The sequence below is a fragment of the Bacillus norwichensis genome, from assembly GCF_014836955.1.
Lineage (GTDB): Bacteria > Bacillota > Bacilli > Bacillales > Bacillaceae_C > Siminovitchia > Siminovitchia norwichensis.
The window spans coordinates 1-51,588 of record NZ_JACSPV010000030.1 but is presented as its reverse complement, the minus strand read 5'-3'; the positions used below and the strand labels follow the sequence as shown (position 1 = coordinate 51,588).

Genomic DNA, 51,588 nt, shown 5'->3' with positions numbered 1-51,588 from the left:
CAAGCAACATAATTGATAGGCTCAAGATTCAGTCTAGCCAACGATTAGTACTTATTTTGTTGGTGCGAAAGTTGAGTCTTTAATAATAAAAAAATCGCCGCCCGTGGACGGCATCCATTATTCCTCTTTCAACTCCGATATTTCAGCATAGGATCTCTCTTCAAATTTGTTCGGTCCCCGCAAATGAACTGTCGCCGTTTTCCCGTCTTCATTAAGTTGATCAATCCACACAGAGACACCATTGTACTTCACTTCAATATCCGCCGATGAAGATAAAATTTGCTTAGCCCGATTTAGTTCCACTTTTTCATCACTCCCTGCCGTTTTTCTTTTATCATGTAACAGGAAGCGAAAATTATTCTTTAAATAAGAGTAGTTCTTTGGCAATTAATTTATAAGATTGAATCCTGTCATAAATGGAGAAGTATTCGTATGAATCATGATCTCTCCCGCTCTGTACTCCTTCTGTAAATTCATGATTCTTTCCTTCACCTCTTTTGGATTTCCAATGATCATTCTCTTTTCCATCTTTGCAACTAATTCTTGTTCTTGTATGGATAAAGGATACTTTAATGCTTCTTCAATAGAAGGAATACCTTTCTTTCCTTCACCCTTGTCTTTTTGGATCCACCAAATGATTGAAGAACGCGCGATATTCCAAGCTCCCTCCGTTGTTTCTGCACAAATTACAGAAACAGTTATGAGCACTTCTGGGCTGAGCCTTATTTTGCCCGGCTTAAAAGACTCGATATACTTTTGGATAATTGCTTTACCGTCTTTCTCGCTCATAAAATGGCCAAAATTATACCCAGTCCCTTTTTCCGCTGCAAGAAATGCGCTCTTTTCACTTGTACCAAAAATCCAAGGAATCGGAGCCATTGAGGGGACTGGAGATGCTGAAAGCGTGGTATATTCACTCCCAGTAGTAAAATCATCGTTCAAAAATGTTAAGAGTTCATCAACTAACTCTGGAAGCTTCCAAACATTTTGTAGAAAATGGCTGGATAATGCCTCGGTCGCTTCGGCGGACCCGCCAGGTGCACGCCCAATCCCTACATCTATGCGATCAGGAAAGAGTGTAGCTAACATATTACATACTTCCGCCACTTTAAATGGTTTGTAATGGGGCAGCAAAACAGCACCGAATCCAATCTTGATTGTATTCGTTTGACTGCCAATCAAACCAAGCATGACTTCAGGAGCTGAACAAGCAACTCCGGGTAGATCATGGTGTTCTGCAATCCAATATCGGGTATATCCAAGCCGTTCAGCTTCCTTGGCGATTTTCACTGAATCCATTAGGGCTTCCCTTGCCGTTTTATTGGATGCTATGGGTGATTGATCAATAACGCTTAATTTCATTGAATTTGCGCAGCTCCATTCTTTGCAACTTTCCATTTATTGTGTGCCTTAATCTGGCATTTAAAATCAGTTGCCTAGCCAGATCTGATATATTAAACAGAATAATCCAATAAATGAAAATTGGAAAAGACTAACTGATTTTATCATTTTGATACCTTCAAGGCCGTCTAGATAATAGCTTCTCGATCTTTACTATTTTTTTCAGTTTTCCAGTCGTATCCTCACCTGCGGCTCTTGCCTCAAAGCAGAAAAAAGCCGCTGCATGTTTTGCAGCGGCTCCCTCCATTAAAAAGCTTGTTCTACACTCTTAACCATTTCTTTCATGGATTTCAGTCCTCCACCGGAAAGATACCAGTAGTCTGCATCCAAGTAAATGATTTTTCCGTCTTTATATGCGTTTGTCTTTTTCACTAAATCATTTTCGATTGCTTTTTTGGCAGGCTCCGCATTTTCTTCTATTGCTGCATTCCGGTCAATTACGAAAAGGATGTCCGGATTTTTCTCTAAAATATACTCAAACGAAATACCCTGCCCGTGAGTGGAGACTTCAATATTCTCATCAACTTGTTTAAAGCCGGCAACATCGTGAATCAAGCCAAATCTTGACTTCGACCCATAAGCACTCACTTTTCCCTCGTTTGCCAAAACTATTAAGGCTTTTTTATCTAGGGATTCTGCTTTTTCTTTTACAGCAGAAACCTGATTTTCAATATCTTCAAGCTCGGATTTGACTTGGTCTTCTTTACCAAAAATTTCTCCGATAGTATTCATATTATCCTCAAAGGATTCCATGTATTTAGCGTCATCGACTCCCATATATACTGTAGGAGCAATTTCAGCAAATTGATCATATAACTCGGCCTGACGTCCAGAAATGAAGATAACATCCGGCTTCAATTCATGAACAGCTTCAAAGTCTGGTTCCTTCAAGCTTCCTACATTTGTATATTCTTCTCCAGCATATTTTTCAAGGTAGGCTGGAATGGCAGTTTGCGGTACACCCTTTACTTCAACCCCTAATTCATCCAGGGTATCAAGTACACCGAAATCAAAGACAACGACATTCTTCGGGTTTTCTTTAATTTTCGCTTCGCCATATTCATGTTTGATCGTAATTTCTTCCGTTTGTTTTTCCGTACCATTCGAGTCCTTTTCACCGGATTGGCTTTCTTCTTTCGTTCCACAGGCTGTAAATATAAGCGCAGCAATGAAAAGCACTAAAACTAATGTCCACTTCTTCACTTCACAAGAATCTCCTTCGTCTACGAATTAAAATACACACATATTCTGCAATTGTTTAAGTTTTTAATTGGAATGTCCATATCGTATATTTCTTTCAGTGCCGCAGACTGAATAACCTCTTCAGTCGGACCATCTTTCACTACTCTACCGTTTTTCATCGCTACAACCCTGTCAGAATAAACGGAGGCAAAGTTGATGTCATGTAGGACAATCACGACGGTTTTCCCCAGTTCATCTACAAGCCTTCGCAAAATTTTCATAATTTGGACAGAGTGTTTCATGTCCAAGTTATTAAGTGGCTCATCCAGCAGGATATAATCTGTATCCTGGGCAATAACCATTGCAATGAAAGCTCTCTGACGCTGACCGCCTGACAATTCATCCAGATAGGAATCTTGGATATCTATTAATTCCATATATTCAAGAGCCTGTTCGACCATAAGTTTATCATCTTTTGTCAACCGGCCTTTTGAATATGGATATCTCCCGAACGACACCAGCTCCCTGATTGTCAGTTTTACATTCACATAGTTAGATTGCTTTAAAATAGAAACCCTTTTCGAAAGTTCGTTGGATTTCATTTTATTCATATTTGTCTCATCAAGCAGGACTTCCCCTGTATCTGCATCCAATAGTCTGCTGACCATGGATAGAAGGGTCGATTTACCTGCACCATTCGGACCTATAAATGACGTAATTTGACCACTGTGAATTTTAACTGATACGTCTTCAACCACTTTTTTCTTGCCGTAAAATTTAGACAATCCCAAGACTTCAATCATGATGATCGACTCTCCTTAAGCAATAGGTAAAGAAAATAAACGCCGCCAACGAAGTTAATAATAACGCTTAACGTCGTGGAAAAAGTGAACACCCGTTCCACAGCCCACTGTCCTCCGACAAGGGCGATAACACTTAAAAGGATTGCTCCGGTAATGAGAATACTGTGTTTGTATGTCTTGAAAAACTGATAAGCCAGATTGGCGACGATTAGTCCGAAAAAAGTGATCGGGCCAACGAGCGCCGTTGAAACTGAAATAAGGACGGCAGTCAGTATAAGCATCTTTCGTGCTGTTTTATCATAGGGAATCCCAAGATTTATAGCAGCATCACGTCCAAGCGACATTACATCCAGGCTGCTGACAGATCGCCACCCAATCGCAAAGACGCCTAGGATGAACAGAAGTGACAGCCATACAAGATCACTGTTGACATTGTTAAAGCTCGCAAACATGCGGTCTTGTACAATTAAAAATTCATTCGGATCGATCAATACTTGTAAAAAGGTGCTGATGCTTTGAAAAAAAGTACCGACAATTATTCCGATTAAAAGAAGGAAGTATATCGACTGCTGCCCTTTTTTAAATAAAAACCGATACAGGAGTAGCGCAAAGATAATCATCGCCGCGACTGATAGTAGAAAATTCACCTGTTTATTTACAACTGTTATGTGTTCAGAGCCTAAAAAGAAAATAAAAAATGTTTGAATGAGCAAATAGAGAGAATCCAGCCCCATTATACTTGGTGTCAATATCCGATTATGTGTAATTGTTTGAAAAATAACCGTTGCATATGCAATAGCTCCACCTGTTATAATCATCGCAAGCACTTTAATTACCCGCCGGGGCAATGCATAATCGAAGCTTCCATTCAAATCATGAAACAAATAGAGCAGGCAAAGACCCAAAGCAATTAGGAAGAGAATGCCCATCTTTACTGAATTACGCATAGGCCTTCCTCCTAAACAGCAAATATAAGAAAATGGCGCTTCCAATAATTCCCACCATTAAGCTGATAGAAATCTCGTATGGATAAATAAGGACACGCCCCAATATATCACATATGAGCAGGAATATGGCTCCAAGCAAAGCCGTATGCGGTAGTGTTTTCTGGAGATGGTCACCTTTAAAAATCGATACGATATTCGGAATGATCAAGCCGAGAAATGGAATCATGCCCACCGTTAAAACAACTGTCGTTGTAATTAAGGCAACTAGAATCAATCCAATATTAACAATCCGTTTATAGGATAACCCCAGATTTTTTGCAAAGTCCTCTCCCATGCCAGCAACAGTAAACCGATTGGCATAGAAATAGCCGAGTAACAGGACAGGGATACTTATATACAATAGCTCGTATCGCCCTTTCATAATCATGGAAAAGTCCCCTTGCAACCAGGCTGACATATTTTGAATGACATTTGCCCGATATGCAAAAAACGTCGTTACCGATGATAATATATTCCCGAACATAAGACCGACCAACGGAATAAAAATCGCATCCTTAAATTTGATGCGGTCAAGGATTTGCATAAATAAAAGCGACCCTGCAAGCGCAAAGGCAAAGGATACGGCCATTTTTTCCAGCATCGTCGCATTAGCAAACAGCAGCATCGAAACAAGAATTCCTAATCTGGTAGCATCCAGTGTGCCGGCTGTAGTAGGCGAAACAAATTTGTTGCGGCTCAATTGCTGCATGATTAGTCCCGCAATGCTCATGCCTGCTCCTGCCAATACGATCGCCAACAACCTTGGCAGACGGCTGATTAGAAATACCTGTGTTTCCTCAGATTGAAAGTCCAATAAATCAATAGGAGTGATGTTGCTAACCCCTATAAATAAAGATAAAATACATAAAACCAATAATATTGGTATCAAAAGTTTAAGTTTCACGGATCCCCCACCAAACATCCTTATGTAATATAGGCGGCGAATGAAAATCATTATCACTAAGGCTCAAATTAATTATAGCACCTGTTTGAAAAGAGTCAATCAAATGATCGAGAGTTTCCCCAAGCAATCTGTTGAAAAGGTAAGAAAAGAACAAGACTCGCAATCTTAGTCAAGAAATCCCTTTTAGCTACCAAAATGATTTTAATCATATCATGAAGGGCTTCTCTCATTGTAAGCTTTAGATGGTTCTGCGACAGAATTACATTATATTGATTGTGTGATAAAGGCACATTCAGCTTTAGGGTGCTTCTGTACGCTTGATCCATTTGACGACGTCCTGTTGTCAGAAAAGACACGACGGTTTCCTAATGATTTATTTTTATTAGTACTTCCCGTACATTTAATTTGCCTTATTTTTAACAAATAACAAGCATTGAACTTCGTGAGGGGTACTTACAGGACAGCAGGAATTTTCAAAAAACTCACAAGGAACAGCATCTGTTGGTTGGGTCTTTTCTTGTGGGGTTTTCCAAAAAGATAATGCCCGGCAACGCTAAAAAAGGACGAAGCTTTTAGAGCTTTCGTCCTTCTTCAATGGGCCGATCCTGTTATTCATGGCTTCAATCGGTTATATTATCACAACTATCGAGAGGATTAGCTTTGGGGAATGTAGCAAGATCGTTCACCTTCTCTAGGGATTGGATATATTCATCATGCTGTCGTCCCCATCCGCACATTGCGTCTAACACCGAAACGATGCTTTGGCCATGACCAGACAGTCGATACTCAACCCGTGGAGGAACCTCAGGATAAAGGATGCGGTCAATCAACCGAGCTTCTTCCAGTTCCCGAAGCTGCTTGGCCAAGGTGCCCCGGGATACATCCGGAATCAGACGCATGAGCTCTCCGAAACGCCGGGTACCGTCGATCAACAAAATGAACAAAATAAGCGTTTTCCATTTACCACCGATTATTTCTAGGGTAGTGAGCACCCCTTGAAGACGCGGCTCCTTCAAATCCCTGATCATGTTATCACCTCGCTACTATCATACTCTGCCAAGATTATTTTTCCAAGAATGTGGTGGTAAAGCCATCTCAGCAACAAAAGTACGAAATTTCGTACTTAGTCCGATTAAAGTGACGTCTTTGCAGCGGCTTTTTTTGGGCTAATAATAGAAGAATAGCGAAGGAAAACAATCTATTCGCAAGAAAGGTGGTAAAAGAAGATATGTCTATATATTCTCTGAAAAATCAGCGCGTCGTCATCGTCGGCGGCAGTTCGGGCATTGGGCTAGCAACGGCCCGGCAGGCCGTTGAGTTAGGGGCTTCGGTTGTTTTGGCTGGACGTTCTCGCGAGAAGTTGGAACGTGCCATGCGTGAAATCGGACCGGCTCATACTGATATCTTTCCATTAAACAACCGGGATGAAGAGCAGCTGCAAGTTTTTTTTGAACAGGTTGGGAGCTTTGAACATTTGTTCACGCCAGGCGCTTCGTATGTCAGAGGACCAATCACATCCAGCCCTGAAGTAGCGCATAGCTGCTTTGACGCCAAATTCTGGCCACAGTATAACTCCGTGAAATACGCAGTGCCGTTTATCAAGCCAACCGGTTCCATCGTGTTAATGTCAGGAGCGTTTGGCCAGCGACCTCCGGCGGACGGTGCCTCCTATGCTGCATGTAACGGAGCAATCGAGAGTCTTGGCAAAGCCCTAGCAGTTGAGCTTAGCCCAATTCGGGTCAATGCGATCTCTCCGGGAACGATTCGGACATCATTTAACTGGGAAGGGGTCGAGCAGGAAGTGCGGGAGCAATCCTACGAGGAATATGCTCGGGTTAATCTGGCCGGCAGAGTGGGTACATCCGATGAGGCAGCCCATTCCGTCATCTATTTGATGACAAACACGTATACGACGGGCAGCATACTGTTCCCTGATGGTGGGTATATATTACGCTGAAAATAGGTTTTTATTAGAAGAGCTATACCTTTAACCAATAAAATACAAGCGTTAGTTATTTCGGATGTGTTTCGAAGTTTTATTTTTTGGTGAGGATTTAAAAGTGTAAAAACCTTTGCTCCGAAGGCCTTTCAGAGCAGCCTTCAACAAGAGCCAACCATATGGCTAAAAGAGACAGCAGGCTGCTCCTCGATTTATCTTCCACTTTTACTCGTGCTTTTACACCTTCACGTATAGATGTGGAAGACTTTTTCAGAAGGAAGTTAAATTTTCATTCAATAACCGGAGTCGGTAAGCATTCATGGCTGTCTCACCTAAATGATCCAGCAAGTTATAGTTTGCATATGCACCAACAATGGCGCCAAATCCAGGTATCAGTTGGAGCATTTTCACTAAATCAATATAATCTCTATATTCTTGTTGAAATTCGCGCCAATCCATATCTGCCAGCTGACCCTTCTCCTCTTCCCAATTCGCTATAATATTGAATGTTCTCTTACGGGTATCATCACTGGAAAAAGCAAGCAAGAATACATGAAGAATAAACAGCCTCTCAGAGTAATCCTCTGTATCAAAACCATAAATAGCTGCAACCTCAAATAAAAATTTCATCTCAATGGATAAGAGCAATGGGAAATCCGCTAACCCAAGCAATATTCCGCCCGCCCCAGTCCCAGCACCTTCGATGACCGCGGTTTTCCGATAACCATCCAGCTTTCTTTTAACAAGTTCATCCCGTTCAAATAACCTCATGTCTGAAGCCTGATTCTTCCGAGTAAGGAAGTCAGAACCAACAAGCGTTGCTTTCACCATGTTTTTAATACTTTCTGTCATGATTTCATGGAATTTTTCCGGAATGAACCCATTTACCTTCGTTTGCGCCTTTTTTGAAATCCTGTTCATAAGGCTTGAACGTTTGTTTATTTTTCTACTCCATTTTCGAATTTCTTCTATTATATTTTTCTCATATTCGGTCATATCTGACTCATCCTTATATATGATTTATCATGTATACGAATAGTCCCCTAAATAGTTTCACACATTCACTCGCAAGTTGAAAAAAATCTAAATCTAAAACTCTATAAAAATCAGTAACCGCATGGAATCAACGTTTTTACGTTTAATTTCATGCGGTTTAATTTTGTACTAATACTCAAGTGAGGAACTTAGTCCAGTACCTTATTTCAAAAGTCTTAAGCTATTTAAAATAACAAGAATTGTACTACCTTCGTGTCCAATAACCCCTAGAGGCAAATCAATCACCTGGGAGAAATTTGATAAAATCAGCAAAGCAATAATCCCTATTGAAAAGAAAATGTTTTGCTTGATGATTCTATTCATTCTTCTCGATAAACGTATCGCTTCCGGTATGCGCAGTAAATCATTTTTCATTAAGATCATATCTGCTGTTTCAAGTGCGACATCCGTACCGTCTCCAACAGAAATACCAACATTTGACGTGGCTAATGCTGGGGCGTCGTTGATTCCATCACCCACCATCGCAACCGATCCGTATTTTTTCTGCAATTCCTTCAGCTGAGCAACCTTGTTCTCCGGCAAACAGTCTGCTATAAAATCCTGAACATGGCTTTCTAAAGCAATAACCTGCGCTGTTTTTTCATTATCACCCGTAACCATAACCGTGAAAAGCCCTTGTTTTTTCAACTCATCGACAGCCTTCATAGATTCTTGCCTTACCATATCTTTTAATGCAATAACTGCTACTAATTCATCGTCTTTTTGGACATAAACAGTAGTTTTGCCTTCATTGGCTAGAGCTTTCGCACTGTTGACTAAAACCTGATCTGTCTCCCCTGTTTTTATAAAGTCTTCTTTTCCGATTTTCCAGCTTTCATTGTTTATTACTGCCTTTACTCCCCTGCCAACAACATCTTCTACTGATTCCAAATTAATGAATTGGTCGGTTAATTTATTTTGTGCGTACTTAACAATCGCATTTGCAAGAGGATGGTTGGAATGTTTTTCTATAGATGCTACAGTCAGCAGCACCTGATCACTGTTTTCACCTTCACGTGTAATCACATTGGCAACCTCAGGTTTTCCTTTAGTCAGAGTACCCGTTTTATCAAAGGCAATCGCCTTAATATCACTCAATTGCTCCAAGTGTACTCCACCTTTGTATAGAACGCCTTTCCTAGCCCCATTTGAAATTGCAGATAGAGTCGCCGGCATAATGGACGCCACGAGAGCACAGGGAGACGCTACGACCAGCAAAATCATAGCTCTGTAAAACGTTTCGTTCCAGCTCCAGCCAAAAGCAAAGTGTGGTACAAATAACATGAGGAAAACAACAATCAAGACAACCTTGACATATTTACCTTCAAAGCGCTCGATAAAAAGCTGTGAAGGCGATTTTTCACTTTGAGCTGACTGCACGAGTTGGATAATTTTTTGAAATAAAGTGTCTTCATTATGTTTGGTAACTTCAACTGTAATAGAACCATTAATGTTCAGCGTTCCTGCGTAGACTTCATCCTCACCCCCCTTAGAAACGGGCAAAGACTCCCCTGTAATAGCAGCTTCATCTAAACTAGTGTTGCCTCGGGTGATTTGACCGTCTGAAGGAACTCTTTCACCTGGCTTGATCAGAATCAAGTCCCCAACATTCAGCTCTGAAACATGAACTCGTTTTGTTTCACCATTCACCCACAGCCAGGCTTCTTCCGGCTGAATCTCCATTAAAGAAGAGATTTCTCGATGACTTTTATTCATCGTGTATGTCTCCAAGGCTCCGCTCAATGCAAATATAAAGATCAAGATGGCCCCCTCAGTCCAATAACCAATAACAGCTGAGCCAATTGCTGCAAGAATCATCAATAATTCTACATTCAACTTTTTATCTTTAATTGTTTCTTCCAAACCTTCTTTGGCTTTAGAGAAACCTCCGATTCCAAACGCAAGCAGATAGAAAACTACGGATGCGATGTCCATTCCGTTTTTTTCAAGAATCCATCCAAATAAGATAAAAAAACCACTGACAATTGCTGCGATCAGTTCACCATTCGCTTTCACTTTTTCGATAAAATCTATTTTTTGAAAATCATGTTGACTTTCGATTGTTTGAATTTCAAGATTCATACTTCTGCACCTCCTAAAATTGGTAGCTTACAACACCCACTTTATAATAATTATTATATAGATATCATATTAAAAAAGTTCTTCTAAGTCAACACTTAAATGAGAATATTTTATTCTAATTGAGAATGATTATTGGTATTACGCCCAATTAAATTGGAATTATGATATTATTCTCTATTTGTTAATGATAATTATTATCAAATGTTGTATCTCGTGTTTTTAATCATCTCGTTAAATATTCTCAGACAAAAAACAATCAGGGTCTTTTCGTGTCCTTTCTATTTAAATAAGTTATAATCATTTTAAATAAGTGAAAAGGAGCTGAATGAATGCCGAATTACAAAAAAAGTGAAGGAAACACCGCTTTTTTTAAAAAACATGGCGAATTGATTGCTGCTGTAATTAGCGGCATCCTCATAGCAGCCGGATTTTTAATACCATCCTTATCCACGTTCTTTTTTATACCGGCTTTTTTGATCGGGGGATTTTATAAAGCCAAAGAAGGATTGACGGAGCTAGTTCAAAACAAAAAACTGAGTGTGGAAATTTTAATGATTATGGCAGCTGTCGGATCTGTCATCATCGGCTTTTGGGCTGAAGGTGCTATTTTGATCTTTATATTTGCATTGAGCGGAGCCTTGGAGACATATGCCATGAACAAAAGCCAAAAAGAATTATCTTCACTTGTGAAATTACAGCCAGATATGGCCGTATTAGTGACCGATGACGGAGAGAAGATTGTACCCGTAGCAGATTTGAAGATTGGCGATATAATATCCGTGCGACCCGGGGAGAGGATACCTGTTGATGGAATGATTGAAGAAGGGCATTCATCTGTTGATGAAGCGGCCATTTCAGGTGAGTCGGTTCCAATAGGAAAACGACAAGGAGATAAGGTTTTTGCGGGAACTGTAAATATAAATGGAGTTCTGACTGTTACAGTTTTAAAGGAACAAAAAGATACGCTCTTCCAAAGGATCATCGAACTAGTTGAAGCGGCAAAAAATGAAAAGTCCCCCACTCAGCAGTTCATTGAAAGGTTTGAAGGGACCTACGTGAGAATTGTTTTAATTGTTTTTGTCCTAATGCTATTTCTTCCCCATTACATATTTGGCTGGGATTGGAGAGAGACACTATACCGTGCCTTGGTCCTACTCGTTGTAGCTTCCCCTTGTGCGTTAGTCGCTTCCATTATGCCTGCCACCTTGTCTGCCATTGCCTCATCGGCAAAAAAAGGCATATTGGTTAAAGGCGGGAACCACCTGGAGATGTTAGCAGGATTAAAAGCGATTGCTTTTGACAAGACGGGTACGCTTACCAAAGGGAAACATGAAGTCGCTGATGTCATCGTCAGGGAAGATATGGATGAGGCACACTTCTTACAAGCAGCAGCCTCCATCGAACGGCTGTCAACCCATCCGCTTGCATCTGCGATTGTCCGTTACTCTGAAGATAAAAATATCACACTACTTCCCGTGGATAATCTTGATGATTTCCCTGGACAAGGCGTAGCGGCTTTTGTTAACGGAAAAGAATGGAAACTTGGGAAAGCTTCATTCGTTTCAGGAAATCCTGATCCTTTTTTTTCTAAAAAAGCTGCTCAGTTTGAAAAAGAAGGTAAATCCATTATTTTTGCAGGTTACGATAATCAATTGGCTGGCATCATCACTTTCAAAGATGTTATCAGAGATGAAGCGAAAGAAACTGTAAAAAAAATAAAGGAGCTTGGCCTTCATACCATCATGATTACCGGGGATGGTGCAGGTGCTGCGAGTGCCATTGCCAAAGAGGCTGAGTTGGATTTCTTCCTGGCAAATACACTACCTGAAGAAAAGCTGGTTGAAATCAAGAAATTAAGAGATGCTTATGGTCCTGTCGCAATGACGGGAGATGGCATCAATGATGCTCCAGCTCTTGCCACTGCTGATATCGGTATTGCAATGGGCGGTGGAACAGACATTGCGCTTGAAACGGCAGATGTTGTGTTAATGAAAAATGATTTAAAACGAATCCCTGAAGCAATTGCGCGCTCCCAAAAGATGAACCGGATCATTAAGCAGAACATCACCCTTTCGATTGCTGTGATCTTAGTTTTGGTTGCTTCAAATTTTCTTCAGATTGTCAATCTGCCTCTAGGTGTGATTGGACACGAAGGAAGTACATTAATCGTTATTTTGAATGGACTGCGTATGTTGAAAGACTAAAAGCCTGTGCTCAATCGCAAAAGCGGTATGGGAACAGGTAGGTTTTTTATCAAAGATGAGCTGCACCTCACTAGTTGGAGGTACAGCTCATAAAACTGACAATTTCGATTGGAGCTCAAATATTTAAAAGCAACCTAGCTACAGAGAAATAAATAATTAACCCTGTTCCATCAACTAATGTTGCGATAAATGGCCCGGATACGACAGCTGGATCAACTTTTAGTTTGTGTAAAATCAAAGGCATGGCAGCTGCGACAAATGAAGCCCATATTACGATACAAATTGCTGTAATTGCCACAACGGATCCTATATCAAAACCAACTCCCAGAATATTTGCCCGGATAAAGGCCACCACTCCCATCACTGCTCCAAGCAGCAGACCCGTCGATACCTCTTTGCGCATTACTTTAAACATATCCTTAAACTCCACTTCTCCCATAGCCATTGCGCGAACCAAAGTAGTTACAGTTTGCGTACCAGAGTTTCCCCCAGTCCCTATTAACAATGGAATAAAGAAAGCTAAAGCAATGACTTGGTCAAGAGTATCCTCATAATGCCTTAAAACATTGCCCGTGTATGCTTCTGCAACAAACAGAATTAACAGCCACATGATGCGCTTTCGAAATAAGTCCCAAATGGAGTTTTTAAAATATGACTCCTCTAGAGGCTGACTTCCTCCTAATTTCTGAATGTCCTCCGTTGCTTCTTCATGTATGACGTCAATCAAATCATCAACCGTAATAATGCCAATCATTCTTTGGCTGCTGTTAACTACAGGGATAGCAACAAAATCATACTTTGCCAACGTATCGGCCACTTCTTCCTGATGTTCATCAACCAACGCAGTAATCACATCTGCTTTTGCAATATCTTCTAACTTTTGATTAGGCTTTGCCAAGATTATTTCTTTAAGTGACACAACACCTGTCAGTTTTCCATGCGTATCAATGACATAAATATAAGAAACGATTTCTGCTTCCTGTCCGACTTTTCTAATATGATTTAATGTATATTCAATTGTCCAATGTTTTCGCGCCCCAATATAATCAACGGTTGCCAGGCTACCAGCAGTATTATTTTCATAGGTCATTAAGGTTTTAATTTTTTTCCGGTACTCTTTCGGCAAAAATTCCATTAATCTCCTAGCTTGATGTGGATGAATGGCTAATAATAAGTCCACCGCCCTATCACTCGACATGTCGTTAAGCAACTTGATCGCAAGATTTTCCCCTATATGATCCAATATTCGATACTGTAATTCCGGCTCCAGATACTCTATTATCTCTGCTGCCACAGGTCGAGGAACTTTTGTAAAAAATAAAATTTGTTCTACGTCTGCCAGACCAGTTACCATTTTGGCCAAATCATACGGCTGGTATTTATCTATAAATTCATCCATATTGATTTTATTGTTTTCTGTAATGATGTCACTTAATGTTTTAATCACTGTAATACCTCCTTATTCATCAACTATCGATTTCGAAGGTAGCACCTTTTTGAAAATAGTGTGGAAATGGTGTCATAAAAATATTAGAACCAATTCTCCACCGTCACGCGATATGGATTTCGTGCGAACTCTTCAGTTTCATATGGTGGACCTCCTGATTAAGTCCACTTTCACTTCGATGAAGGAAAGTGAACTCTCTCCTTTGCTTTATTCTTATCTTTCTCCTCGACGATTCCGATTCAGAAGAACTGTCCATTCCCATCACCTCCATAAGACACAAAAAACACCCTCAACGAAAGAGGGTGTTTTAAACACACGCAAATAGTCCATGCCTGAATAAGCCTCTATTCGTTGAGCTTTAGCACTATATGGCATAGGATGAATATTTCATCCAGCTACATTAAAAACCACCTTATGTCGATGGTTTCTGTTGACCCATTGGTGTCTTTCGACGTTTCTGGGCAGCAGCGTGTCTCCATATAGGAGCCTCACCTAACGAGGTTTGTTTAATTGTTTTTTAACACAAATTCCATATTAGCATGAAAAAATATATTGTCAACACTTGTAAATTAATTGACATTATAGCAACATTTCCGCATAGACTCACTTGTGAAATGCTGATTACTCAGCTGCAACTTTATCATTATTGGAACTTGTTAAAAATTCTTTTAACGCTTGTTTATTTTTATCAAAATCAATACTAAGAACAGCACCGACATCTGCCTGCTCATTCACATAGGAATCCTGGACTGGTATTCTTATTGTCTCCATTTGTTTGGACTTTCCTGCAATTAAGCCTTTGCCAATCGATAGAATGGTATTATTATCAACATTTGTATCAATATATGGATCTGCAAGCCCTAGCATCTTAGGTAAATTTACTAAACTATGAATGCTGACTGCTTCGTCTTTCAATTTGGACATCACTTCCTGCTGGCGGTCCACTCGCCCAAAATCACTCAATCGATCATGGCGAAAACGGACGTAGCCCAAGAGCTCGTCTCCATGCAAAATATGTGTACCCGGTTCTAAGGTCATTCCAATCCCATATGACATTTCATATGGAATATCAACTTCTATACCGTTTGGAACAAGAACATCCACGATTTTCGAGAATCCATCAAAACCAACAACCGCATAATAATGGATATCAATATCAAAATTATGCTTAATTGTTTGCCTCAATAATTCCGGCCCGCCAAAAGCGAATGCCGCATTTATTTTTTGCATTCCGTGGTCGGGAATATCTACATAGGTATCTCGCATGATCGAAGCAAGCTTGATATCATGACTATTCTGATCATAATGGGCGATCATAAGAGTGTCGGAATTTCCACGATCCTCTCCCCTTGAGTCACTGCCGACGATAAGAATATTGATTTCTCCATATTGCGGTTCCGGTCCATTAAAAGGATCAAAGGTTGTACCATCATCCTTATAAGGGCCATCCTTCGCTTCAGATATTCCTTTATAATATTGCCATATACTATATACTCCTACCGCTAAAACTAGTACGAAGACCATTATAAAGATATTTCTTATCCACTTGAGCTTAGATGTTTTTCTCTTTCTGGCTCTCATAGAAAAAGCCACCCCTTCTTTCCAGGTTTATTAAGTTATTTTGCAAGGGAGTTCAATGTGATTTGCACCGCAATGGCATCATCAATATAGCCAATAGGAAATATATAATCCGGGATTGCATCCACAGGGATAATAAAGTATAAAAGGACACTTCCAATGATGGCTAACTCATAAGCCGTTCCTTTTCTTTGCAGAAACCTCTTATATAAATCCTTTAGATGATTAATAAAAGGACCTATGCTCCCCACTTTTTGAAGTTTGTTTTCAAAGTCATTAAGAATGGTTTCTTTTCCTTCCTCAGTCTGTGAATAATGACTATAATCCGTTAATTTCTGGTCAACTTCGTCAATGCTGAAATCTTTATCATATAAATTAGAGGATTCAAGATAATTTTGGATCACTTCAACAGATGTATGGATATCCGAGGGGCTGTTTTCCTGCTTATTTTCAATCTGGTAACCCGCGGCCTCGAACAATTCCGACAAAGGTACTTGAAGGCATGCTGAAAATTTTTTTAAATGCTGGGGGTTAGCTTCCCGCTTCCCGTTGATAATCCGGGAAATTGTAGCTGTATCAATCTGTGTCATTTCACTAAATTTCCTCATGGATAAAGAACGTTCATCTAATAACCGCCTTAACAACGAACCAAGTATATTATGTTTCTCTTCTTTAGACATATTTGATATTCCTTTCTAACTATTTATCAAAATAGCATTATGAAAAACTAAAAAGGCGCTATTACAATTTACGATAAACCAACGTTGATTTTTTGTCAACAAAAATCAACGTTGGTCATTTTCATTAGTATCTTTTTACGAAAATTCAAAGATATAATTAGATTCTCAATAGATTTGTAGAAATTTCTTGCTCCTATCGTTGGCATATTTGGCCCAAAATATATCGAGCTCCTCCCTATACATTTCCTCTGAAAACCTGTGGCATCTGTCCGAGGCTTTAACTTTATTCACTCAGGGTTTTAACCTCTCCTGAATGAAGTTAAAAGAATGCAGTAACAGCAATCACTAAGATAATTGCCCCGCTTATGACCGTTCCAAATTGTCCGACTGTAAATGAACCAATCCGAACGTTTGCCAGCCTCGCTCCTAATTTTACTCCGGCCCAAACGCTGATAAAGCTTCCTATCGCTGCGGTTATAGAAATGGCTAAAGGTGAAAGACCGAGTAAACCTGCACCGAGCCCGTTGGTAAGCGCATTTGCAGATAAAGCAACGCCTAAGATAACCGATTCTCCCCAGCTGATTTCTCCGGACTGATCTGTGTCAGCCGACTCTGGGTTCTTTAGTAATCCTTTTAACGATTTTGATTGTTCTTTATGCTTCTCCATTCCTTTTGAAGGAACTCTTTTTCTAGGAGCAGCCAATAAAATAATTCTAATTCCGATAACGAACAGCAAGAATGAGCCCAAAATAATAGGGAGCATTCCAGGAAGGATATTTGAAAGCCACAGTCCGAAAGAAATTCCTGCCATACTAAAAAGAAAGCATATGACAGCAATCATAAAATTTGGTCCCATTCGAATGTTTATTTTTCGAATACCATAAGAAATCCCTACACCTAAATTATCAATACTTGACGATACAGCAAAAGCTGTAATAATTAGCCACATTGTCCATGTTGTCATTTAAGCAACAACCCCTTTTGTTTTCGGTTATTTTATTACTAAAATACAATACATGTGCTTTTCCAATATTGAAATAATGTCAACGATAAAAAGAAGTGCATTTTCATCATGCACTTCTTTCGAGGTTATTCTGCCATTGGCTTTAATATTTCATACACATACGGATTCTCAGGCTGCTCCACCTTTTCTACATGGCTTATTTGCAAATATGGAAGTTCGCTGTCTTGGAAATGAGTTGTTGATAAAGTGCCTGTAACTTTCACCCATTCATCCTCTTTTACATTTTGGGCGTTCTCCATCGTCGAAAAAATGCCGTACACTACAGCGTCAGCAACGCAACACGAAATTCCAAACCTTGCTATGACTAATTGATTCTCTTTAAACTCAGGTTCTTTATATACAAACCCCGTGACTTCCACTTCCTTACCTACAAACAAATGCTGCTGATCATAAAAAATATCCAAGATTGCAACATATCGATCGTCATCTACAAATATTTTTTCACTGTTTAGAAGCTCCGACTTCAATTTTTCCTCATCATCTGTTGTCATGATTTGTCCATAAGTAAAATCATCTTTTTCCTCTCCCTCAATTGTACTGTTGAACTCTTCTTCTATTTTCTTATCAAGATTTTTCATGTAAGCATCTGGATCCTCCAAATACTGTTCTGCAAGTGAGGTATCAGGACGGTCATAATCAGACTTTCGTGGCTCCGAATATTCCCCGGAACCATACTTAACTCCTCTTTTGGCAACAACGGAACTGTCCAAAACATTATTCGGAAACAACATTCCAGAAATAACTGGTAAAATAAATAATGCATATATAAAAATTGACTGAAAAAATGATCCGTTTTGATTGTGGTCAAAACCACAATTGCAATATAGATCTTCGATGTTATCCGAACCGCTTCTCCAAACTTGCATAACTCCCAATATGAATAAAACAGCTATTGAGAAATATGAAAATGGAACCATTTTAGGCGCAATGAAATGCCGGATATCTCCTGTCATGATCAGTTTAAAAATCAAGAGGAAAAAACCGATTAAAATGATTCCCCTCAGCATGGCATGGAAACTATAATCATGTGCTCTATTCATACGTGCACCTCACAAAAACAAGTATTGATAGCCTAATATAATCACATAAACTGTTACTGTCACAATGACAATAAAAATAATGACAAATTTAGATCGAAAAAAAGCAAACAGCATAAACGTATTTTTTAAATCAAGTATAGGACCATATACTAAAAAGGCCAGTAGCGACCCTGCAGAAAATGTATGTGCAAACGAAGATGCAACAAAAGCATCCGCTTCTGAACAAAGAGATAATATGTAGGCAAAGCCCATCATAATTAATGGAGACGTTGATTCACTGCCACCTAAACTGATTAATACATTTCTATCAAACATTGATTGAAACAAGCTGGCAATAACCGCACCAATAATTAAATATTTTCCCATATCAAAAAGCTCATCGCTTGCATGGTAAAAGGTTGACTTCAGTTTGTTTGAGTTTTTCGTTGTCACCTCCGGCTGATAAATCAGTTCAGTAGTATTCCACTTTAATTGATCACTATTCCGAAAAATGACGTACGTCATGCCGCCAATAATGATTGCTAGCAGGAATGATAAGCCCATCCTGGCATAAGCAATACTTGGAGTTGTCTGAAATGCATAATAAGTAGATGCAAACACAATTGGGTTTAATATGGGGGCTCCGACAATAAATATTACTCCTAGATGCAAAGGCATTCCTTTTTTGATTAACCTTCTCACAACTGGAATGATCGCACATTCACAAACAGGAAAAATCGCACTTACGATTGCTGCTGGAACAATGGCTACAATCGGATTTTTTGGGATAAACCGTTGCACAGTCTCTTCCGCTACATAGGTTTGAATCAATGCCGATACAAAAACACCTAGTAATACGAATGGCAAAGCTTCCAATATGATACTTAAAAAAATGGTATTTACATTTAACAATCCCATGGGAATGAAATCTTGAACTTGCGTGTAATCTGCAAACAAAAACAAATAAAGTAATATCCCCATTAGCAGTAGGCTGATCCCTTGCTTCAACCAAATCATTCCATGACTCATATTTGTTACTCCATTCTAATTAGATTCATACCAAAAATACTAGTGACAGAATTGTTTCCATTCATTGTTAATTTGTTCAACATCTATACCAACTCCAATAAGAATGATCACCGGTTTTCGATCAGTTAAGTCAGGTACTGGAACAAGTACAGTTTTCCCCGAGGCATACTGAAAACTGTAAAGTCGATCAGATCCTTTTACGTTAACAAAGCCTTTTCCCCGCAACACATTGGAAGGCAGCTGTCTAAGCCACTTTGCAAATAATTTTTGTTTAATTGGAGGCAGTTCTTCAAGCTTGATGGCCTGAACAGTGGAATGATGATGGTGCTCGGCTTCCGAATTTTCTTTCCCAATCAAGTAGGATTGAATTCGTTTTTCAAACAGTTGATCCATAGGCACTTCCCCATATCGACTTTCCACTAACTCTTTTTTATCTCCGGTAATCTTCCTAATCTTTTGTTTTACTTTCTGAATATGTCCATCAGGTATTAGATCCGTCTTGTTTAATATCAAAAGACTTCCGCATACCATTTGTTCTCTTAAAAGATTTCGGACTTCAGCTGAACTCGAAAAAACACTTTGATAATCTAAATAATTGTTGGCATCTAAAACAGTAATAACAGACATTAATTCAAACTGATCAATATAGGGGTTACTCAAAAGTACTTCTTGTATTTCCAACGGATTGGCAACACCCGTCCCTTCAATAAATAAAATATCCAATGGCTGATTTTCCACTAACAAAATCAACTCATCCATTGTTTCTTTTAAATCATCTTGAATAGTGCAGCAAATACAACCATTGAGAAGCTCAAACACCCTCTTACCTTTGAACAAATGACTTTCTACATTGCTATCTCCTAACTCATTTAAGATAATACCTGGCTGAAGTCCCAGTTCCTTACAATGCTCAAGCATATGTAACAAAACAGTCGTTTTACCGCTTCCAAGAAACCCGCTTAATACATATACCGGAATCCGGTGATTATTATTCATTTTTGTCTCTCCTTCTTTTCTTATTTTTGTACTATATTGAAGTCTCCATAGACATTTGGATCGCCACTAATAACAGACACCCTCATGAGTTGTTTTTTGTTTTCACATTCAAATCCCCCTCCACAATCACTATCGAGATTATTAAAAGCAATAAGGAAAAAAATTAATAAAATTATTCCCTTGCTATCTTGGTTTTTTTATTATAACATACAAATCGTAATGATTACGATTTAGAAAGAGGAGGAATTTGATGACTAAAATACCTGTCACCGTTTTGAGCGGCTATTTAGGAGCAGGAAAAACAACTTTATTGAATCATATCTTACATAACAGGGATGGTCTCCGTGTCGCGGTGATTGTCAACGATATGAGCGAAGTGAATATCGACGCGGATCTGATACATTCTGGAGGTTTTAGGAGAACAGAAGAAAAGCTCGTGGAGCTGCAAAATGGCTGCATTTGTTGCACATTGAGGGAAGATTTAATGATCGAGGTTGAGAAGTTGGTGGATTCTGGAAACATTGATTATATCGTGATTGAATCAACTGGTATCAGTGAGCCGATACCAGTCGCTCAAACATTTACGTATATTGATGAAGAACTGAATATAGATTTAACAAAAAAATGCCGGCTAGATACAATGGTCACTGTCGTAAATGCCCATCAATTTTGGTCAGATTTTTCTTCTGGTGAAAGTTTGTTGGACCGCAATCACGGAACCGACGAGTCTGATGACAGAGACGTTGTAGATTTATTGATTGATCAAATTGAATTTGCCAATGTCATCGTTTTAAATAAAACAGACCTTCTTGATAAAACTGATATAGAACAAATGGCCCTTATTCTGCAATCATTAAATCCTGAGGCAAAAATCATTCAAACATCTTATGGTTCAGTCCCATTAAATGAACTTTTAAATACTCAAATGTTTGATTTTGAAAAGGCAAGCCAATCCGCTGGATGGATAAAAGAACTGAATGAAGAACATGTTCCTGAAACTGAAGAATATGGAATCTCCTCCTTCGTATATCGCAGAAGGCGCCCTTTTCATCCTGAGCGTTTTTATAAATGGCTTGAATATTGGCCAGCAGAGGTAGTTCGATCAAAAGGATTCTTTTGGCTTGCAACTAGAAACGATATGGCAGGACTTGTGTCACAGGCAGGAACTTCCATCACAATACAATTAGCAGGATATTGGGTAGCATCCCTTCCAGAAGATGAGCGCAGAATCATGCTAAGAGAAGACAGTAAATTATTGGACGGATGGGACGACATCTATGGTGATCGGATGACAGAAATCGCTTTTATCGGGATTGATATGGCGAAGGATCAAATTGAAAAGCAACTTGATGATTGCTTATTGACGCCAAATGAGATGAATGAAAACGGGGAATCGTTTATAGACCCCTTCCCTTCTTTTTCGACAGTATATTAATATGTCTTTTAAATCATAATGATTACGATTATCATGGTATTTGCTAGAAAGGAATTGACTAATGAGAACTAAAACCATCTTTTTTACATTTGTTTTAATCTTAGCGATATTTATGAGTGGCTGTCATAAGAGTTCACCAGCCGAATCCAATAAGACAATGAATGAGAATACGAATGGGGCCCTTAAAGTATATACAACGATCTTTCCGATAGAAGACTTTACAAAGAAAATTGGTGGAAAATATGTTGATGTTAAGAGTGTATATCCTGTCGGTGCTGATGCCCATACATTTGAACCAACCTTAAAAATGATGATGAATATAGCCGATGCAGACTTATTTATTTATAATGGTGCTGGGTTTGAGACGTTTATTGATAAAGCAGAGAAAACTGTCTCCAATGAAAAGGTAAAAATGGTGGAGGCCTCCAATGGTATTGAGTTATTGAGCGGGGATGAGCACGATCATGAGGACCATAGTGAGGCTGAGCATGAGAACCATGATCATGACGCTCACACGGAGGACGATGATGAACACGATGCTCACACAGAAAATGAGCACAATGCTCATGACCATCACCATGATCAAGACCCCCATGTTTGGCTAGATCCCATTCATGCAATTAAAATGGCTGAAAATATTAAAGAAGCATTATCAGAAGCAATGCCCTCTGCCAAAGAGGAGTTCGAACAGAATTTTCAAGACTTGAAGCAGAAACTTGAACAACTTGATGTTGATTTGAGTGAAGTAATAGAAGCAGCCGAACATAAAGACTTGCTAGTTTCACATGCTTCATATGGATATTGGGAACACCGTTATGGCATTAACCAAATCAGTATAACAGGGTTAAGTCCAGAAAATGAGCCTTCACAAAAACATTTGCAAACTATTATTGAGACAGCGAAGAAGCATCATCTTCACTACATTATTTATGATCAGGTTCCTTCTGCTAAAGTAGTGAATACGGTCCAAAAAGAAACTGGAACCAAACCTATTGCTTTACACAACCTGGAATATATTACAGAGGATGACAATTCAAAAAAAGAGGATTATTTCAGTCTCATGAATAAGAATATAGACACACTAAAAATAGTGCTGGAAAATTAATAAAATATGAGGCTGTTCTCTATGACAGCCTCATGTAAAAGATTTTCTAAATCCTTTAATCAATTTTTGAAAAATAGGGTCAAGAAAACGTCGTTGCGACATAACTACAACTGTAATAATCAATGCGATGATTGCACCAGTAGTAACATCCAAAGGATAATGGACACCAATATATATTCTTGAAAGTGCCATGAAAATCGCTAGAATTAACAAGATACTTCCAATCTTTTTTCGATAGAAAAATAGTGCCCACGTCATTGCAAACGCCCCTGCAGAATGATTGCTCGGAAATGAAGGATCTGCGCTCGTTTTATGACTTAATAAATGGACCGAATGTGTAACGAAAGGCCGTGGACGAAAATACATCAATTCAATTGCCTTGTTCATTCCCATGACAATGATCGTAATTGTTAATACATACATGACGATTTTTCGATTTTCTATCATTCTTCCTGACTTTGAAAACCATAGCCATGCGAGCACAAGCCCAAATAATATTGGACCAAATTTTGAGAATAACATCACCGTTTGATCAAGAACGTCGTTTTTCCCTGCAAATTGATTGATCATTTCAAATAACTTGTAGTCAAAGTTCATCTTAAAACTTCCTTTATGACAAATTGAAATTACATTATAGCATATTGCAAGAAAACGAATCTTTGGTTTTTTTATGGAAAAAGTCACACGATGGAATTAAATTCTGGGGAAATAGGTGAACTTAAACAAAATGCGGAGAACACACACAAAGCTATTTTCAATAAATATATGAATAGTACAGAAAAAAAGAGAGAAATTAGCCTGTTTTGCAGTGATTTTCCATACTATTTTCTATGGCTGAAAAATATCCTGCAACCATTTTACCTTTACTAAAAAAGCACCCCGAAGGATGCCTTATAGACCTAATAATTCTTTTTTCTTTAGTGCAAATTCTTCTTCTGTAATCACACCTTGATCAAGTAACTTTTTATATTCTAGTATTTTGTCAATCTCACTAGTTTGAGTATTTTTTTTGTTTTGCTCTCTATTACAAATTAGCTGCAACATCGAGATGCATTCTTGTACATGACCATAAGCGATGCGGTATGTAGTGCTGTCTGTTTTTATTTTTTTGTTCAAAAACGTTATGTAGACAGCTGGTTGAGCAGTGTCGTTAACTGTCAATTTCACTTTCAAATTTGTACAGTATGCTATATTTTTCTTTTTCCCAGTCACTGCACCTACAACGGCACCTGTTTCGCCAAATAAAGCTCCCCCAACCAATGACCTGCCTAAACCACCTCTCGTTATTGTTTCACCGTCTTCTAACAGTTCGAAACTGATAATGTCACTATAGTTAAAAAGATAAGATTTAGTAGGTGTTGGGATAAGGAGTTGTTCTTTCTCGTCATCAAAATAAACCGCTACCCCTATTTTTTTGGTTGCATTGATTTTTAAATCTTCCTTGTTTTTACCTAAACCTGTCATTGCTTTTAAAAAATCATCCGAAGTTAGCTTTTTAATCCCTAAAAATTGTTTTGGAGTAAGTAGCGCCTCTCTAAAACAACCATCACACACAACTCCCTCGTTTGCGATTTTACGTCGATATAAAACAACCGCATTTCCCCCACAAACTGCACATACTTTGGCCATTTCCACCATTCCTTTATTTTAATTGGTTATTAATGATTATAATGGAAAGGACTTCTATTTACATGATAAATGTATAAGGAACAGGGATTTACACCCTACACAATCTGGATGATCTAACTTCATTACTGCCACGTTACTATCTTCAGCATTGTTTTTAAGTTAGATTGTACATCGAAGTGCAGTGGATGATGGATGTATTTTTGCCAATATTACTCTTCAATGTATCTTCATGCACCTGAATATTCTTCACCATTGCCTCTGGTATCAATTCGAACATGGAGGAAGTGTTTTTGCTGAGTGAATCATGTTTTCTTCTCCAACATACACTCCCACATGATGTACCCTTACTCTCCTTCTTCATATGCGAAATCAAAAACACGCAAATCAATGCCAAAATGAGAAGGCGTCATTTTCTTTAAGCAACATAATCTATCTTTTCCTTTTCACTCCCAAACCAGAATCTCCTGAAACCTGTATTGTATTTCCTTCATATATTATACCTTCAAATGGCTCCTCCTTGATCCACAAAGGCGCATCCAAATCAATATTTGTTATATTTGGATGCGCGATTGCTAGATGGACTGCCGCCGCAACACTGACACTCGATTCCATCATGCTGCCAATCATGCATTCTATTTCCGCCGCTTCTGCCATGTCGGCAATTTGAAGCGCTCGGCGAATACCTCCAGTTTTCATCAGCTTGATGTTAAAGTAGTCCACTGCCTGTTCTGATAACAATTTCATAGCGTCTCTAGGAGAAAACAGACTTTCATCAGCCATTATCGGCGTTTGGACATTTCTTTTAATCTCTTTTAATCCAGTGATATTATGAGCTCTTACAGGCTGTTCCACAAGTTCTATATTTAACCTGTCTTTTTCCCACTCCCTTATCACTTCAACAGACTGCTTGACGCTCCATCCTTGATTGGCATCTACACGAAGGGTCACATTATTCCCAACTGCCTCGCGAATGGCCGAAATTCTTTCAATATCTTTCTTCCAGTCTTTTCCGGCCTTAATTTTAATGATTGAAAATCCATTATTCACAATCTGCTTGGCCTCAGTGACCATTTTTTCCGCTTCACCGATGCTGATAGTCATATCATTCATCAGCTCATTCGTTTTACCGCCTAAGAACTGATATAAAGGTATGTTCCAATACTTACAAAGCGTGTCATAGATTGCTATTTCGACAGCAGCCTTTGCACTTGTATTGCCGACACAACTTTGTTGCACGATGCTCGAAAGTTGGTTTAGTTGGGTAATAGGCTTCCCGAGTAATTGAGGAGTAATGACCGATTGAATGATCTCCTTTATTCCTTCTGTTGAATCACCGGTGATTGCCACAGTCGGAGCTGCGGCACCCATTCCAACTACCCCATTCTCTAATCGAAGCATAACTATTACATTTTCTATTTCATTTGCTGTCCTTAGCGCTGTTTTGAATGGCTTGATTAACGGCAATTTTTCTATTGAAACATCTATTGATTGAATGTTCATCATTGTAACCTTCCCTTATAATGTTGATAAAATATAAGATGTCAAAATTCCATAATACGTTCCGAGCAAGCTTCCAAGAACGGCCATCAAAATCCCGACTGGAATCAGTATTCTATTGAATGATCCTGCCAAAATAGGCGCAGATGCCACGCCGCCGATATTCGCCAGCGAAGCCACTCCCATCGTAAATAAATCGAGCTTGAAAACTTTTGCCAGGATGACCATGATCAATCCATGGAAGAACATAATCATGAAACCAGATAAAATATAAACTGGCGCTTGGAACAATTGAGAGAAGTCAGCATGTGATGCAATCAACCCAATGATGATATAAAGCATGACTTTTGATATCTCCATGGAACCTGGCAATTTTCCAATTTTGGTGACGGCTAAAACAAGACCGACAACGGAGGCTATAATGATTGTCCAAGTTGTCGCATTGACAGCAGCACCAAGTTCAGGCAATCTTTCGCCAATCTTTGTCGCCAAGACAGAAACCATCAAACTGAGTCCAAGGAAGCCAATTAATTCTACAAAACCGATCGGTTCCTGCTTTTCCTCCTCTGCCTCTAACTGTGCAGTCACTTCATCAATATAAGTAGTATCCGCTTTTGTCCATTTATTAAATTTCGAAGCAAGAGGTACAAGCCAGAATAAAAACATGACCCATACTGAGTAATTAACAGTATCCATAATCAGCGCATAGCCAAAAATGTTTTCCGGTACATCCAATATCCCCTGTAAAATCACCATATTAGCTGATCCGCCTGTCCAGCTTGCGCTCAACGCCGAAAAAGCTTTCCACGTATCAGGAGCATAAAAGCCCTTCAGAAGTGCGTAGGTGATCGTGAATCCTCCTACAATACTGATTGATGCGGCAAAGAAAGTCAGCAGCATTTTCGGCCCTAACCTAAAGATTTTTCTGAGATCACAATGAAGCAGCATTAACATGAGCATAGCTGGAAGCAAAAGTCCACGCACAGTTGAGTAAGCATTTTCAACTGATTCGCTTGACGAAAAAAGCCCGAAGGTTTTCATTAAAGCGGCACCAATATAGATGAGTACGATACCCGGTACATATTTAAAGAACTTGCCTCCGATCTTTTTTTCTGCAACCGCGACAGCGGCGGTAAACGCCAATAAAAAACATACAAATATAATGCCATCCTGAATCATATTCAAATCCTCCTTATATTTTAAAAATCAAAAAAATCCAGCCATTAGGAAATAAACTCCCTAACAGCTGGATTTCAATTGCGAATAACAAATGAAGCAGCTAACTATCTATAATTTGGGTATATTTAATATGCGCATTTTTAAAGGCAACAATGATGGCCTTTTGAGAAGAACCGAAATATCTCTTTTCTATCTCTTGTATGACACTTTCTGGCTTATTCATTGATTTTCCCTTGAATATAGACTGGACAAATTTGGATGTAAGCGCAATTGTTGAAGAGCACTCTGCCTCCAATATTTCATGACTGTCCCGATCTATGACAAAACCGATGAAAAATGTATTAAACTTTTGTGTAATGGGATTGTTTGAAGCTGTCTTACTATCACCAATGATATAAACAGTATGATCTGGAAACACTGTCGATCCTCCTGCAGCCAGATAACGTGCGGGGCACCTGCACGTATTAAGTACAAATGTTCATCACATTATCGACGATATGTTTATATTAATACAAACGTTTTCATTTTGCAATCATTTATTTTCTATCAAATTAACAGTATTATTTTGTATCTCTTTATGAAACCCTACTTGCTCTTTTCAAATTTAAGGATGCGTTACTTTTCCTAAATAAACTAATAAGAATGGTCACAATTAGATTCATTACTAAGGCAATGACTCCCGTACTAATATCGTTAATAACATGAGGAACACCCGGCCAGAAAGTTGCAAGTTTCACACCTGTGATAGTTATATAGGCTACAACCACCACTCCTGTAATTATTCCCGCTATAGCTCCCGCTTTATTGATATAATTCTTTTTAGATAATGTGAAAAACAATGCCGGAGCTAACTGTGTTATGAGGCTGTACGACATGATATTTAAAATGGCCAAGGCTTCTCCACCTGTAATCGTTACAATTAGCGCGATAATGGATAGGCTAATAATAATGATTCTTGACACAATTAATAGTTGTTGTTCAGAAGCTTTTGGCACTATAACTTTGTAGAAGCTGTTTGTTAACCCAACAGATGCAGCCATAAGCATAACGGAAGCGGGAACTAAAGCTGTTAGTAATCCAGCTGCGCCGATAATCCCGATGATCCATGGATCAAAGGTTTCTATCGATAATCTTAATAGAGAAAGGTCTCCATCAGCTCCTTGCAGCCCCGGGATTTGCACAATTGCTGAAAAACCAATAAAGAATATAAAAAGTAATAATAGTGTATATAAAGGTAACACAATTGCATTTTTTCTTAGTGTTTTTTCCCCTTTAGAAGATAAAACGACCATGAATGTTTGTGGCAATAAATAAAAGCCAATTGCATTTAATAATACTGTAGAGATAAACCAAGATTGGCTTAACCCTTGATCAGCTAATGTTAACATTTCAGGCTTAACCGATTGAACAGACTCAAACATCGGTTTAATTCCGCCAAAGTAATGAAAAGGAATATACAAACCTAAAAATATAACAACTACCAAAATCAAGAAATCTTTTATAATAGCAGTCCAAGCTGACCCATGTATCCCTGATATCATAACATAGGTAGTCACTACAGCTGTACCTATGACGCTTGCCGCTACAGGAGGAATCACTCCGTAAGATGCTTCTGAAACAATGATCCCTAATCCTTTCAGTTGGATAGATATATATGGCACAAGGGCTAAACTTCCTAAAACGGCAACAATCATGCCCATTGCTTTACTGTTGAACTTCGCAGCAAAATAGTCTGGTTGAGAAATAATCGAGTTATCCTTAGCATACCTCCATATTTTTGGAACTAACCAATAAGATAAAACATACGCTAAGAAAATGTAAGCCGGGACGTAGTAAGCGGCTGCCCCTTTTGAATAGGCCCACCCACTTCCACCTAAAAATGTGAAAGTTGTGTAAATTTCACCGGCTATCAAAAGGAAAACGAACAATGTTCCGAAGCCACGGCCGCCTACAGCAAATTGCTCCATATCCATATCCTTCCCTCGTCTTGCTCGAATCCCTAAATATAAAGCTAATAGAAGAGAGGCGAATATAATGACTAATGCTGTGTTCATTCAACATCGTTCCTTTGATTATCAGGATCAAATTTATAAACAACTGTTAAAATAATAGAAGCTAAAACCATCCAAAATGCAATCCAAAATAAAAGAAATGGCAGGCCCAATACATATGGTTCTATTTTATTTGCATAAGGCAAGAAGCCTAACATTCCAATAAAAGGAATCCAAAGCAAGAGTTTAATAGATTTCATAAGAGAACCTCCCTTAAATTCGCCGCAAGATTTGAAAGTTCATTAATTTAAAGCGCTTTCAATTATTTCGGATTACGTTTGTAGTGCTAGAACCGTTTCCAAGAGAACGTTTGCTCCCTTTTCGCAATCTTCCCAAGAAGTGAGCTCATCTTCATCATGGCTTTTTCCGTTAACACTTGGAACAAAAATCATTGCCGTTGGAATGAAGCTCGCGACGAATTGCGCATCATGCCCAGCACCGCTCACCATTCTTTTATATGAATACCCTAATGACTTGCTCGATTGTTCTACCAAATTGCAAATGTCCCTGTCGAACCAAACTGTGTCTCGATCCCATAACTTAGTTGTTTTAATTTCACATCCCTCTTTAACATTTGAATGTGTTAATCCTTGAATAATTTCCTCAACTTTTTTAATAACGCCGGGATTTTTATGTCTTGCTTCCAGAGAAAATACAATTTTATTCGGAATAACCGTTGGAATGTTCGGAAATATATTCATTCTTCCAATCGTATACACCAATTCCTTATCAAGTGCACTTAATTTTTGACGTACTTCGGTAATTATGTTGTTTGTCGCAAAGAGAGCATCTTTTCTCATATCCATTGGAGTTGTGCCGGCATGGTCGGATTCTCCTGTAATTTCAATATCATAGCAAACCATTCCTACTACACACTCAACAACTCCAATTGCTACCCCTTCCTGATCGAGAACTGGTCCCTGTTCAATATGCAACTCTAAAAATGCCGTACCTTCCTGTAACCTCATCTCCTGCTCGCCAGCATAACCGATAGACTGCAATGCATCACCGAAAGTGATGCCATCCACATCTGTTTGTTGGAGCATCTTTGTTTTTTCAAACTTACCTGATAGAACGCCAGAAGCCATTAATGCAGGTTCAAATCTCGCCCCTTCTTCATTTGTAAAATTAACAACTGTAATCGGTTTTCTTGTTTTAATCTCATTCTCTATTAATGTGCGAACTACTTCTAAACCAGCTACGACACCTAAAACACCATCAAAGCGACCGCCTTTTTTAACAGAGTCCATATGTGAACCAATGACAATAGGTGGGTTATTTTCCATTCCTTCTAATGTTGCATATATATTTCCCATGTCATCAACCTTTATTGACATGCCTAGCTCTTCACAGCTGGAACAAAAATAATCCCTAACTAAACGATCTTCTTCAGACAACGCTAAACGTGTGACCCCATTATTTATAGTACGTCCAAAATCCGCGAATTTTTCAAGTGTATCTTTTAAACGATTTCCATTAATTAATACTTTTTGTTGTTTCATTTTACACTCATTCCTTTTTTAAAAATTACGATGTGATTTTGGTTCGATTTTCACATGAGATATAAGTGATATGAAGAACATTAACTATCAATCCCACTCATGTTCACGTTTACGATGTGATTAATTTACTTATCAATTTTCCTTCTGAATCGTTTTCGTCCACCTTGTTCCAAGTTGTTTGCTTTCACTAAAACCATTCCAATCACAATCTCAGTAATGACGATACAATATCAGCCTGCATCCTCCCTTTCTATCAAAATGCTTCTTTAAAAATTTTGCTGCATAGCCTTCCATAAAATATTCAAGAGATTTAACAATAAATTTCATTTCTTACTAATATTGTATTATTTCTTTAAATAGCTTTCATTAGACATACTGTTAATAATATTCTGTTTATTATTTACGCTATTAGACAAAATGTTCATTTTTTCAATTTTAATATGAAAGTAGCCTCCCTAACTCGAATTTCACCTATTTTTACCAAACAGAAATCGGCTGGCATGAGTCCGGTGAATACCGTCTGCATGCCAGCCGATTGAAAAGAATAACAGGCGCGACAATGTTATTTAGCACACGCTATTATAACGTTTCCTTCCACTTTTTCCTGAATAAAAAATTGACGACACACGAAGCAAGAAAAATGAGAATTAATAGGGTTCCAATGAAAGGATACTTCAGTTTAAAGGCAAATACAACGAAGACTGCCAAACTGATGGATATGAACCAGCCAAATGCCTGAGTGGCAATATAAAAAGTCTTCTCCAAGAGGACTGCACCTCCTATTCATGATAAAAATACAAATTCAGTACTACTTCCACTTTGACCAGCGAACACTTCCAAACGGGCGTCAATCCGCTCTTTCAATTCCGGAACGTGTGAGATAATGCCCACAAGCCTTCCGCTGCTCTGGATTTCCATTAACGCCTCAATAGCCTGATCCAAGGATTCTGAATCTAGTGTGCCAAACCCTTCATCGATGAACATCGTTTCAAGCGAGACACCCCCTGCATGCTCCTGCACGACATCCGACAGTCCAAGCGCAAGCGAAAGCGCCGCCTTAAAGCTTTCTCCGCCTGATAAGGTTTTAACATGGCGTTCCTGGCCAGTATATTGGTCAAACACAAGCAGCTCCAACCCGCTTTGAACATTCCCCTTTGATCGTTCTTTCTTTCTCAAAAGCTGATAGCGCCCACTTGTCATTTTTAGCAGCCTTCCATTAGCTGCTGCTAAAATATCATCCAAAAACGATGCTAATACAAATCGTTCAAATGTAAGCTTATATGTATTTTGCCCTCTTGTTATATCGGATAAATGTCCAATCAGTTCATATTGTTTCTCTAATTCTTTAATCTGTAAATTCAACTGCTGGACATCCAATTGAATACTTTTGTTTTTATCTATGTTCATCTTCAGATTGGAGAACTGGTTATTCATGGACGAAAGTATTTTTTCCTGTTCCCTGAATTCCTCATTCAATTGATCCATATTCGGCCGTTCAATTCCCTTTAAACGTTCTTCATAATCCTTTAGACGATCTGTAACAGAGCGGTATTCTTCACCATAAGCCCTGATTTCTTCTTCAGAAGTTTGAATCCAAGCAGAATCTTTTTTAGACTCAGCATATTCACCGTAATTAGTAAATCCTTCTTGGTGGAGCTGATGTAAAAACTTCTCCCGTTCAATATTTAATGAGCTATTTAGCTTTTCAATTTCTTCTTCTAAATTCTTCATGGCCACTTTATGAGCTGCCAGCTGTTGACTCAGTTTAGAACAAGCATCCTGAGCCTGTTTATAAGTATCATCCAGTTGTTTGATTTCTTTCTGTAGTACCGACAATCTACTTTCGTATTGTTCTTTCGTTTCAATGCCTTCAGGAAGGTTAAGTGCAAGGCTTTGAAGAGCTGCTTTTATTTCCACATATTGATGGGTAGTTTCCCGTTCCTTCTCTAAGGTTTCGTCCATCTTAGCTGAAAGATCTTTTAGTCTCTTAGAAAGCTGTGTTATTTCGGCATCTTTTTCGGGAATTTTATTTGTTTTCAATTCATTGCTTTTCAGTTCAAAGGAGAATTCTTGTTGCTTCTCTTGAAGCTTTCTCAAATGGAGAGCCGCATCCTCCAGATTTACATCCGGCAGCAGCCCTTTTGTTGCATCAAACTTGTCCAATACTGTTTTCTCACATAGCTCCAAGTCTGCTTTTGCCTTCATCCATTCTTGCCGAATTTCATCCAACTGCTCTTCTAGTATACGCGCATCTTTTTTTGCTGCTTCAAAGTCTTCTTCGCTCACATAATCTCCTGATGCATGGGCCGGCGACGGATGTTCAGCTGAACCGCAAACAGGACATGGACAGCCAATTTCAAGCTTTCCAGCTAAAATTGCCGCGTGTCCCGACAACCATTTTTCTTCGATATGCTTAAGTGTTTTCAACGCGTCCTCCACTTTCGCATTCGTGAGCTGCAGTTCTTTGTCTCGTTGAACGAACAATTTATTTGCGGCTTGCTTTTTTTCTATTGAAACCGCCAATTGATGAAGATAATCAATTGCTTGTTCAGCACGGAACTTTTCCTCTTTTAGCATAATATTTTTATCTTGAAGTTGTCTTAGTCGGCTCAACTCTTCCTGCTGTTTCTCGATCAAGTCTCTCCATTCAGTCGTTTGTTCCTTTTGTTTATCCAGCATTTTACGATAATCTTTCGCTTCTAGCTCCAATCGTTCAAGATCAGCTTTTCGGCTGGAAAATGAAAGGACATCCTCTCGCAGACTTTCCAGTCGTGACATTTCCACATGAAGTTCTTCCCGTATACCCCTTCTATCTTCTTCTAGCTTCAGGTTTTTATCTGCCTTTATTTTCTCTTTTTCAGTAAAAACTAAGTCCTCTTCTACCTTTCTTTTCCTTGATGCCTTGTCATCGATATCTTTTTTTAACCGCTGGCATATATTCTCCTGATGAGCCAAATTATCTGCGCGTCTGGCAAAATCTACAGCTTTTCTTTTTTCCTCGATTGACGATTTTTTCCCATCCAACAAGGCTTTCTGCTTTTCTAAAGCATTGCGGTTATTCATTTCAATCAAAATATTTTCCGCTTCATCTACTTTCCTTTTTGCCTCATCTCGTTGTTTTTGCCTGATTTCTATTTCCTTTTCAAGCTCAGCCAAGCTTCGGTCCATGTCCTCAGTGATCTTCTGCACCAAGGGAAGGATGATTGTATCACTAGGTACCGGTTCGCCAAGGGCTGATTCCAGCTCATCATTTCCATTCGTAAAAATGTCCCTCAGCTTTTGGCCCCTTTGATTGATACCGCCCTCCACCTCATGTTTAAGCAATCCAGCCTTATCTTTGAGCATTACCTCTATTTTTTTATATTGTTCAGTGTGGAAAAGACGCTGCAGGATAACCTCTTTCTCTTTACTGTCAGATGTTAGCAGCTTCCGGAAATCACCTTGAGGAATCATTAAAATCTGCCGGAACTGGTTTGCGTCAAGCTGAATGATTTCTTTTATTTTTTCCTCCGTATCCCTTACGTTTGCTGCTAGCAGCTTTTTATTGCCAGACTCATCAACCAAGTACAGCTCAGCTTTTGCATTAACCGTTGTATAGCCATCCCCTCGCGCCTTTTTTCTTTCCTGCTGAGGGGATCGGCAAATGTAATAAACCTTATCCCTCAATTGAAATGTCAAAGACACTTCCGTAAGAAGATCATCCTTGGCAAAATGGCTGCGCAAATCTGCCCCATTCCGGTCCTCACCACTCGCTTTACCATAAATAGCAAAGCTGATTCCGTCAAAGATGGATGTTTTTCCAGCGCCCGTTTTTCCGGAAATGACAAACATTGTCCGGCTAGCCAATTGGGTAAAGTCAATAATCTCAATCCCTGCATAAGGGCCAAACGCCTGCATTTCCAATTTAAGCGGCCTCATACAAGGAGCACCTCCTTACGAACACTGTCAATTACCTCTTCCATCAGTTTCTGCTTTTGTTCGGTAAATTCGCTCGTTGTCATTTCCTTATAAAACTCAGAAAAAAGGTCCAGTTCTGTTTTTCTTTCGCTTTGAATAGAACGTAGTGCCTGTCTTTTCTTCAAGTCAATCGCTTCTATCTTTCTTTCCAAATGCAAGATGTTTGGATAGATAGCCCTCAGTTTATTGATCGGATCAATCAATGCGCCTTCATCGAAAAGAGTCACTTTCAAAAAATCGTCCAGCTTTTGACTTGTATAAAATGTCGGGTCAAGCAATTCATCTATGTAGCCTGAAATCTCTCTCATATCTTGAGGAGGTATTAGTGACTTCTCATTCATTGTCAATTGTCCGCTTGCGTCAATTTCTATGATTGAGATACTTTTTCGCTGTTTGACTTCTGAAAAAGAATATTTTAAAAGCGAACCGGAGTAACGAATCGTCTCATGCTTAATAGCATCTGGGCTATGTAGGTGGCCAAGTGCAGTATATGTAAAAGGGCTGAAACAATCTGAATCAACGCTGCCGGAACCCCCGACTGATAATATCCGTTCCGAGTCGGTCGTTTTTCCGCCTGTTACAAAGGCATGTCCTACAAGGACATTAGTAGCATTTGCATCCATTGTTTTCTCTATTTCCCAAGTAACCCTGCTCATCGCGTCATGGTGTGAATGAATGCTTGAATCTTGAAATACCTCTCGTACAACACCAGGCTCTGCATAGGGAACAAGATAAAAATGAACACCATTAATCCGAACAGGCTCAAAACAATCGGATAGTTTTCCATTCAAATAAAAGCCGCTGTGGCGGTACCAGGAAGAGCCAAATGCCAGACGTTCCGCGCTGTCATGGTTTCCGGAAATGGCAAGAACCGGAGTCCTCAGCTCCACATTGATTCTGAACAACACTTTTTCAAGTAGCTGTACAGCTTCTACTGGAGGCACAGAGCGATCATATAGATCCCCGGCGATGATAACAACGTCGGGTTTCTCCTCAGCAACGAGTTCGATAAATTGCTCTAGGACCGCTTCTTGCTGTTCTGTCATATAGATTCCATGAATAAGCTTGCCCAAATGCCAATCGGCAGTATGAATGATTTTCACCCTCATCACCCTATTTCCTCTAAATATCTACTATTATAGCAAATGATAGTCACAATCTCTTAAAAACAGCAAAAAAGCCGAGCAGAAAGAATCTGATCGACTTTTTGGAAGACTGCTATCTTTCCATCCTTTCCGGAAGGCTTTGGATGGATTGAACAACATCCTCCAGTTTCGTATCAATCCGGTACAATAAATAGAAAGTGACCAGTGCCGGAATTCCGACATCACTGATGAAGGGCAAAAACTCCTCCACTCTACCTTCCCTCCTCTCTGTCTAATCGGTAAAGGCCTGGACTTAGCCAAGCCTCATTCATTTAATCCAATGAGTATTCGGTAACCGTACGTTCGATTAGCCGAGCCGCTTTCATTTCTTCATATTTGTTTCCTTCACTATCAATAAATACTTCTGAGGCAATGATTGATTGCATAGCATTTTTCACATCTTCCGAGTTTACCGGTTCCTGTGGCTGCTCAATTGTGATCCTTGCCGTCTTATCGCCGCCCGTAATAAAATGTAATTCCAGTGTTTTCAATTTTATACCCCCTTTCCCTGTTTCTGGTGCTTATGCATCGATATCAAAGGTGTCATTTCGCTCAATCGCCCAGACTGCGTGTTCCGATAACCCGCTAATCGCTTGAGCAGCTTGATACAGCTGAGAAGCACTAGCATCACGATGGACGTTGTTAAATGTTTTGCTTTTATAAACCGGCTTATCCATCCCCTCAGTGATAATTTCAAATACCAGCCTCAGCTTTGATGTTTTCAAAAAAGCATTTGCCAAGTGTATCACCTCCTTCACATTCCATATACAGAAATAGATGCAGGAAGGACACCCTAAAGATATCAAATGCGCCTTGGCGTATTTGCCCCCAGATTTTAACAAGCTGTAGCTCGATACATTTCCTATGTAAATCTATGGTATCTGTCGGAGAGTTGACCCCCACTGAATGAAATACTATATGCTTACATCTCAACACATACAGAAGTGGGAGATTTCGCGGAATGACGTTAAAATGTTGATTTTAAAGAGCAACAGCTTGTCACCCGCTTTTTTTATTGGATATAATGTTGGTATGGCGAAATGCCGATTCAGGAGGGAAAGAAATGCTTGATGGTTGGTTTTTAATATTTATTCTTTTTTGGGTGGTCGTATTAATTAGCCTGTTCGCAATCGGCGGCTTTTTCATGTTTCGAAAGTTTTTAAAACGCCTTCCAAAAGAAGATGGAAAATCGGATATGGACTGGGAAGAGTACTATGTCCAAGAGACACAGAGCCTTTGGACAGACGAACAAAATAAATTGCTCGATGAACTGGTCAGTCCAGTGCCTGAGTTGTTCAGAGATGTGGCGAGGCAGAAAATCGCCGGAAAAATTGGGGAAGTTGCATTGGAGAAAAAAGTAAAGCGTCTAGATCTTGATACTATTATTAGAGGGTATATACTGGCCACGCCGAAGCGAGATCATAAATTCTTGCGCAAGAAAATGAATGAATTGAACATTGATATTTCTCCTTACGAACATCTATTCTGAGGCTTCCAATTCACGGAAGCCTTCGTCATTGGAAGGTGATTCTTGATGAATTATTTGGCTGTAGGCATTGGCGGAATGGCAGGTAGCGTTATCCGTTATATGATTAGCCTGGGCACAATGAATGTTGGAACCGCTGCTTTTCCCTACGGTACCTTTATAGCAAACATGCTCGGCTGTTTGATTCTGGGACTGTTAACCGGGCTGAATGAACAAAAGAAAATCATCCCCAAGCCGATCATGATTGGTTTAGGAACCGGTATGATTGGTTCATTGACAACGTTTTCGACCTTTGGTGTAGAAACAGTTCGGTTGTATGAAGCTTCCTCCATTTATATGGCAGGAATCTATGTGCTATTGAGTGCCGGAATAGGTTTGCTACTGGCTGGAGGCGGTTTTTATCTTGGGCAAAAGAGATCAGGAAAGGAAGTGACGAATGGTTGAATATCCTGCTTATTGCTATTGGTGGCTTTTTGGGGGCCATTACCAGATATTTTATTGCAAATAAATTTCCGCCTATAAAAGGCACTTTTCCTTCTGCCACTTTTTTTGTCAACCTAACCGGATCTTTTTTACTTGGTTTTTTAATGGGGATCATGCCTCCATCTAAATGGACCTTATTCCTCGGTATAGGATTTCTGGGCTCCTATACAACCTTCTCTACCTTTAAAGTTGAGTTGATTCGTCAATTTCAAGAAAAGAAATGGAAACCGGCACTAGCTTATATGCTTCTTAGCTATTTCGGCGGCATTCTGCTTGCATTTCTTGGCTTTTTATCAGGGCAGAATCTATAGCCGTTTTGGAATATCAGAAATTAATTACGGCTGCGCGAAGCTCTTTTTGTCCTCCATTATATGAAGTTGTACTGTTTGATTCTGTAAACAGAAATTCAATCGGGAAAATCGTCTAATTTCCCAAAATCTCTTGAGCCCTAGCTATCTTTAATAAGCCTACTACTAGATAAGCTTTTTGGTCCCTCTGAGATTTTCATCAAAAGCGCTTTTGCTCCCCACTAGTTCTTTATCCATATTGTCTGCAACAGGAATTGTCGAATGTCCACTATGCACCATTAATTCTTATGTTTTTTGGTGCTGATTCAATGCAATGTTCCTTTCACCTGGTCCCAAGGGCACATTATTCCTTATCCACATACTATATCAATTCGAGAAAGCTCCCCTGCATCTTCGAGTATAATCCCCCTAATTCTCATAGTAACCCAAATTTCTAAGAGTAGTAAAAAAATCCCCTCTAGGGGATTTTCAGAGTAAATCAAATAGACACAGATTGTTCCTGACTCAATTTCAAACGCAGCTTTTTATATTGCAAATACATGGTTAAACGCCAAGGGACAATCATGCCAAATGCCAATAGCCAAAATATTCCGCTTAACTCCCCTAGATTAACCGATTGGCTAAGAAAGGATTTTAAAAGCAATCGAATAAGCAAAAGACTAATCAATATGACCCCAAATGCTTTTGATCGTTTTAGGTAAATGGCTTCTTCCCGGAGTTCAAACTTGGAAGTTTTTATAAGCAGAATGGAAAACAGCATACCGACAATCACAGCCTCCAAAACTTCCATTGTTGTTACACGGAAGTAAGGATGGAGAAACATTAAAGCTCCTGTACTCATAAAAACTGGCGGTAGAAGGATTTTCTTCGGAGATACTGGTTTCTGAGATGCTTTCATGCGTACAAAAATGGCTAGAACCCCCATGCAAAGAGCGGCCACAGTAGAAATAATAATGCTCATGTCAGTCATCCCTTAAATTATGTTAGTTTTTACTCCCCAATTATATACTAAAACTGAAGTCTATCCAAAGTTTTTTTGTCAAGTTTCCACATAAAATATTCAGAATTAGTCGAAAAAAGGAGGATGTATTTTCAGAATAATGGTAGAAAAGTTGGATATATCTTTGCTATAATAAAAAAGACAAACATTTAAATTAAATATATAGGTGCAAGGAAGGGAAGAGTTTCAGGTGAGAGACTATTTGCGTGAGGAAATTGAGAAAAAGCGGGAAGAATTATTTGAAGTTACAAAAAGCACTAGCCTCACATCAAGATTAGCACTTCAATACAGCGAAGAACTAGATTTATTACTAAATCAATATGACAACATCGTTTCTCTTGATCTACAGCAAACCGCTAATTAACATAGAAAAAACCGGCTGACACAAGGTTCGCCGGTTTTTTTCGAGTTTATACAATTGTTTGATCCTCATGATTGACATATTTTTATACTAATATCATTTTGATTAACAGTTTTCAAACATACCGCCAAATTCATAGCCTACTCCTTGAGATTCCAATTTCCCTTCCTCATTTTAGAGGAAAAGCAAATCTCCCTTTTACCAATGCTCCTTGGCGTATTTGCGCCCTGACTTTATCAAGATTCGTTCGATTACAGTTCCGCTGAAAATCCGTGGCCTCGCCGCAGAATTTAACTTTATTCAGCTGGGGTTTGAAATATAATGCTTTATCTCACCACTTACAGTTAGTGGGAGACAAGTTAAAACAAGCTACTCCAATTGATAATTACAACAACGGCTCCTAAGATGAGCAGAATGATCGGCATCATCATATTTTTCACTGCATCTTTTATCTTAATATGTGTAATAATTGCCCCAAACATTGTTATGACAATCATGATTCCCCCTATAGTTGCTAGAGAGCCAATCCAAATCCCTACAATAACGATAACAGCGGAAGCTAATTCGAAAAATCCGGTAAACACCCTGAAGCCATCACTATAGCCAAAATATTCAAACCCTTTTTTCATTTGCTCCGAAGTGAATTTTTGAAAACCAAACATTAAAAATCCTAATCCTAATAATACTTGTAATACTATAGATAAAATCGGCATTTTAATAATCTCTCCTTAATTAATACCATATAATAATTCTTTATTTCGAGATATTATCCCTGCAAAACCGACCTAATTAAGCAAGTTTCCATTATATAAACTGATAAAACTATAAAATTACGGGACCTGCTAATTTTTCATTACCATTCTAAGCTTTCTAGCATCAATACAATATATTAAAATCCAGCTCCCGCTTAATTAAAGCTAACCGTCTTCACTAAACACTTCTTCATTGATTTACTCTATGTGCTTAAAATCATATGTTGCTTCTTTTATTCTACGTGCTTGTATATTGCAAACATTCTTTTGAAACTACTTATCCGCTAAAAAAATCCCTTATCAAATGCGTCTTAGTGTATTTGTTGCCCACGGATTTTATTGAGTCCCGCTCGATACTTTTTCGCTGAAAATCTGCGGCATCGCCAGAGGCTTTAACTTTATTCAATCGGGGTTTGACCTCACTGAATGGAATACCAATGTGCCTTCATCTCACCACTTATAGAGGCGGGAGACTTCTGCTGAATGAAGTTAATTTTTAATCTATTGGTGTTAGCTTTGCTTCAATCTCTTCACGCCGCTCTTCCAAAAATGGCGGCAAATCCAATTCTTTCCCTAATTCTTCGACTTTAGCGTCTACAGTAAATCCAGGACCATCCGTCGCAACCTCAAATAAAATGCCATTTGATTCACGGAAATATAGACTTTTGAAATAAAAGCGATCGACAATTCCACTAGACTGAAAGCCACGTTCTTTTACCGCCTCGTCCCAAAACCGTAACTCTTCATCATTCTTAACACGTATTGCTAAATGATGGATACTTCCTTTACCTGGTCGTTCTCGCTCCCCTTCTTTCTGCTTAATGACAATTTCACCAAAAGATTGCCCAGCGATTGACTGATAGATTGCCTCAGTATCAGAAAGACTTACTTCCACATAACCGAACAGATCTTTTAATGTTTTAGCAGTTCGTTTCAAACGACGAACTGTGATTTCAATTGTCCCCATCCCTAATATCCGATGCTTCTGCTCTATATCAGAATGATCCCAGGGTGACCAATATTCAGGATAATAGTCGCCAGCATTATTCAATAAAATCATTCGCAACCCTTCAGAGTCTTCAAAATGAAGCGCATCTCGGCCTGCATATTGTGTGATTTCGCCATGCTTGATATTCAACTGTTCAAAACGACTTTTCCAAAAAGCAAGACTTTCGATGGAGGGAACAAGTAAGCCTATTCGTGTAATCGAATTTGTACCGCGATACGTGCTTCCCGCATAGGGCATTTCAAAAAACGTTAACTCCGTTCCAGCACTTCCAGTTAAATCGCCATAAAATAAATGATACATTGATGGGTCGTCTTGATTTACTGTTATTTTCACTCTGCGCAGCCCAAGAACTTTTTGGTAAAAATCATTATTGATTTGAGCATTTTTCGTAATCATTGAAACATGATGATGACCAAGTATTTTATACATCATTTTATCTTATCTCCTTTCTTTTTAACTTGACTTATAATTCTAGATCGTTCTTTGCGCCTCTTTCTTCTCTAAAGGCGATTCATTTTAATTAAACATATAAACAATGGTTGCCCTATACATCATTGTGAAGCAAGCCGCACGAAAAAGATAGTACACACTTTAAAGTGCCATAGTATGTAAAATGATACTATTGTGAACGGTAATTAGCTGATTAAGCTTATCGCATTTTTCAATATAATTCGCGATCTCAAAATGAAATTCATTGATAAAAAAATCCAAAGGACGTAAAATTATCCTTTGGATTTTTACAATCTTGAAAAGTGGCTAAGCCCTTTTCATTTTGCAATAACTATCTTGGCCATATTTTTACAAAATGATTGCCCTATCCTATGTAAATATCACACCAAACATATTACAGGGTAGTAATCATAGGAAAATAGATAGAACTGTTTAATTAAAGTCATCATTCACAGCGATTTTTTCAAATGAGTCACTACTATCTACAATCCAAACTTTTGTATTATTTTCCACCTGTTCAAACAACCAAGCAATCTCATCATTTTTCATCCGAATACAACCCGCAGTTACATACTTCCCAATTGAATCTTCATTATTATTCCCATGAATCGCATAGGTATTACCAGATGTTCCATTTACATCCAGCCCAAGCCATCTGTTTCCTAAAGGGTTTTCTGGAACTCCCCCCGGAATATTTTTTTTATAATAAGGTCTATTTATTATTTTATTGACGATTCTATATTCCCCTACCGGAGTCAGGTCTTTGGTTTTTCCCGTAGAGATTGTAAAAGTGTACATCTTATTTTGGCTGTTAATATAGGCTAGTTTGTTGTTCATCTTGTTAATTATGATTAATTCTTGCCTATTTTGTGTCGATGCATCAGCTGGAACCGCAGCAAAAACAAATGCTCCTAAAAATAAAACTATCAAAAGAGCATATACTTTATTATCCAACAATCTAGCCATCTACTTTCCTTCCTTCTATTCAGTTTTTATTTCAAGCCCAGCACAATGGCTGCAGCCAGACATGAATATGTTATTCTTAAATAATATTTTATCTTATTCTAGCTATCTGGTAAATATCATCTCTCCACTTCTATATTTGTTAGAGAAATAGCGCTAGTTGCAGTGGTGGACTTTCTGCGTAGAGGGCATTACGAGATGAGGCAACACCTTGAATCGCTTTATAAGCTAGTATGTGTCCTGATGTCTAGTATTTTTATAATTTATTAAAAGGTTCATTTTATAAATCACATGCTATATTCGTTGTATGTGAACATCATCAGTTTAGTAACTGGTTTCTACTAGATATCTGTTTGTATGTAAATGATAATGTTTTCGGAAACTTTAATACCTGATCTTGTATCTCATTTGTCTGTACCGTGGTTCATACTGTTTTTTACTCTATCGCTTTTGATATTTTGAGAAGCAGCTTTGTCTACTGAAACCAGCTCCCATGATGATAAGTTTGTTTTCTCTTGTTGGATAGTCCAAGAGAACAAGGTTAAAAAAGTCCTGTATACTGCATAAGTTCATAGACCTAACTTATTTTCCATACAAGGATAACTTCTCATAACCTCCGAACACATCGTAACTACGATCCGAAAAATTATCAACCTAAAAACTATCATCTTTCAAATAAACACTATCCAATTCTGCCTTAATTAGGTAATCCGGTTGTAACTTCCCCTTCTTTAACAATTTGTTTAATATACTTTACTAGACAAGATTGAGCTATTTGAGTAGGCAAATCATTATGAATGTTGCTTCTTGAATCTTAGAAACTTCTTCATAAGGTGTAGGGATAATGTATAATCCTTCTTTATTCTTTTAAAAAATACCATTTACTTTCTTGCCTCTTGGTTTTTCCAGAAAATTTTTTCGTCTCTCAGATGATATAAGGACGACAAAAAATCACCTTCCTGATTTATCTTTCATCAGAAAAGTGATTCGTTGAATTAGTATAAAATACTGATAGAAAAAGCAACCTGTTTTCAATTACGGTTAAAGGAAAATAATCAATTGCTTGAAGGCGGTTCCTCCAAACCTTGAACTCCCCTTACTTGTTGTCCATCTGCTTTTTCATCATGCCCATCATCTGGTTGATTTTCTTTTGCGAAGGTGAGTTGATATTTATTCACAAATGTTGATATATCAAAGTTAAGATTGATTTTTAGACCGCTTAATTCGCTTATGAAGAATATACCTTATTTATATCTAATTGTCCACTTTAATTATCAAAAAGGTAAAAAAATATGGTTAATCTTCCTATATCAAACAACTCTCTCACATGTCAAAATCAACATTCCTACTTTCGTTAAATCATCCTGTAATACCTTCCATTCTTTACCCATCAATTCAAATCGTTCGTTTACTTCAAACTTGTCCCTATTCAATTCATTATCCTGTACAATGACCATTATTTGATTATCCGCTACTCTCATTTGGAACTGGTTATTGACTTGGAAATATTTATCATCAACAATAGCAGGAATGAAAATTGGATCACCTTCTATATCCTCATATATCGGCCTACCATACTTATCTAGTACTGGATTACCGTCCTCATCTAACACTGGAACACGTTCAATCTCACCAGGGAATTGTATTGTAAAGTTACAATGTCTCATAATGGCTCTATACTTTGCGTATCGCTTGCTAGTTGACTCCGTAATGATTATGTATTGATGATCATTAAACGTCACCAAATCGCCCATACGAATAGGATTAAGTGTATTTATGTAACGTTCATCATTTTCACTGTTAAAACCTGAATTAGTTATGATGGCTTTATGTGGATTATCGTTGATTAATACTTCCGTTCCTGCCGATTCAAATAAATATTGAATATCCTGTTCGTTTATTGCAAATGGATTCACTTAAAAACCCCCTTTATTTTTAAATCTGGAAAGTATATAATATTAATGAGTAGGAAGGGAAGAGTTTCCCCTTCCTGTGGTGATACTGAAAGTTACTTCTTCCGTTTAGATTTGCGCTTGGCTGAGCGTTTGGAATGAGTAGCTTTCTTTTTTTTTTAGGCTTAATCAGAAAACAACATGAAGAAATTTGATTCGTTTTGAATTTGTTCATCCGTTTTCAAAAGCCGTATTTTTCTTTCTAACTGATCAATCCTTGCCATTAATGATTCAGCAAAGTCGCTTACTGTCATATCATCAAGACGATATGATTTTAAATTGACAGGGTTGTTTGCGATGGATTCAAGAATGGATAAAGAAGATTGGTATATCATTTTCTTATTAGTGGCGCTAGAAGGATCGTATTCATCAAATGGCTGCAAGTCGTTTTCTTGGAGGTAGATGGTTAACTCTGATTGAGATAACTGGATACCTTTTGTCTCTAATTCTAAGCGTTGTAGGTTATTCATGTGATCAGTCCTTTCTGTAAATTTGCAAAAAAAAAGAGCCACTAATTAAAGTGACTCAATTATTTCTTTAATTATCTTTTTGGCTTGCTCATATTCATTCGTTTTTTCTTTATTCAAGAAATCTTTAGAAGGCTCAATTTTATTACGTTTGAAATAATCTTGTGCTTGGTATTGGAGATTCTTAATCATTTGACGCTTATTCCCTCTTGTATTCATATCCGTTAATTTATTAGTACCATCTAAATGTGTTCCATCTTCTAACAATAAATCAAGATAATAAACCTTTGGTGAATGAACAATAAGTTTACAATAATAGTTATATACTTTTTCATTTATAACAACAAAATCACGCTCAATTGAATGCACAGTTGATAAATTGTCCTCATACTTTTTATGTCCTTCAATTCCTAATTTATCAATAATTTCACAATGCTTTGGGGCAACAAAGTAATATTTTTGATCTTCTTTAAGTGATATATGTATGGTGTAACCTTTATAGTTAAACATAAATGTATTTTGTCTTTCTGTAACTCCATCAAAATATGTGAATAAGGTTCCTGAAATCGCTTCTCCATTAAAATAAAATTCAACTGTATCTTGAACATGATCATGATTCAATTAAAAACACCTCTATCAATTTTATTAATGTAAACCTAATCGCTAATCATTTTCATTCGGAAGGATTACTTCTATTTCTTTATACTTGCTTACAATATCATTTGATAATTGTCCACGTTGTTGATTAAAGGTAACTAAAGAACCGTTAGGACTTATTGCCATTTCCTTTAGTTCTTCCGCTAAAGTATATAATTCAACAACTTTATCATATACTTTTACATATTCCTCTGGCGGATTGTTTAATTTCTTAATTTTATTTTGAATCTCATTAGAAGCATCTTCTAACTCTTCAATTTTTCCTGTTTCAGTATAATACTTATTTAATGACCGTATATTCCCACTATATCCACCAATAACTACATCAGTAAACTCAAGTATTTCAAAATAATCTATTACTTCACTTTTACTTAAATTTAATTTATCTGCAATGTCTTGAATCTTCATTTGACCACTTTTATTTATACTAAAACTCCATAAATCCGCATAAGTAGACACCATATTTTCAGCATTTGCTGCATTATCCATAATATCATCAACTACGGATTGCAAATCGGCTCTATACTCACTCTTACCACTTGCTTTATTACTACATCCTATTAATCCCCAAAAAAGTATAAAAATTGCTAGAAACTTCAAACTCCTCATTAAAAAATCCCCCCTATTATATATAGTAAAATCTTACCATAAAAATAGCGAGAATTGAGTATAATTTACTGAAAATTTCCTGTATGTGTAAAATGGTATGCTAGGCGACTCATTTTATCAATTAGGGGTATCCACCTATCATTTTATACTATGATTTGCTGCCATTTTCTTACAACTTAACTTGAACCTAATATTCATTATCATAAACTTGAGCCCTAGTAGACATAATGCAAGTTATGGGAAGTAGATTTACAGTTTCTTACAAGGGAAATAATTGTAGTTATAAGAGGATTTTTCAGGGGAATAGTTTGTACATACCATACTACCTTTTTTTAGTATTAATTGTCAAGCCACTCCCCTATATAACAGGCGCGCGAAGGTCAACATATACTTTATCACACTAAAGCACGTCATATCAACATTCCCTTTAAACTTTCCCCTACCCTATCCTCAATTATTACAATACATTTTCACTTTTACTTTCACTTTCTGTTTCTACTTTTCTACTTTCACTATTTCCCAAATCATTTCCCGCAATTACCTTTTCACTGCCCAACCTTTGCAACTCCGATGCAATATCTGTTGTATATGGTGACTGTTCTAATAGACTCTCCAAACTGATTCCACCCATTTCCCTCAACTCTTTAAGATTACTTATGATCTCCGTATTGTTCGATGGAGTATTGTATTGGAACACCATGTTCAAACTGTCCCATTGTTCATCAGTAAACTTAACACCCTGATATCCAAGTAACCGCCTGATCACATCATGACGCTGCTCAATGCCATCACGCATATACTGTTCGTTTATACTTGCCTTAACGTCCGCTAGTGAATAGAGTAAACGGATGGAGAATTCTGAAAGATTAGAAACGTCTGTCTTATTCATTGAAACTGCTGGGACTTGGCTAATGTCAAGAAGTTCCTGTAGTAGCGTCTTATAAACTGTCTCAAAGGATTTATAATCTAATCCGTTACCCTCAAACCTAAACTCTCCACCGTCATCCAATCGTATGCCAGCCCCTACCACATCAGATGGTAAGCCCTCTCCCTTCAAGTCTAAACCAATTACAACGGGCACAGGATTCATGAAGCGATAGAAACTATCAGTGTACTTACTGATTAAATCCTCCATATTATCAAGTATCTCAATCCAGTCATCCAGTTCACTTCTACCTTCTGTATTACTCAATTCATTATCTGACTTATAAACAATTGGTAATCCACTAAGATTATGAAACCTTCCTGTCATCCTTAATGTACCGCCAGCATTGTTATATTCGCTTACAGTGTCCTTTTCATATACCGTATAGTATTCCACTCCATCACACATATACGCTTGTATAAGGGCAATAAGATTATTCTCATGATCATATACTGGATAGCACTCACTTGGATCAATCAACTTAGATTTGATCACGCCATCTTCTACATAAATATACTCAGCCATATTGCCGTATTTAAGAACCGAACCCAAAATTGACATGTTCACTCTGTCGTATTTGCCTTTACGATTGACATTATTTAATGCCCTTACAACTTCTTCATTTCCAGTTAATGTAATTTTGTTAGCGAGCAAGTACGATTTTTGAAAGTTTAGTAATGTCTTTGCATATTGAAGAACGATTCGTCTAGGCTCAACAACCTTACCATTATATTTATACGGTTGCCGTTGCAGAATCTTGTGTTCCCCGTTCAAATACTTTTTTTTACTAATCACATCTTGTACACGTTGCTGATTAGAAACACTCTGTACTTCCTCAACAAACCAATCGGAAGCCCCGTCATATTTATCTTTAATGTATTGTTGTAGTTTATCAGTCAATTTAATTCCTCCTTTGCAAAAAATAAAAAGTCAATCCATCAAAAGGACTGACTTCTAGACGTGAGATAATCTCACTTTTAACTAACCGACATTATGTCGGAGTCTCCAAAAATGCAGAGTCCATAATCTACCCAATCTCTAACTCAGACATATTGTCGCAGTTAAATATCTACATAGTATTTATTCTGTTTCATGGCCTGACAAGCCATAGCGACACTAATTACTAAATCGTCATGAAGCCCATTTCCACGCTTATTATTCATCTTGCCGTTTGACTCTTGATAGATTTTCATTTCTTCTAATGTCTGAACACATTCAATATTGATCATGCCTAGTTCAAAGTTTTCTTTCATATCATTGATGATAATAGGCTTTGTTATCTTTGTTGTTTGAAATCCTAGTTGTAATTTACGTTTTCCTTTTTGGTCAAATATCTTTTGTTTAAGCAAATTCATGTAATGATATTCTTTTCTCAACTTCTCAATCAACGGCAAACCGTAACTATTCCTTTCAACACAAAGGAAAGCATAATTAAAAAACCTGCCTAATGAATCCACTATTTCAGCGAATTTATAGACAGGAATATCATTTGCATAAAATGAAGCCATTTGCTGACCATCTGCATTAAATATACTCATTGTACTGTTGTCATTGACTCCACCTGTACCCGATGCCACATCAACGCCCCCATAATGACGCATACCCTTTTTAGGAAGATGATAAATGAATAGGTTCTTATTTATGTATGGCTTTAATGTATCAGGCAACTGATCATATATTTCTTTCGTTTCCAGTGGTGGAATAACATGCTGCAACCGTTCAACTATTTTATTTGTATCAAATACACTTACATTACTTGTTTGAAATGCTTCATCAGGAGTTGTAGGAAATTCTCTTTTAAACTTTTCAAGTGAATTAGTTTCTATGTAATAACGTCTATACATCAATTGCCTATAATTTGCTTTGAATTTATCCTTTAATATCCGTTCATCATGTTCCAAATCATCATAAGTTAATCTCCGGCCATTGTTATGTAATCTAAACCATTGTTCTGCTTCATCAAAGGAATGTTTAAATTGCTTTTGGTAAGCCTTAGCAAGCCATGAATAGAAATGGGCTTTCCATACAGATTCTTTGCCCCTGTACGCCTTCATAAATAACTCTTGATAAAAATTATAGCCCATACCCGTACTTTCAGTAATGATCTTACTATCAGGATTCTTGGCTAATGCAGGAATGGCTGTAGCCATGATTTCTTCTTGTCCATCATCGTACTTTCCCATTTCCGAAAAGTGGATTAGTTGGAAAGTGTTTCCTGATATTGAATCCTCTCCCCCTGCCGTTGCAACCATGATACGGCTGCCATTCTTAAACGACAATTCATCCCTATTGGATAAATCAAGTTTAGGAAATAATTCTGCATACTTTTCATTCTCATGTGGCAAAGAATGATACATACGCTTTAATTTACGCAATAACGACTGTGTAACCTTGTTATGATGGGTCATCATCATATAAGATGTATCGGGCTTAGTAATGGCACTGTACAACATATAGGCTAGTGAAAGCGTAGTAAATCCTATTTGGCGTCCTTTAAGAATCACATTATACTTTTCCATATTCTTTATAAACTGTTCCTGTTCAGGATTGAGGACGAATGGAACCGAATTTCCATCATTGTCAATGATACGGCAGAAATTCTTTGCCCATAATCTAAAATCTTTCATTACCTTTTGCAATGCTCTATTCTGCTTAGGTTTACTCTTATTCTTTGTTATCAATCATTTCCACCTCCAAACAAAAAAGGAGCGTACCAAAAAGTACACCCCTTAACTCAAATCCAATTCCTCATATTCTTCTTCATCATCTTCAATATCATCCTCAACAAACTGTAAACTCTTTGCTGCAAGTTTAGCATTTGACTGTATATCCTTCTGCATCGACAAAAACAAACGAATACTCTTTTCGTCCCCTTGCTTTGCTTTATCTGATACCACATTGTAGATCTCATCAAAGTCATTTGCTACTTGGCTATCCAAATAGACCATTAACAATTGCTTGTATTCGGGTGATCTTTCAAACTCAATAAAAGGATTCATTGTTTTCCTGCCGACATATCGTAAAAATTCTTCTTCCGATCTCTTTTCTAGGCGTTGGTCATATCTGATATTGTGTTTCCATTTAAAATACTCACGTTTACGCCAATCCTTCACATTTGATAAGGCTTCGTAGATATTCATTTTTTATCACCTTCCAGACCATCCAATTCATCTAAACAATCCAAAATCTTACTGTATAGGATTTCCTGGTAGTTATTGTTAGCTTTAATTTTTATTATGGTATTGTTTAATTTGTCTAAATCCTTTTTAACTTCTTTGATTATATTTTCCATTTACGATTCTCCTTTGATTAGATTAAAAAAAGGACTGCCCAATAATGAGCAATCCTAGAATAGAAATTAAAAAGGTTACGTTTTGGTTCTATATATAATACGAGTTATTTAATTATTTAGTTATTACTTTAATAATATTATAATTGAATATTTATATAATTAATTACATATTTATAGGTTAGATACACCTATATTATATGTAGGTTCAAAACGTAACCTTTTAAAAAACTGTTAATATGGCAACTCTTCTAAAGCAATATTTACCCTTCCTTCTTTATCCTTTTTCTTCTTTTCTTCTAATTCCTTCAGGGCAGCATAATCTTCAACACTTACAACTTTCATTTTCTTATATTGCTTTGGCTTATCATCAAATAACTCATAGTCATTAGTAATGTATGTGTTGGCTCTCCTTTTCCCATCTTCCAACGTTAAGCAAAAGAATTTTTGATTATGTATTGCTTCAACCAAATTAAACTTTCTTAGATTGGAAAGGGTTCTAACCATGACACTGTATGATAATCCTGAATCCTCTGCTAGTGTTTTCATTGAAACATCATAGCCACCTTCGAATATTTGATTCTTCATTTTTAGGTAACTATACAAATAAAAGCCAGTACTCCCGATTTCTTTACTACCCATACAATACATAAACACTTCAAATGGTATATGATGGGTATTGTCTACCTCGTAAAAAGTTCCATCTAAATATCCGTCATTATAGGATTCCTCTGATCCATGAAATGCCTTGATAGGAAATTTAACTGTAAACCTCTTACTATTTGTATACTTCTTCATAATTTCCTGTACATCTTCCGTAAAATCCGACAGCATAATAAATTCTAGGTCATCGTTAATCTCCCATGAAACTGGATAATCTTTATCAGTTCTTGTATATTCCATCTGATCAAGCAAGCCATCTTTCTTTATTATGTAGTTGATTCTTTTTTCATTAGGATTGTAGCCTAATATTTCTTTAAGTTTCTTTTGGTGTGACCGTCAAGTAGAATTGAACACTTTTTGCTAATTAATTTTGAACACTTTCGCTTCCAAAAATGGAAGTTCGAT

At 37.9% G+C, this 51,588-nt stretch carries 49 protein-coding genes, 2 pseudogenes and 1 riboswitch; of the genes and pseudogenes, 8 read left to right on the top strand and 43 right to left on the bottom strand.

Annotation, left to right across the window (positions count from 1 at the left end):
* Positions 1–117: 117 nt before the first annotated feature.
* The 7 genes and pseudogenes from H9631_RS15385 to H9631_RS15355 all read right to left on the bottom strand — a co-directional run.
* Positions 118–303, bottom strand: coding sequence for a small, acid-soluble spore protein, H family (locus tag H9631_RS15385; protein ID WP_191814315.1), 186 nt, complete (start codon positions 301–303; stop codon positions 118–120).
* A 52-nt stretch (positions 304–355) separates the two neighbouring features.
* Positions 356–1,362: pseudogene (locus H9631_RS15380) on the bottom strand (LLM class flavin-dependent oxidoreductase).
* Positions 1,363–1,647: 285 nt separating this feature from the next.
* Entirely contained in the window at positions 1,648–2,604 is a 957-nt protein-coding gene (locus H9631_RS15375) for a siderophore ABC transporter substrate-binding protein (protein WP_191814313.1), read from the bottom strand.
* Positions 2,605–2,624: 20 nt separating this feature from the next.
* Entirely contained in the window at positions 2,625–3,386 is a 762-nt protein-coding gene (locus H9631_RS15370) for an iron ABC transporter ATP-binding protein (RefSeq protein WP_191814311.1), read from the bottom strand.
* A complete protein-coding gene (locus H9631_RS15365) occupies positions 3,383–4,333 on the bottom strand; it encodes an iron chelate uptake ABC transporter family permease subunit (RefSeq protein WP_191814309.1) in 951 nt (316 codons plus the stop codon). Before H9631_RS15365 ends, H9631_RS15370 begins: the two co-directional genes overlap by 4 nt.
* Positions 4,326–5,294 (bottom strand): ABC transporter permease, encoded by a 969-nt coding sequence (locus tag H9631_RS15360; protein WP_225221080.1) that lies wholly within the window; start codon positions 5,292–5,294, stop codon positions 4,326–4,328. Before H9631_RS15360 ends, H9631_RS15365 begins: the two co-directional genes overlap by 8 nt.
* Before the next feature lie 677 nt (positions 5,295–5,971).
* Positions 5,972–6,304, bottom strand: a pseudogene (locus H9631_RS15355) (winged helix-turn-helix transcriptional regulator); the annotation flags it as partial.
* A gap of 200 nt (positions 6,305–6,504) precedes the next feature.
* Here H9631_RS15355 and H9631_RS15350 point away from each other — a divergent pair.
* Positions 6,505–7,233, top strand: coding sequence for an SDR family oxidoreductase (locus H9631_RS15350; RefSeq protein WP_191814303.1), 729 nt, complete (start codon positions 6,505–6,507; stop codon positions 7,231–7,233).
* Positions 7,234–7,485: 252 nt separating this feature from the next.
* On the opposite strand, the gene H9631_RS15345 is transcribed toward H9631_RS15350, so the two are convergent.
* Positions 7,486–8,211, bottom strand: a complete 726-nt coding sequence (locus H9631_RS15345; RefSeq protein WP_191814301.1) for an EcsC family protein — start codon at positions 8,209–8,211, stop codon at positions 7,486–7,488.
* Between the two features lie 201 nt (positions 8,212–8,412).
* Positions 8,413–10,332 carry a heavy metal translocating P-type ATPase gene (locus H9631_RS15340; RefSeq protein ID WP_191814299.1) on the bottom strand — a complete coding sequence of 640 codons (1,920 nt, stop codon included), beginning with the start codon at positions 10,330–10,332 and terminating at the stop codon, positions 8,413–8,415.
* 329 nt (positions 10,333–10,661) lie between these two features.
* On the opposite strand from H9631_RS15340, the gene H9631_RS15335 reads away from it, so the two are divergent.
* Positions 10,662–12,536 (top strand): heavy metal translocating P-type ATPase, encoded by a 1,875-nt coding sequence (locus tag H9631_RS15335; RefSeq protein ID WP_191814297.1) that lies wholly within the window; start codon positions 10,662–10,664, stop codon positions 12,534–12,536.
* A 115-nt stretch (positions 12,537–12,651) separates the two neighbouring features.
* Here H9631_RS15335 and mgtE read toward each other — a convergent pair whose 3' ends face one another.
* The 7 genes from mgtE to H9631_RS15300 form a co-directional block, all read right to left on the bottom strand.
* Positions 12,652–13,983 carry a magnesium transporter gene (gene mgtE, locus H9631_RS15330; RefSeq protein WP_404801749.1) on the bottom strand — a complete coding sequence of 444 codons (1,332 nt, stop codon included), beginning with the start codon at positions 13,981–13,983 and terminating at the stop codon, positions 12,652–12,654.
* Positions 13,984–14,318: 335 nt separating this feature from the next.
* Positions 14,319–14,490, bottom strand: a riboswitch (M-box (ykoK) riboswitch).
* 114 nt (positions 14,491–14,604) lie between these two features.
* On the bottom strand, positions 14,605–15,564 hold the full coding sequence (locus H9631_RS15325; RefSeq protein WP_191814295.1) for an LCP family protein: 960 nt from the start codon (positions 15,562–15,564) through the stop codon (positions 14,605–14,607).
* 35 nt (positions 15,565–15,599) lie between these two features.
* Complete coding sequence (locus tag H9631_RS15320) at positions 15,600–16,241, bottom strand: helix-turn-helix domain-containing protein (RefSeq protein ID WP_191814293.1); 642 nt, start codon at positions 16,239–16,241, stop codon at positions 15,600–15,602.
* A gap of 319 nt (positions 16,242–16,560) precedes the next feature.
* Complete coding sequence (ytaF, locus tag H9631_RS15315) at positions 16,561–17,205, bottom strand: sporulation membrane protein YtaF (RefSeq protein WP_191814291.1); 645 nt, start codon at positions 17,203–17,205, stop codon at positions 16,561–16,563.
* A gap of 125 nt (positions 17,206–17,330) precedes the next feature.
* On the bottom strand, positions 17,331–18,305 hold the full coding sequence (locus H9631_RS15310; RefSeq protein ID WP_191814289.1) for a TIGR03943 family putative permease subunit: 975 nt from the start codon (positions 18,303–18,305) through the stop codon (positions 17,331–17,333).
* Positions 18,306–18,314: 9 nt separating this feature from the next.
* A complete protein-coding gene (locus H9631_RS15305) occupies positions 18,315–19,313 on the bottom strand; it encodes a permease (protein WP_225221077.1) in 999 nt (332 codons plus the stop codon).
* 39 nt (positions 19,314–19,352) lie between these two features.
* A complete protein-coding gene (locus H9631_RS15300; protein WP_191814287.1) occupies positions 19,353–20,309 on the bottom strand; it encodes a CobW family GTP-binding protein in 957 nt (318 codons plus the stop codon).
* Between the two features lie 250 nt (positions 20,310–20,559).
* Here H9631_RS15300 and H9631_RS15295 point away from each other — a divergent pair, with 250 nt between their 5' ends.
* Together H9631_RS15295 and H9631_RS15290 are read left to right on the top strand one after the other, a co-directional pair.
* Positions 20,560–21,744: a GTP-binding protein gene (locus tag H9631_RS15295; RefSeq protein ID WP_191814285.1), complete on the top strand. Its 1,185-nt coding sequence runs from the start codon at positions 20,560–20,562 to the stop codon at positions 21,742–21,744.
* Positions 21,745–21,805: 61 nt separating this feature from the next.
* A complete protein-coding gene (locus H9631_RS15290) occupies positions 21,806–22,849 on the top strand; it encodes a metal ABC transporter solute-binding protein, Zn/Mn family (protein ID WP_191814283.1) in 1,044 nt (347 codons plus the stop codon).
* 30 nt (positions 22,850–22,879) lie between these two features.
* Here the strand turns inward: H9631_RS15290 and H9631_RS15285 are convergent, their stop codons facing one another.
* From H9631_RS15285 to H9631_RS15220, 14 genes are all read right to left on the bottom strand, one after another.
* The gene (locus H9631_RS15285; RefSeq protein WP_191814281.1) at positions 22,880–23,446 is read right to left on the bottom strand and encodes a phosphatase PAP2 family protein; all 567 of its coding nucleotides are present in this window, start codon (positions 23,444–23,446) and stop codon (positions 22,880–22,882) included.
* 294 nt (positions 23,447–23,740) lie between these two features.
* Complete coding sequence (locus H9631_RS15280) at positions 23,741–24,478, bottom strand: SHOCT domain-containing protein (protein WP_191814279.1); 738 nt, start codon at positions 24,476–24,478, stop codon at positions 23,741–23,743.
* 429 nt (positions 24,479–24,907) lie between these two features.
* On the bottom strand, positions 24,908–25,978 hold the full coding sequence (locus H9631_RS15275; protein WP_191814320.1) for a dipeptide epimerase: 1,071 nt from the start codon (positions 25,976–25,978) through the stop codon (positions 24,908–24,910).
* A 15-nt stretch (positions 25,979–25,993) separates the two neighbouring features.
* A complete protein-coding gene (locus tag H9631_RS15270; RefSeq protein ID WP_191814277.1) occupies positions 25,994–27,154 on the bottom strand; it encodes a DUF819 family protein in 1,161 nt (386 codons plus the stop codon).
* A 100-nt stretch (positions 27,155–27,254) separates the two neighbouring features.
* Positions 27,255–27,572, bottom strand: a complete 318-nt coding sequence (locus H9631_RS15265) for a DUF3870 domain-containing protein (protein WP_191814275.1) — start codon at positions 27,570–27,572, stop codon at positions 27,255–27,257.
* A gap of 157 nt (positions 27,573–27,729) precedes the next feature.
* Positions 27,730–29,208: a sodium:solute symporter family protein gene (locus tag H9631_RS15260; RefSeq protein ID WP_191814273.1), complete on the bottom strand. Its 1,479-nt coding sequence runs from the start codon at positions 29,206–29,208 to the stop codon at positions 27,730–27,732.
* Positions 29,205–29,405 (bottom strand): DUF3311 domain-containing protein, encoded by a 201-nt coding sequence (locus tag H9631_RS15255; RefSeq protein WP_191814271.1) that lies wholly within the window; start codon positions 29,403–29,405, stop codon positions 29,205–29,207. Before H9631_RS15255 ends, H9631_RS15260 begins: the two co-directional genes overlap by 4 nt.
* A gap of 72 nt (positions 29,406–29,477) precedes the next feature.
* Positions 29,478–30,707: a Zn-dependent hydrolase gene (locus tag H9631_RS15250; protein WP_191814269.1), complete on the bottom strand. Its 1,230-nt coding sequence runs from the start codon at positions 30,705–30,707 to the stop codon at positions 29,478–29,480.
* A gap of 579 nt (positions 30,708–31,286) precedes the next feature.
* Positions 31,287–31,472, bottom strand: a complete 186-nt coding sequence (locus H9631_RS15245; RefSeq protein WP_191814267.1) for a hypothetical protein — start codon at positions 31,470–31,472, stop codon at positions 31,287–31,289.
* A gap of 18 nt (positions 31,473–31,490) precedes the next feature.
* The gene (locus tag H9631_RS15240) at positions 31,491–34,625 is read right to left on the bottom strand and encodes an AAA family ATPase (RefSeq protein WP_191814265.1); all 3,135 of its coding nucleotides are present in this window, start codon (positions 34,623–34,625) and stop codon (positions 31,491–31,493) included.
* Positions 34,622–35,767: an exonuclease SbcCD subunit D gene (locus H9631_RS15235; protein WP_191814263.1), complete on the bottom strand. Its 1,146-nt coding sequence runs from the start codon at positions 35,765–35,767 to the stop codon at positions 34,622–34,624. Before H9631_RS15235 ends, H9631_RS15240 begins: the two co-directional genes overlap by 4 nt.
* 115 nt (positions 35,768–35,882) lie before the next feature.
* Positions 35,883–36,020 carry a YvrJ family protein gene (locus H9631_RS15230; protein WP_191814261.1) on the bottom strand — a complete coding sequence of 46 codons (138 nt, stop codon included), beginning with the start codon at positions 36,018–36,020 and terminating at the stop codon, positions 35,883–35,885.
* A 61-nt stretch (positions 36,021–36,081) separates the two neighbouring features.
* Positions 36,082–36,300, bottom strand: coding sequence for a DUF2922 domain-containing protein (locus H9631_RS15225; RefSeq protein ID WP_191814259.1), 219 nt, complete (start codon positions 36,298–36,300; stop codon positions 36,082–36,084).
* A gap of 30 nt (positions 36,301–36,330) precedes the next feature.
* The gene (locus H9631_RS15220) at positions 36,331–36,558 is read right to left on the bottom strand and encodes a DUF1659 domain-containing protein (protein WP_318246818.1); all 228 of its coding nucleotides are present in this window, start codon (positions 36,556–36,558) and stop codon (positions 36,331–36,333) included.
* Between the two features lie 314 nt (positions 36,559–36,872).
* Here H9631_RS15220 and H9631_RS15215 point away from each other — a divergent pair, with 314 nt between their 5' ends.
* Genes H9631_RS15215 through crcB (H9631_RS15205) form a run of 3 tightly spaced genes read left to right on the top strand, consistent with a single transcriptional unit; the run spans position 36,873 to position 38,089 of the window.
* Positions 36,873–37,298 (top strand): DUF2621 domain-containing protein, encoded by a 426-nt coding sequence (locus H9631_RS15215; protein WP_191814255.1) that lies wholly within the window; start codon positions 36,873–36,875, stop codon positions 37,296–37,298.
* 45 nt (positions 37,299–37,343) lie between these two features.
* Complete coding sequence (gene crcB, locus H9631_RS15210; RefSeq protein WP_191814253.1) at positions 37,344–37,739, top strand: fluoride efflux transporter CrcB; 396 nt, start codon at positions 37,344–37,346, stop codon at positions 37,737–37,739.
* Positions 37,736–38,089 carry a fluoride efflux transporter CrcB gene (crcB, locus tag H9631_RS15205; RefSeq protein WP_191814250.1) on the top strand — a complete coding sequence of 118 codons (354 nt, stop codon included), beginning with the start codon at positions 37,736–37,738 and terminating at the stop codon, positions 38,087–38,089. The genes crcB (H9631_RS15210) and crcB (H9631_RS15205) overlap by 4 nt, the downstream gene beginning before the upstream one ends.
* Before the next feature lie 475 nt (positions 38,090–38,564).
* On the opposite strand, the gene H9631_RS15200 is transcribed toward crcB (H9631_RS15205), so the two are convergent.
* Positions 38,565–39,047, bottom strand: a complete 483-nt coding sequence (locus tag H9631_RS15200) for a CcdC family protein (RefSeq protein WP_191814248.1) — start codon at positions 39,045–39,047, stop codon at positions 38,565–38,567.
* Between the two features lie 241 nt (positions 39,048–39,288).
* Here H9631_RS15200 and H9631_RS15195 point away from each other — a divergent pair, with 241 nt between their 5' ends.
* Positions 39,289–39,450 carry a Spo0E family sporulation regulatory protein-aspartic acid phosphatase gene (locus H9631_RS15195; RefSeq protein WP_191814246.1) on the top strand — a complete coding sequence of 54 codons (162 nt, stop codon included), beginning with the start codon at positions 39,289–39,291 and terminating at the stop codon, positions 39,448–39,450.
* Positions 39,451–39,806: 356 nt separating this feature from the next.
* On the opposite strand, the gene H9631_RS15190 is transcribed toward H9631_RS15195, so the two are convergent.
* The 12 genes from H9631_RS15190 to H9631_RS15135 form a co-directional block, all read right to left on the bottom strand.
* Positions 39,807–40,160, bottom strand: a complete 354-nt coding sequence (locus H9631_RS15190) for a DoxX family protein (protein WP_191814244.1) — start codon at positions 40,158–40,160, stop codon at positions 39,807–39,809.
* Positions 40,161–40,695: 535 nt separating this feature from the next.
* A complete protein-coding gene (locus H9631_RS15185; protein ID WP_191814318.1) occupies positions 40,696–41,637 on the bottom strand; it encodes a ring-cleaving dioxygenase in 942 nt (313 codons plus the stop codon).
* Between the two features lie 453 nt (positions 41,638–42,090).
* Entirely contained in the window at positions 42,091–42,624 is a 534-nt protein-coding gene (locus H9631_RS15180; RefSeq protein ID WP_191814242.1) for a L,D-transpeptidase, read from the bottom strand.
* 1,307 nt (positions 42,625–43,931) lie between these two features.
* Positions 43,932–44,537 carry an Ig domain-containing protein gene (locus H9631_RS15175; protein WP_191814240.1) on the bottom strand — a complete coding sequence of 202 codons (606 nt, stop codon included), beginning with the start codon at positions 44,535–44,537 and terminating at the stop codon, positions 43,932–43,934.
* 161 nt (positions 44,538–44,698) lie between these two features.
* Entirely contained in the window at positions 44,699–45,043 is a 345-nt protein-coding gene (locus tag H9631_RS15170; protein ID WP_191814238.1) for a hypothetical protein, read from the bottom strand.
* Positions 45,044–45,088: 45 nt separating this feature from the next.
* Entirely contained in the window at positions 45,089–45,661 is a 573-nt protein-coding gene (locus H9631_RS15165; RefSeq protein WP_191814236.1) for a hypothetical protein, read from the bottom strand.
* Between the two features lie 42 nt (positions 45,662–45,703).
* A complete protein-coding gene (locus tag H9631_RS15160) occupies positions 45,704–46,306 on the bottom strand; it encodes a hypothetical protein (protein ID WP_191814234.1) in 603 nt (200 codons plus the stop codon).
* A 457-nt stretch (positions 46,307–46,763) separates the two neighbouring features.
* Positions 46,764–48,131, bottom strand: coding sequence for a phage portal protein (locus tag H9631_RS15155; protein ID WP_191814232.1), 1,368 nt, complete (start codon positions 48,129–48,131; stop codon positions 46,764–46,766).
* Between the two features lie 161 nt (positions 48,132–48,292).
* On the bottom strand, positions 48,293–49,858 hold the full coding sequence (locus tag H9631_RS15150) for a terminase large subunit domain-containing protein (RefSeq protein ID WP_191814317.1): 1,566 nt from the start codon (positions 49,856–49,858) through the stop codon (positions 48,293–48,295).
* Positions 49,859–49,960: 102 nt separating this feature from the next.
* The gene (locus tag H9631_RS15145) at positions 49,961–50,371 is read right to left on the bottom strand and encodes a hypothetical protein (protein WP_191814230.1); all 411 of its coding nucleotides are present in this window, start codon (positions 50,369–50,371) and stop codon (positions 49,961–49,963) included.
* Positions 50,368–50,523 carry a hypothetical protein gene (locus tag H9631_RS15140; RefSeq protein WP_191814228.1) on the bottom strand — a complete coding sequence of 52 codons (156 nt, stop codon included), beginning with the start codon at positions 50,521–50,523 and terminating at the stop codon, positions 50,368–50,370. Before H9631_RS15140 ends, H9631_RS15145 begins: the two co-directional genes overlap by 4 nt.
* Before the next feature lie 231 nt (positions 50,524–50,754).
* Positions 50,755–51,423 carry a hypothetical protein gene (locus H9631_RS15135; protein WP_191814226.1) on the bottom strand — a complete coding sequence of 223 codons (669 nt, stop codon included), beginning with the start codon at positions 51,421–51,423 and terminating at the stop codon, positions 50,755–50,757.
* Between the last annotated feature and the right edge of the window lie 165 nt (positions 51,424–51,588).

Bases quoted from the DNA above. Each gene is read 5' to 3' on its own strand.
- H9631_RS15370 (WP_191814311.1), bottom strand. From the start codon at position 3,386: ATGATTGAAGTCTTGGGATTGTCTAAATTTTACGGCAAGAAAAAAGTG.
- H9631_RS15365 (WP_191814309.1), bottom strand. From the start codon at position 4,333: ATGCGTAATTCAGTAAAGATGGGCATTCTCTTCCTAATTGCTTTGGGT.
- H9631_RS15360 (WP_225221080.1), bottom strand. From the start codon at position 5,294: ATGTTTGGTGGGGGATCCGTGAAACTTAAACTTTTGATACCAATATTA.
- H9631_RS15350 (WP_191814303.1), top strand. From the start codon at position 6,505: ATGTCTATATATTCTCTGAAAAATCAGCGCGTCGTCATCGTCGGCGGC.
- H9631_RS15345 (WP_191814301.1), bottom strand. From the start codon at position 8,211: ATGACCGAATATGAGAAAAATATAATAGAAGAAATTCGAAAATGGAGT.
- H9631_RS15340 (WP_191814299.1), bottom strand. From the start codon at position 10,332: ATGAATCTTGAAATTCAAACAATCGAAAGTCAACATGATTTTCAAAAA.
- H9631_RS15335 (WP_191814297.1), top strand. From the start codon at position 10,662: ATGCCGAATTACAAAAAAAGTGAAGGAAACACCGCTTTTTTTAAAAAA.
- H9631_RS15325 (WP_191814295.1), bottom strand. From the start codon at position 15,564: ATGAGAGCCAGAAAGAGAAAAACATCTAAGCTCAAGTGGATAAGAAAT.
- H9631_RS15320 (WP_191814293.1), bottom strand. From the start codon at position 16,241: ATGTCTAAAGAAGAGAAACATAATATACTTGGTTCGTTGTTAAGGCGG.
- ytaF (WP_191814291.1), bottom strand. From the start codon at position 17,205: ATGACAACATGGACAATGTGGCTAATTATTACAGCTTTTGCTGTATCG.
- H9631_RS15310 (WP_191814289.1), bottom strand. From the start codon at position 18,305: ATGAATAGAGCACATGATTATAGTTTCCATGCCATGCTGAGGGGAATC.
- H9631_RS15305 (WP_225221077.1), bottom strand. From the start codon at position 19,313: ATGAGTCATGGAATGATTTGGTTGAAGCAAGGGATCAGCCTACTGCTA.
- H9631_RS15300 (WP_191814287.1), bottom strand. From the start codon at position 20,309: ATGAATAATAATCACCGGATTCCGGTATATGTATTAAGCGGGTTTCTT.
- H9631_RS15295 (WP_191814285.1), top strand. From the start codon at position 20,560: ATGACTAAAATACCTGTCACCGTTTTGAGCGGCTATTTAGGAGCAGGA.
- H9631_RS15290 (WP_191814283.1), top strand. From the start codon at position 21,806: ATGAGAACTAAAACCATCTTTTTTACATTTGTTTTAATCTTAGCGATA.
- H9631_RS15285 (WP_191814281.1), bottom strand. From the start codon at position 23,446: ATGAACTTTGACTACAAGTTATTTGAAATGATCAATCAATTTGCAGGG.
- H9631_RS15280 (WP_191814279.1), bottom strand. From the start codon at position 24,478: ATGGCCAAAGTATGTGCAGTTTGTGGGGGAAATGCGGTTGTTTTATAT.
- H9631_RS15275 (WP_191814320.1), bottom strand. From the start codon at position 25,978: ATGAACATTCAATCAATAGATGTTTCAATAGAAAAATTGCCGTTAATC.
- H9631_RS15270 (WP_191814277.1), bottom strand. From the start codon at position 27,154: ATGATTCAGGATGGCATTATATTTGTATGTTTTTTATTGGCGTTTACC.
- H9631_RS15260 (WP_191814273.1), bottom strand. From the start codon at position 29,208: ATGAACACAGCATTAGTCATTATATTCGCCTCTCTTCTATTAGCTTTA.
- H9631_RS15255 (WP_191814271.1), bottom strand. From the start codon at position 29,405: ATGAAATCTATTAAACTCTTGCTTTGGATTCCTTTTATTGGAATGTTA.
- H9631_RS15250 (WP_191814269.1), bottom strand. From the start codon at position 30,707: ATGAAACAACAAAAAGTATTAATTAATGGAAATCGTTTAAAAGATACA.
- H9631_RS15240 (WP_191814265.1), bottom strand. From the start codon at position 34,625: ATGAGGCCGCTTAAATTGGAAATGCAGGCGTTTGGCCCTTATGCAGGG.
- H9631_RS15215 (WP_191814255.1), top strand. From the start codon at position 36,873: ATGCTTGATGGTTGGTTTTTAATATTTATTCTTTTTTGGGTGGTCGTA.
- crcB (WP_191814253.1), top strand. From the start codon at position 37,344: ATGAATTATTTGGCTGTAGGCATTGGCGGAATGGCAGGTAGCGTTATC.
- H9631_RS15200 (WP_191814248.1), bottom strand. From the start codon at position 39,047: ATGAGCATTATTATTTCTACTGTGGCCGCTCTTTGCATGGGGGTTCTA.
- H9631_RS15190 (WP_191814244.1), bottom strand. From the start codon at position 40,160: ATGCCGATTTTATCTATAGTATTACAAGTATTATTAGGATTAGGATTT.
- H9631_RS15185 (WP_191814318.1), bottom strand. From the start codon at position 41,637: ATGTATAAAATACTTGGTCATCATCATGTTTCAATGATTACGAAAAAT.
- H9631_RS15180 (WP_191814242.1), bottom strand. From the start codon at position 42,624: ATGGCTAGATTGTTGGATAATAAAGTATATGCTCTTTTGATAGTTTTA.
- H9631_RS15170 (WP_191814238.1), bottom strand. From the start codon at position 45,043: ATGAATAACCTACAACGCTTAGAATTAGAGACAAAAGGTATCCAGTTA.
- H9631_RS15160 (WP_191814234.1), bottom strand. From the start codon at position 46,306: ATGAGGAGTTTGAAGTTTCTAGCAATTTTTATACTTTTTTGGGGATTA.
- H9631_RS15150 (WP_191814317.1), bottom strand. From the start codon at position 49,858: ATGAAAGATTTTAGATTATGGGCAAAGAATTTCTGCCGTATCATTGAC.
- H9631_RS15145 (WP_191814230.1), bottom strand. From the start codon at position 50,371: ATGAATATCTACGAAGCCTTATCAAATGTGAAGGATTGGCGTAAACGT.
- H9631_RS15140 (WP_191814228.1), bottom strand. From the start codon at position 50,523: ATGGAAAATATAATCAAAGAAGTTAAAAAGGATTTAGACAAATTAAAC.
- H9631_RS15135 (WP_191814226.1), bottom strand. From the start codon at position 51,423: ATGGAATATACAAGAACTGATAAAGATTATCCAGTTTCATGGGAGATT.